A 41,750-nucleotide genomic window follows, 5' to 3' on the forward strand; every position below is an offset into this window, starting at 1 on the left:
TATTAATATTATCATTTGGACTAGTGTAATCCCCTCCAAAAGCGATTCCTAACATATCATCATAAAAAGCTAACGAATAAATACCTTCTGTTGGTTTTTCGCCTATTACAGGTGTTCTTAAAACACTCCAAGTAACTCCTTTATTATCAGAATAATAAACCCTACTATCTGTAGTAACCACCCAAGCCTTATCTCCTTTCACTACAATATTGGTATTACTTGCGGCAAATGCACCTTCACCTTCTATTGCTTCTGGCAAATCCTCACAAGAAATTTTATCCCAATTACTACCGCCATCTCTTGTAATAAGTATAGAGACACAACCATTTCTACTGTCCCCAACAGCAATACCTTCTTTATTATTCCAAAAAGTCATAGCATCATAAAAAACACCTTCTCCTTCTTCTTTATACACCAGCTCCATTTTCCCTGCATCACCAGTTTTATATAGCAAAGCCGGACTTTCTACAGAAAGCATAAAAAAATCTGTATCCGTATGAGCAACAGACCTAAAGTGAAGTTCTTTTTCTTTATATTCCATTACATTCAGTCGCACTTTATTACTGGATAAATCAATATTACCAAAAACACCTTTATTAGCAGCAAAAGCAAGACTATTCCCCATAATTTCAATAGCTCTTACGCTTACAGAATCTTCGTAAATAGGCTCTATTTCTACCTGTGTAAACGGTTTTCGTACTACTTCTTCATTACAACCAAATAATAAAAAAAAAGAGAACAGTGTGTAAACAAAATACTTCATAAATATTAATTTTCTCAAAAATAAGTGTATTCACTTCTAATACAATACCTTTGCAGCCTTATTTTTTAAACGATGAAATTACATAGAAATCTAGTTTTTGCAGTTATAGATGCGTTAAATCTTATTTTTAACGAGGATCAATATGCGGATAAAGTAGTACAAAAAGTATTAAAGTTCGATAAACGTTGGGGTTCTCGGGACCGCGGATTTATTGCAGAAACGACCTATGACATTGTTAGATGGAAACGTTTATATTCTGAAATTGCAGAGGTAAAAGCCCCATATTCTAGACCTAAATTATTTAGACTATTTGCTGTTTGGGCTATTCTTAAAGGCATAAAACTCCCCGATTGGAAACAATTAGAACCTACTCCTGAAAGAAGAATTAAAGGGAAATTCGATGAACTTTCTCAAATTAGAAAATTCAAAGAATCTTTACCAGATTGGATGGATGAAATTTGCGTAAAATCTCTAGGGGAAAAATTATGGAACAAAGAATCTGCAGCTTTAAACCAACAGGCTGATGTAATTTTAAGAACAAACACCTTAAAAACATCCAAAGAAACATTACGTAAAGCTTTACTAGAAGCTGGTATAGATGTAGATCCTATAAAAGGGTACGCTAATGCTTTAAAACTTGCGGAACGTAGTAATGTTTTTACTACAGAAGAATTTAAAAAAGGCTTTTTTGAAGTACAAGATGCTTCTTCTCAATTAGTTTCGGAGTTTTTAGGCGTAAAACCAGGAATGCGTGTTGTAGATACGTGTGCTGGTGCTGGTGGAAAAACATTGCATTTAGCTGCCCTTATGGAAAATAAAGGACAATTAATAGCTTTAGATATTTATGAAAATAAATTAAAAGAATTAAAGCGTAGAGCAAAACGCGCAGGAGCTCACAATATAGAGCCTCGTGCTATCGATAGCAGCAAAGTAATTAAAAAATTATATGGTTCCGCAGATCGTGTTTTAATTGATGCCCCATGTTCAGGCCTAGGAATTTTAAGAAGAAACCCGGATGCTAAATGGAAATTGCAACCAGAATTTATAGACAAAATTATAGCAACGCAGAAAGAAATTATTCGTAGTTATAGTAAAATAGTAAAACCAGGAGGACAAATGGTATATGCTACTTGCTCTATATTACCGCAAGAAAACATAGACCAAGTAAAATCGTTTTTATCCTCTGAAGAAGGTAAAGACTTTGAACTTGTAAAAGATAAAAAAATATTTGCTTCCACTAGTGGTTATGATGGTTTCTATATGGCTTTGCTTCAGAAAAAGACAGCAGAATAGACTTTTTTTTGCATACAAGTAAACTACCTCGAGGCAGACTCACGAAGTATTCGTAGGAAAACAATCTTAAAATTTCGAGGCAAGCCTCAGAGCATTTAAATCTCGATTATCGAGTAAAGTAATTAACAATTGTTAATTATTAGCTCTTTCATTTATAGTTTAAAAATGTAAATTTGTGTTTTCTTAAAACTAAACAACAAGAAGCGCAATGATTCATTTTTTCGGGAATGCGACAAACAAAGTTTTTGCAGTACAAACTACAGCTGAACTTTCAGAAGAAACTACAAATAAACTAATATGGTTGTTTGGCAACCAACCCAAAATAAATGCGGCGTCTCTAGACGCCTTTTTTATTGGCCCAAGAGCAGCAATGATAACTCCTTGGAGTACCAATGCTACAGAAATAACTCAGAATATGGGAATTACTGGTGTAATTCGTATTGAGGAATTTTATAGTGTTGCTGATGACTTCACTGATTTTGACCCCATGCTTTCTCAAAAATTTGAAAGCATAAATCAAGACACTTTTACTATACATATTCAACCAGAGCCTATTCTAAACATTGATGACATCGGTGCTTACAATAAACAAGAAGGACTTGCTCTTAGCGATGAAGAAGTTTCTTATTTAGATGGCGTTTCTGAGAAAATAGGAAGAAAATTAACAGATTCCGAAGTATTTGGATTTAGCCAAGTAAATTCAGAACACTGTAGGCATAAAATATTTAATGGCGATTTTATTATTGATGGTAAACAAATGCCATCTTCTCTTTTTAAATTAATAAAAAAGACATCGCAAGAAAACCATAACGGTATTGTTTCTGCCTATAAAGACAATGTGGCTTTTGTAAAAGGCCCAGAAGCAGTACAATTTGCTCCAAAAACAGCACATAAGCCAGATTTTTACCAAGAAGAAAAATTCGATTCTGTTATTTCTATAAAAGCAGAAACACATAACTTCCCAACCACAGTAGAACCTTTTAATGGTGCTGCAACTGGTGCAGGAGGAGAAATAAGAGACCGTTTAGCTGGTGGTCGAGGTTCTTTGCCTTTAGCAGGAACGGCCGTTTACATGACGGCTTATTCTCGTTTAGAAAAAGACAGAAAATGGGAGAATGGTTTAGCAGAACGCAAATGGCTATACCAAACTCCAATGGATATTTTAATAAAAGCATCGAATGGAGCATCCGATTTTGGAAACAAATTTGGACAACCACTAATTAATGGTTCTGTACTTACTTTTGAACATAAAGAAGAAGCCACTTCTAGCGATAATCCCCGTCGATTAGGTTTCGATAAGGTTATTATGCAAGCTGGTGGTATTGGCTACGGAAAAGCATCCCAAGCTATAAAAGAAAAACCTAAAGAAGGGGATAAAATTGTTATTCTTGGTGGCGACAATTACCGTATAGGTATGGGTGGCGCAGCGGTTTCTAGTGCAGATACTGGTGAATTTAGTTCATCTATAGAATTAAATGCCGTACAACGCTCTAACCCCGAAATGCAAAAACGTGCTGCCAATGCTATTCGTGGTATGGTAGAAAGCGAAACTAACCCTATTGTTTCTATACATGATCATGGAGCTGGTGGACATTTAAACTGTCTATCTGAATTGGTTGAAGAAACTGGAGGAAAAATAGATTTAGATAAATTACCCGTTGGTGACCCTACCCTTTCTGCTAAGGAAATAATTGGTAACGAATCTCAAGAACGTATGGGATTGGTAATTGGCAAAAAAGACACTGGCCTACTTAAAGAAATAGCAGACCGTGAACGTTCGCCAATGTATGAAGTTGGCGATGTTACTACCGATGATCGCTTTACTTTTGAATCGAGTACTACAGGTGAAAAACCTATGGATGTTGCTCTTTCCGATATTTTTGGAAGTTCACCAAAAACAGTTTTAACAGATACTACTATAAAACGTAGTTACGATGCTCCAGAATATACATTAGAGAATTTTCATGAGTACTTAGAGCAGGTATTACAGTTAGAGGCTGTAGCTTCTAAGGATTGGCTTACAAATAAAGTAGACCGTTGTGTTGGTGGTCGTGTTGCAAAACAACAATGTGCTGGCCCATTACAATTACCATTGAACAACTGTGGTGTAATGGCGTTAGATTTTAAAGGAAAAGAAGGAATTGCTACTTCTATTGGACACTCTCCTATTTCAGCATTAATTGACCCTGCTGCAGGAAGTAAAAATAGTATTACAGAAGCATTAACGAACCTAGTATGGGCACCTTTAAAAGACGGGTTACAATCTGTTTCTTTATCTGCAAACTGGATGTGGCCTTGTAAAAATGAAGGAGAAGATGCTCGCTTATATAAAGCTGTAGAAGCAATATCTGAATTTTCAATTGCTTTAGGTATTAACGTACCAACAGGAAAGGATTCTCTTTCCATGAAACAAAAATATACGGATGGCGATGTAATATCTCCAGGTACTGTTATTATATCTGCTGCTGGAAACTGTAACGATATTACGAAAGTAGTAGAGCCTGTTCTTCAAAAAGATGGAGCTTCTATTTATTACATCAACCTATCTAAAGACACTTTTAAATTAGGCGGTTCTTCTTTTGCACAAATACTAAATACAATTGGTAAGGAAGCACCAACAGTAAATGATGCTGGTTACGTAAAAACGGTTTTCAATACGATTCAAACTTTAATTAAAGAAGGGCAAATAGTTGCAGGTCATGATGTTGCCTCTGGCGGATTAATAACCACTTTATTAGAAATGTGTTTTGCTGATGTTGCTTTAGGAGCTAATTTAGACTTGAGTAGTTTAGATGAAACGGATACTATTAAACTTCTTTTTGCAGAAAATGCTGGTATTGTTATTCAAGCAAAAGATGCATCTATCGAATCCGTTTTAAGTAATGCATCCATCGATTTTAAAAAGATTGGAACTGTTTCTTCAGAAGCTACAGTTACCATTAAAAACGGAAGTATGGAAATGGGCTTAAATGTTAGCTCATTACGAGATACTTGGTTTAAAACATCCTATTTATTAGATGCTAAACAAACGGCTAACAACTTAGCAAAAGACCGCTATGATAATTACAAAAACCAAACGCTACAATATACTTTTCCTAAGAACTTTACTGGAAAATTAAAAGCTAGACCAACGAACAGACCAAAAGCTGCTATTCTTAGAGAAAAAGGAAGTAACTCGGAACGCGAGATGGCTAATGCCATGTATTTAGCTGGTTTTGATGTAAAAGATGTACACATGACCGATTTAATTTCTGGTCGTGAAACTCTAGAAGACATTCAATTTATAGGTGCTGTTGGCGGTTTCTCTAATTCCGATGTACTTGGTAGTGCAAAAGGTTGGGCTGGTGCTTTTAAATACAATGAAAAAGCAAATACTGCATTAAAAAACTTCTTTGCAAGACCAGATACTCTTTCTGTTGGTATTTGTAATGGCTGTCAATTATTTATGGAGCTAGATTTAATTAATCCAGATCATGATACACATGGTAGAATGATACATAATGAGTCTCAGAAACACGAAAGTAATTTTACATCGGTTAAAATTCAAGAGAATAATTCCATAATGCTATCTTCTTTAGCTGGTAATACTTTAGGCGTTTGGATTTCTCATGGTGAAGGTAAATTCAATTTACCATACGGAGAGGATAAATACCAGATTGTAGCTAAATACGGTTATAAAGGGTATCCTGCAAATCCTAATGGAAGTGATTACAACACTGCTATGATGTGCGATGCTACTGGTCGTCATTTGGTTACTATGCCGCACTTTGAGCGTTCTACATTCCCTTGGAACTGGGCGCACTACCCTACCAATAGACAAGATGAAGTTTCTCCTTGGTTAGAAGCTTTTGAAAACGCTTATAATTGGGCACTTACTCATAAATAGACAAAAGAAAAGGGTTTTAGTTATTCAGAACTAAAACCCTTTTTTAATAACCATAATTAACTAAACCAACTTACCTAATAACCATTTTACCACTCCATGTTTTATCGGAAGTACTACTTAATTTATATAAGTAAATCCCTGATGGTAAATTATTTCTTTGCACGGTAATTTCATTCTGACCTACCGTAGTATTACCTTTCATAGTTTGGGAAGATAATAAATGCCCTCCAAGGGTATATACTTCCAAAGTATATTTAGACACTTTATCATCATAAAAATACAATGCTCCTTCTGTTGTTACAGGGTTTGGCATTAATACCGATTTTTTGGTATTATTAAGTACAAACTCATATGCTATTTCTTCATTATTAAAATCTAAATTAGAAAGGTTTAATTTTTTATCTTCCAAATTACCTGTCTTAGATTTTAAGTTAAAAGATATAACTTTTAGACTAGAAAAATCCGTGCTAGAATCCCCTTCGTTTTTAAACATTTCATAAGGAATAGAAAAGGTGGTTACCTCATCGGACAAAGAAACTTCTGTAGTAAATTCTTCTCCGTTGCCTTTTAAAAGCTTTATCTCTAAATCTCCAGTACCTGAAGCTTCAAAAGAAAAATTCTGATATTCGGATAAATCAACAGGTAAAAACCTTGGACTAAAAGCTCTATAAACTCCTATATAATCTTCTGTTGCACCTTTTAAATTAATGTTCCGTTCTACTCTATAGCCACTTCCAGTATATACATTGTCATTCTGATTTACGCTATACGTTTGAATCGTTGTTGTGCTCGAAGAATCATCTAAGCCCCAAGGAGCATCGGCTACAAACAAATCATCTGGAGTTCCTGCCTTATCAGCACTTATTCTAAATCCAAAATCGAATAAAGAACCTGTATCTACAGATACAGAACCTATATAACCTTCTAAGTTCGTTTGCAAAGTCATCCTATCTGCATCACTTGTTTCTGTACGCTTTAAACCTCCTTCTAAATAAATTTCATTAGAACGATTATTATTGACTACTTGCATATTAATTTTACCATTTTTATAACTGGCAGATTTTACAAATACAGGTGGCGGCGTAGAGCCTTTATAACTTTCAATAGTTGTGTTAGATTCTAATAAATCTAATATTTCTTCTCCTAAAAGAACCAAATCATCTACAGAATTAGACCAAATCTGAAAATTGTAATACATAGTATTATCTTGGTATGTATCAATATTCCAATGCGATTCCACAACGAATTTATCATTCTCATCTAATCTTGCAGAAAAAGTCAAGGCAAATTCAATATTACCATCCGCTTGTTTTATTCTAGATTTAATAAAATCATGCTCCCTAACCTGAATATTAGACACGGACAACAATTCTGCTCCTAGAAAACGATCACAAATAAACTTACTATGCTCATATACTTTGTTTTCCGTTTTTATTACCATTAAAGCACTAACGGTCTCTGTGTTTTTTAAATAATCTACCGAATAAATATCTGATGCATTTGTTAGTGCTAACAAATCTGCAGGAGAAGACTCTATAGTACTAGTTTCTCCAATAATATTTAAAGGTACTAAGGTATTTAAAGGAATCTGAGAAGGGGAATACTTTCCGCTCTTTTTATAGCTAGCTCCTTTTTTAATTGTTTTAGCTGTTAATTTATCGAATTTATAATTTGTTTTTGCTCTATTATAGTTCCGTTTGCTAATTAAATTGGCTAATCTATCATTACTCTCCAACCCTCCAGAGTTTCCTCCAGAAGTTGTTGTTATAACAGGACATGCACTTACTCCTGAACAAGACGGATCGTCACAATCTACTAATCCATCTCCATCATCATCCAAACCATTAATACAATCCTCTTGCGGAACAGGCGCTGTAGGACAACGAGCTCCATCATTTAAAGAACTTGAAGGGCCAAAAGCAAAAATATTAGAAGTCATTCCTCCATTTGCTACAATAGTATTCACCGTATTAATCTTATATACGGAACCTGTTTGATTAGCTGATATATAAAAATTACCATCCACATCAAAATAGACCGCTCCATACGTATAATTAAGTCCTGATAAAATAGGAACTTCTCCTAAATCTTCTACATTTCCGGTATCTGCTGTAATCCTGTATAAATGATTTGTGCCTTTCTCTACAGTATACAATTTACCATCAGTAGCATTAAAGGCCCAATCGTGTATACTAATACTCTTACTCAAAGTATGCTCTCCCACATATTCTAATTGTGTATTAGATTCTGGATTTAAATCTATAGAATGGTATGTTGAAGATCCTGAACGAATATAATAAATGCCATCTATGCTAATATCGCCAACATATCTATTACCTGTATTGGGTAAGTTAGCAATGGTGTACACATCTGTAGAAAAGTCATTACCAATACGTACAATAGATACTTGTGGTGTAGATAAATACCCCCAAAGATAGCCATCGGCTGAATTATACGCTGCGGCATTAATGTTTCCACCAACAATGTCTTCGGCTACTAAATAAGAGCTCCCTGAAGCCAAATCCAGAGCATAAATATCATTCCGCTGAAACAAGTACGCATTAAAATCGCACTGAAAAGGTTCTGACTGTGCTATACTGTTCTGCGAATAACAAATTGTAATAAAAAATACACATAGTGCTTTTAGGGATAGTTGACAAGAGTAGATTTTTTTCATTTCTTCTAAGATTTGGGATTCTATAGATTAAAGGCAAATGTAAAATATAGATAATAAGATTTTTCTTACAAATAGTTTAATGATACATATAACTAGATAAAATTCAATTTATTGCTGACGAATGGTTAAAATGAGATATCTGTTTATTTTAAAAATTCTATTGATTATCTGCTATTTTTTTAATAATTCTGAATTATTTAAAGTTATTTTTAGTAATCTCATTTTAAAATCCCATTCCCTTTTCTTACTTTGCAAGTACTTATCAGAAACCTAGTATGCAAAAAATAACCCGTCTCTTTGATTTTCCTTATTATCAATTAGAAAAATTTAACCTAGAAAAATCCCTCGTTTCTAAACAAAATGGGGAGTGGATATATACATCAACCAAAGAATACCTTGCCAAAGCAAATGCCATAAGCAGAGGTCTTTTAAAATTGGGAGTTAAACCTAATGATAAGATCGCTATTATTTCGCTCACCAATAGAACGGAATGGAATATTATGGATGTAGGTGTTCTACAATTAGGCGCACAGAATGTACCTATTTACCCTACTATATCAGAGGAAGATTACGCTTATGTCTTAAATCATTCCGAAGCTAAATATTGTTTTGTTTCCTGCGATGAAGTTCTTAGTAAAGTAAAAGCGGTTAAAAACGAAACTCCACATTTAAAAGAAGTGTATTCTTTTGATGCTTTATCTAATTGTAAGAATTGGAATGAAGTCTTAGAACTTGGAGCCGATACTAACAATCAAGAAGAAGTAGACAAATTAAAAGATGCTGTAAAACCAGGAGATTTAGCTACACTAATATATACATCTGGAACAACAGGTAGACCTAAAGGGGTCATGCTATCTCATGATAATATCGTAAGTAATGCCATAGAAAGCTCTAGACGATTTCCCATTGTGGACGGAAATACAAGATCTCTTAGTTTTCTACCCTTATGTCATGTCTACGAACGTATGCTTATCTATTTATACCAATATCGCGGAGTAACTATATACTATGCGGAGGCTATGGACAAGATTAGTGATAACCTTAAAGAAGTAAAGCCGCATGTTATGACAGCCGTTCCTAGGCTTTTAGAAAAGGTATATGACAGTATTATTGCCAAAGGCGCTGCTTTAAGCGGTATTAAAAAAATGCTTTTCTTTTGGGCTGTAGAAGTAGGTTTAAAATATGAGCCTTATGGCCAAAATGGCTGGTGGTACGAAAAAAAATTAAAACTCGCTCGTAAATTAATATTTAGTAAATGGAGAGAAGGACTAGGCGGACATTTAAACCTTATTGCTTCTGGTAGTGCTGCTCTACAACCAAGATTAGCTAGAATTTACAATGCCGCTGAATTTGGCGTTATGGAAGGCTACGGTCTTACCGAAACTTCCCCTGTTGTTGCTGTAAACGATATGCGTAAGAATGGTTTTAAAATTACTACCGTAGGTAAGTTACTTAACCGTACAAAGGTTAAAATAGCAGATGACGGCGAAATATGTGTAAAAGGCCCCCAAGTTATGATGGGCTATTATAAAGACCCAGAAAAAACTGCTGCCGTAATTAAAGATGGCTATTTTCACACCGGTGATATTGGAGAGATTGATGAAAATGGTTTCTTAAAAATTACCGATCGTAAAAAAGAAATGTTTAAAACTTCTGGAGGTAAATATGTAGCACCTCAATTATTAGAAAACAGATTTAAACAATCTAGATTCATTGAACAACTAATGGTCGTTGGAGAAAGCGAAAAAATGCCTGCTGCCCTAATACAGCCAAATTTTGAATTCATTCAAGAATGGGGTAAATTACACCACTTAGTTTTAGAAAATAATACCGATATTATTACGAATCAAAAAGTTATAGACCGTATACAAGAAGAGGTAGATTTAGCCAACCAAGACTTTGCTAAATGGGAAAAAGTGAAACAATTTAGACTAACCCCAGATGTTTGGAGTATCGAAGAAGGCCATGTAACCCCTACCCTTAAACTTAAAAGAAAAGTTATAAAAGAAAAATACATAGCGCTTTATAATGATATTTATGGGCACTAGTTTGTTGTAATACAACTATCTAATACCTAATTACATCTATTTTTTTGAAAATTTATTATGCACGCATAGTAAATTTTCTTTATATTTGGTTTCCTATAGAAAATATATGAAGGAATTAACCATAGATTATGCACTACGTGCCACTTGGCAAGCCGTGACTAGAATGTACAATGAAGAAGCTAAAGAATTTGGTACAACTATGGCTGTTGGTTTTACTCTTTTAAGTATAGACCCAAAAACAGGAACTCCCTCTACCGCCTTAGGCCCTAAAATGGGTATGGAAGCTACAAGTCTTTCGAGGATATTAAAAAGTATGGAAGAAAAAGGGCTAATTAAACGTAAACCTAACCCTAATGACGGGCGCGGTGTTTTAATACACCTTACCAACTTCGGTTTAGAAAAAAGAAAAGAATCTAAAGATGTTGTATTGCGATTCAATGAAGCTGTAAAAAATAGTGTCACGGAAGAACAATTACATAATTTTTTTGAAGTAACCGATACTATAAACAAGCTTATTGCCGATAAAAAAATCTACATAAAAGATACGAATCATAAATAATAGTAATTTAATGAACAAGCATATTAACAAAGTTGCCGTCGTTGGCTCAGGGATAATGGGAAGCGGAATTGCATGCCATTTTGCCAATATTGGAGTAGAAGTTTTGCTATTAGACATTGTTCCTCGTGAACTAACAGAAAAAGAGCAAGCTAAAGGCCTTACTCTCCAAGATAAAGTAGTGAGAAACCGTTTAGTAAACAACGCACTTACAACAGCATTAAAATCGAAACCCTCGCCTATTTACAATCAAAAATTTTCTAGTAGAATTACTACTGGTAATTTAGAAGATGATATTGCTAAAATCGCTAAGGTAGATTGGATTATAGAAGTTGTCGTAGAACGTTTAGATATTAAAAAAATGGTTTTCGAGAATATCGAGAAACATAGAACCCCCGGAACCTTAATATCTTCCAATACTTCAGGTATTCCAATTAAATTTATGAGTGAAGGTCGCAGTGAGGACTTTCAGAAATATTTTTGCGGAACGCACTTCTTTAACCCAGCACGTTACCTTAAACTTTTCGAAATAATCCCAGGACCTAAGACTTCGACAGAAGTGTTAGATTTCTTGAATGGTTATGGCGAACAGTTTTTAGGAAAAACATCGGTAGTTGCTAAAGACACACCTGCCTTTATTGGTAATCGTATTGGTATCTTTAGTATCCAGAGTTTATTTCATTCTGTTAAGGAATTAGGAATGACTGTGGAAGAAGTTGATAAATTAACTGGTCCCGTAATCGGTAGACCAAAATCGGCTACTTTTAGAACGGTAGATGTTGTTGGTTTAGACACATTGGTACATGTTGCCAATGGAATACATGAAAATTGTACAGAAGATGAACGTTTAGAATTGTTTAAACTTCCAGGTTTCATCGATACCATGATGGAAAAAAAATGGCTAGGTAGTAAATCTGGTCAAGGTTTTTACAAAAAAGTAAAAGGAGATAAAGGAAAAAGCGAAATTTTGACTTTGGATTTAGATACGATGGATTATCGTGCTAAAAAAAGTGCCAAATTTGCTACACTTGAACTTACAAAAACTATTGACAAAGTAGTAGATAGGTTTTCTGTACTTACAGGAGGAAAAGATAAAGCTGGTACCTTCTACAGAAAGAGTTTTGGAGCTTTATTCGCCTATGTTACGCATAGAATTCCTGAAATCACCGATGAACTTTATAAGATTGATGATGCTATGAAAGCAGGTTTTGGTTGGGAACATGGTCCTTTCCAAATCTGGGATGCTGTTGGTTTAGATAAAGGAATAGAATTTGCTAAAACAGAAGGTTTAGAAGTTGCTTCTTGGATAACAGATATGAAAACTGCAGGAATAACCAGTTTTTATTCCGTTACAGATGGGGCTACTTTTTTCTATGATATTCCGACTAAGTCCATGAAAAAAGTTCCTGGTCAAGATGCTTTTATCATATTAGATAATATTAGAAAAACCAAAGAAGTCTTTAAAAATAGTGGTGTTGTAATTGAAGATTTAGGAGATGGCATTCTTAACGTAGAATTCCAATCCAAAATGAACACTATTGGTGGCGATGTATTAGCCGGACTTAATAAGGGTATAGAATTAGCAGAAAAAGACTTCCAAGGCTTAGTCGTTGGTAACCAAGCAGCCAATTTTTCTGTAGGTGCCAATATTGGAATGATTTTTATGATGGCTGTGGAACAAGAGTATGATGAGTTGAATATGGCTATAAAAATGTTCCAAGACACCATGATGCGTATGCGCTACTCCTCTATCCCAACAATCTCTGCACCACACGGTATGGCTCTTGGTGGCGGTTGCGAATTATCGCTTCATGCAGATAAAGTGGTTGCTGCTGCGGAAACTTATATTGGTTTAGTAGAATTTGGTGTTGGGGTTATTCCTGGCGGTGGTGGTTCTAAAGAATTTGCTGTAAGAGCTTCCGATTCTTTTAGTAAAGGGGATGTAGAACTAAACGTACTCCAAGAATACTTCTTAACCATTGGTATGGCAAAAGTATCTACATCGGCATATGAAGCATATGATTTAGGTATCCTTCAAAAAGGAAAAGATATTGTAGTAGTAAACAAAGACCGCCAAATAGCAACTGCAAAAGCACATGCTAAACTAATGGCCGAATCTGGTTATACGAAACCCGTAAAACGAAAAGACGTTAAAGTTTTAGGAAAACAAGCTCTTGGAATGTTCTTAGTAGGTACAGATTCTATGGAAGCAAGTCACTACATCAGTGAGCACGATAAGAAAATTGCAAATAAGTTAGCGTATGTTATGGCTGGCGGTGATTTATCTGAGCCAACAAGAGTAAGCGAGCAATATTTATTAGATCTAGAAAGAGAAGCTTTCTTATCCTTATGTACAGAGCGCAAAACTTTAGAACGTATTCAACACATGTTAAAAACAGGTAAACCACTACGTAATTAAAAATTACTAAGCGATTTGCCTTTAGCCTATAGCTACTTGGCAATACCAATAACTAATATAGATGCTAGTAGCCAAAAGCTAATAGCCAAAAGTATAAAAAATGAAACAAGCATACATAGTTAAAGCATACAGAACCGCAGTAGGTAAAGCTCCTAAAGGTGTGTTCCGTTTTAAAAGAACAGATGAATTAGCAGCAGAAACCATCGCATACATGATGAAAGAACTGCCAGATTTTGATAAAAAACGTATTGACGATGTTATTGTAGGCAATGCAATGCCAGAAGGTTCTCAAGGATTAAATATGGCTAGACTCATCTCTTTAATGGGCCTAGATATTGTTGATGTTCCAGGCGTAACTGTAAACCGTTTTTGTTCTTCAGGGATTGAAACTATTGGTATCGCTACAGCAAAAATACAGGCCGGAATGGCAGATTGTATTATTGCTGGTGGTGCGGAAAGTATGAGCTCTGTTCCTATGACAGGAAATAAACCAGAACTAAATTACGATTTAGTAAAATCTGGTCATGAAGATTACTACTGGGGAATGGGAAATACTGCTGAAGCAGTTGCAAATCAATTTAAAGTTTCTCGTGAAGACCAAGATGAGTTTGCTTATAACTCGCACATGAAGGCTTTAAAAGCACAAGCAGAAGACCGTTTCCAAGACCAAATTGTTCCTATTAACGTAGAACAAATTTATATCGATGAAAATGGAAAAAAAGCATCTAAAAGTTACACCGTAACAAAAGATGAAGGACCAAGGAAAGGAACTTCCAAAGAAGTTTTAGGAAAATTAAGACCTGTTTTTGCCGCTGGCGGTAGTGTTACTGCTGGTAACTCTTCGCAAATGAGCGATGGTGCTGCATTTGTATTGGTTATGAGTGAAGATATGGTTAAGGAGCTAAATCTTGAACCTATAGCAAGGCTAGTTAACTATGCCGCTGCTGGTGTAGAACCACGTATTATGGGTATTGGTCCAGTTAAAGCTATTCCAAAAGCTCTAAAGCAGGCAGGATTAAAGCAAGAAGATATTGAGCTAATAGAACTTAACGAAGCCTTTGCTTCACAATCTTTGGCCGTGATGAGAGAATTAAAGATTAACCAAGATATTGTAAATGTAAATGGCGGAGCAATTGCACTAGGACACCCATTAGGTTGTACTGGAGCAAAACTTTCTGTTCAGTTGTTTGATGAAATGCGTAAAAGAAATATGCAAGGGAAATATGGTATGGTAACTATGTGCGTGGGAACTGGACAAGGAGCAGCTGGAATTTATGAATTTTTAAAATAAGAAGAGAGAGAAAAGACTAATAACAATGCGACATAACTATAAGAATTTAAAAATTTGGCAGTTAGGTTTAGAAATAGTAAATGATGTATTGCTAGCATTTCCAAAACATGAACGTTTTGATTTGAGTTCACAAATTAGTCGTTGTTCTGTATCTATGCCTAGTAATATCGCCGAAGGCTCTGGAAGAACTGACAAAAGCTTCAAGAACTTTATAAATTACTCTTTAGGCTCTTCTTTCGAATTGGGAACCCCATTATTGGTGGGCTCACCATAGAAAATATATTAATAACGAAACATTAAAAACACTGGAAGATAAGATTTCAGAATGGCAGAGAATGACAATGGGCTTCCAAAATAGTCTAAAATAAAGTCTTTCATCTCTATTCTATTTTTACTTTTTTAAACAAAAAAAATATGGCTACAGAAAACGAACTTTTAAGAGGAGGACAATTCCTGGTTAAAGAAACTAAATGCGAAGATGTTTTTACGCTTGAGGATTTAACGGAAGAGCATAAAATGATGCGGGATAGCACCAAAGAATTTGTAGATAGAGAACTTTGGGCACATTGGGAACGTTTTGAGAAAAAGGATTACGCTTTTACAGAGGAAACTATGCGTAAAGCCGGCGAACTTGGTCTTTTGAGTATCGCTGTTCCTCAGGCATACGGTGGAATGGGAATGGGTTTTGTTTCTACCATGTTAGTTTGTGATTATATTTCTGGCGCAACTGGTTCTTTCAGTACTGCATTTGGAGCACATACTGGTATTGGAACTATGCCAATTACACTATATGGTACCGATGAGCAAAAACAAAAATACGTGCCAAAATTAGCGTCAGGAGAATGGTTTGGTGCCTATTGCTTAACAGAACCTGGAGCTGGTTCCGATGCAAACTCTGGAAAAACAAAAGCCGTTTTATCTGATGATGGTAAGCATTATAATATTTCTGGACAAAAAATGTGGATTTCCAATGCTGGATTCTGCAACTTGTTTATAGTATTTGCTAGAATAGAAGATGACAAAAACATTACTGGTTTTATTGTAGAAAATGACCCAAGTAATGGAATTACTTTAGGAGATGAAGAAAAAAAATTAGGAATTCACTCCTCCTCTACTCGCCAGGTATTTTTTAGTGACACCAAAGTTCCTGTAGAAAATATGCTTTCTACAAGAGGAAACGGATTCAAAATTGCAATGAATGCTCTTAATGTTGGTCGTATTAAACTGGCAGCAGCTTGTTTAGATGCACAACGTAGAGTTATTGGTGAGGCTACCAAATATGCTAACGAACGCATACAGTTTAAAACACCAATTATGAATTTTGGTGCTATAAAAGCCAAAATTGCTAATATGGCTACTAACTGTTATGCAGATGAATCCGCTAGTTATAGAGCAGCAAAAAATATTGAAGATAGAATTGCTTTAAGAGAAGCTGCAGGTAACACTCACCAAGAAGCAGAACTTAAAGGTGTTGAAGAATATGCAATTGAATGTTCTATCCTTAAAGTCGCGGTTTCCGAAGATGTACAAAGCTGTACAGATGAAGGAATTCAGATATTTGGTGGTATGGGCTTTTCTGCAGATACCCCAATGGAATCTGCTTGGAGAGATGCTAGAATTGCTCGTATTTATGAAGGCACAAACGAAATTAATAGAATGCTAGCTGTTGGTATGTTGGTTAAAAAGGCAATGAAAGGTCATGTAGACTTATTAGGCCCTGCAACTGCCGTTGGCGAAGAATTAATGGGAATTCCTTCTTTTGATGCTCCTGATTTTTCTGAGCTTTTCGCAGAAGAAAAAGATGTAGTAAAAAGATTAAAAAAAGTATTTTTAATGGTTGCTGGCTCTGCGGTTCAAAAATATGGTGCAGAACTAGAGAATCACCAGCAATTAATGTTGGCAGCATCCGATATATTAATTGAGATATACATGGCTGAATCTACGATTTTAAGAACGGAAAAAAATGCTAAACGTTTTGGCCAAGATGCTCAAAAAACCCAAATAGCAATGTCTAAATTGTATTTATATACTGCTGTGGATACCGTTATTCAAAAAGGAAAAGAAGCTGTCGTTTCTTTTGCTGAAGGAGATGAGCAACGCATGATGTTAATGGGACTTAAACGTTTTACAAAGTACACAAATCAACCTAACGTAGTAGCTTTACGTACGCAAATTGCGGATAAAGTAGCTGCCGATAATGGTTACACCTTTGACTAATTTAAATAGAAAACTAAGGTTTTCAAATAGAAAGGAAAACCGCTCCAAATTGGGGCGGTTTTTTTATGTAAAAGAATCTTATAAAACTGCATAAAAAAAAGCATCCATAAAATATGGATGCTTTTTTATAAAGAAGAAATTCTAAATCTTATTTCTTCTTTAAAAAACTATAGTTTAAAGAATAGGTTAGCATTTGTTTTTCAAAACTTTCGGGATAGGTAACTTTTACATCTGTAATTTCTCCTGCATCATTCGTCATAGGCATAAGAACAGGGTTTACAAAACCACTATAAGGAGCCGATTTAAATTGGCTGTTTCTATCTAGAACTTCAGCATGTAATTTTTGGTCTACTTTTACACCGTATCCCTCCACTAAGTCCTGAGCAGCTTTAAAATCTCCTTCTGATTTAATACGTTGTGCCTCTTTTAAAAGAGCGGCAAAGATATTCCTCAATTTAGCATAATCATTAATGTTATAGAATGTTTTCCCTTCTCTTGTTACTTTTTCTATCACATTATCTTTCTTCCCTTTTTCAAAAGCCCAAGCAGAAACCCATTGTCTATTTACCATATGGTCTTCTTCTATATCATTCCCTAATTCTATACGAACCAACTGCGTCATTAAGCCATTTCTAATATAACCATCATAAGCAGCCTTACCAATTTTCTCCCAATCGCTAACTAAACCTAATTCTTGTAATTTAGGATCCATTAAATAATATAAACCCACTAAATCTGCCCTACCTTCTTCCATGGTAGATGCGTAATTTTTAAGTGTTTCTTTAGGTTGCCCAATACCTTTATTTATTTGCCCAGATGCATGGCCTATTACTTCGTGTAAAGCAGTGTGTAATTTATCTGCAAGCTTCCCATATTCTTCTTCTAAAGCAATTTCTTCATTATCATTCGCAAATTCTTTTAATCTGCCACTACCACCAGCGTTATTATAAGCTCCAATAATGTTGCCCAAAGAAACAGACTTACTTCCGTGCTCTTGTCGTATCCAATTATTGTTAGGTAAATTAACACCAATAGGGGTACTTGGAGAAGCATCACCAGATTCCCCAGCAACATTTACAGTTTTATAAGAAACCCCAACAACGTTATCTTTTTTATGACTCTCTATTAAAGGAGAATTATCTTCAAACCATTGTGCATTTTTAGAAAGCACAGCCATTTGTTTAGACATTTCAAAATCTTTAATTTGTATAATACTTTCATACGACCCTCTATATCCTTTTGGATCGTTATATACTTCTATAAAACCATTAATCCAATCTATATTTCCTTTTGTGGAAGTAACCCATGCAATACAATACTTATCCCATACATTTAAATCTCCAGTTTTATAATATTCTATTAATAGAGAGAATGCATTTGCTTGTTTTTCATTTTCTGCAACAGTTTTGGCTTTTTCTAACCAACCAATTACAGCATCAATAGCAGTACCATATAAACCACCTGATTTCCAAAATTTCTCCACTACTTTACCATTTTCTCTAACCAAAGTAGAATTTAAACCTGCCTCAATAGGCATTCCTTCTGGACCTTTATCTGCTGTTTTATAAAAAGCTTCTACGTCTGCATCCGTTATAGAAGATCCATAAAAATTAATGGCAGAAGAAGCTATATTATCTACACCTTTCTTCTTATTTACTTTTTTTACATCTTCATCATTAAAAATAACTCCCACTACATTTTCACTTAAAGTTGTATTCGTATCCTTTAATAACTGCTCTAAATACCCTTTACCAAACCTTGGTTTTATTTTGTCATTGGAATAATGATGGTGTATACCATTAGAGAACCACACTCTTTTTAAATATTCCTCAAAAGAATGCCAATCCCCAGAGTTTTTATCTCCGCTAAAAGAGGTATAAATATTCTCTAAAGCCGTTCTAACTTCTAAATTATGACGGTAATTTTGATCCCAAATAATATCTCTACCAGAGAGCCCTGCTTGTGTTAGGTAATAAACCAATTTCTTTTCCTTTAAGGTAAGCTCTTCAAAACCTGGTATTTGGTAATTTAAAACCTTAATATCGGCAAATTCATCCACCACATACTCAAAGGTTTCTTTTTTGTTCAAAGGTTTACTTTCTTTTACCTTTTCTTGGCAAGACCAAAGAAGGCTTATCACTAAAATTCCTCCAATTAAATTTGTTATCTTCATTATGCTATATCTTACTATTCGTAGGTATAAAATTAATAAAAGATAGCGTAAATGCTATAAAGATTCTCTATTGATTTATTCTAAATTAAGGATACTTTTTACAAGTGAAATGTATGTTTGTATTGCTTCCCTTTTTACAGAAAAACCCCTTCCAAAACTAGTTTTGGAAGGGGTTTTAATAATAAACTCTTATGTCTATTCTAAAAAAAACTATGTGTTTTATCAGATTCAATACAGACTATTGTATATTCTCTAAAATCTTTTGCTCATCATTCTTTTTAGAGAAAAGAATAGCACATTCTATCATAGCCAAATGAGAATACGCCTGCGGAAAATTCCCTAGGAGTCTCTTTGTTTTAAAATCTATATCCTCACTGAATAACCCTAAATGGTTACTATAACCAAGTAATTTATTAAATAAATCTAAAGCCTTTTCTTCTTCTCCTATTTTAAATAAACTGTTTATAAACCAAAAAGTACATATCGTAAAGGAAGAAGATGGTAATCCAAAATCGTCTTCATTTTTATACCTATATAGTAAGCCATCATTACTAAGTTCTTTTTCAATAGCTTTTACTGTACTTACAAATTTAGGGTCTTTTGCTTCTATAAACCCATAAGATTCCATAAGTAAAACACTAGCATCTAAATCTTTAGCTCCATACGATTGCACAAAAGATTTCACTTCTGGATTCCAAGCATTCTTATGAATGTCTTCTCTAATTTCTTTTTCTAAAAGCCTCCATTGCTTAACTTTACCTGTTTTACCAAAGATTCCTGCGATTTTTATAGCACGATCTATAGCTACCCAACATAGTACTTTAGAAAATGTAAAATGCCTGTCTTCCGCTCTAAACTCCCAAATACCTTTATCGGCTTCTTTCCAGTGTTTATTTACAATCCAAACAATCCCCTTGGTAATACCCCAGAGTTCTTCTCCGTTTTCTAGATTAGTACCAAACTTTACTAATTGCTCATAAATAACATCCATAAGAATGCCATAAATATCATTCTGAGTTTGTTTGTACGCTGCATTACCAACACGAACAGGCTTAGAACCTTTGTAACCATCTAAATGATCCAAGGTTTCTTCGGTAAGCTTCTTTTGCTTATTAATACCGTACATTATCTGTAGTTTTTCATTCTTATCTGGCATTAAATCAATAATAAACTGTAGATATCTTTTGGCAGAATTTTTATGTCCCAATTCAGAAACTACCTTTATTACCATAGAAGCATCGCGAATCCAACAGAAACGATAATCCCAATTCCGAACCTCTCCTATTGTTTCTGGTAAAGAAGTGGTTACCGCAGCTAAAACAGCCCCTGTCTTATCGTAAGTTAACATCTTTAACGTAAGAGCACTACGTATTATTTGTGCATTAAATTTACTGTAAGTAGGCGTACGATCTACCCAATTTAACCAATAAATCTTAGTCCGCTCTAAATCTAAATATACCTTATGTAAATCTGGTACGAAGAGTTTTTCATTATAGGATATTAAAAAATAACCATCTCTTTTAAGCAATATTTCTTCTCCATTTAAAACCTCTTCTTTATCAAAAGAAGTATACATAAATAAAGTATCGAACTGTTCTTGGTTTGTAAGACTTACTATAAAATCATCCTTTACATATGAATTTGTTATCCCTTTAGCATATTCCAATTTAGGGTCATACTTTATCGAAAATACTGGTCTTCCAAACTTATGTTTTAAATATCTAACTACTTCAGGTGGTGCATGGTAATCTTCTTTGTTTTTATAGTACCTTGGCATAAAATCATGTACTTCAAAAGCGTCTTCTCCATTATTATAAGTGGTTATTAATATGCAAGTCTGTGGCTCGTAACTCTGAGAAATAGAGTATGATGAATCTACTAAAATTTCGAAGCTCCCTCCTTTTTCTTCGTCTAGTATTTTTGCGAATACTGAGGAAGAATCAAATTCAGGAAGACAACACCAATCTAATGAACCTGTGTTCGAAATTATAGCCGCGCTTCTACAATTTCCAATTATTCCGTAATTTAAGTTGTCCATAATTTCTTATTAAAGTAATTTTGAGAGCCCTAGATACTCTAGTACAATATCGTAATTGTAGGAAAAATATTATAAATTTCCGATAAAATTTGCTTCATGAGTAAAACTATAATAATTTCTAATAGACTACCAGTGCAATTACAAATTTCTGAAGGAGGCATTGTTGCCACCCCTAGTGTTGGAGGTCTCGCCACAGGAATGAAATCGATACACAACAGCGGGGAAAGCCTATGGATAGGATGGTCTGGACTTACGGATGAAGAAACACCAGCACAATTAAACAATGCTATTGATGAAGCTTTAGCAGAGCATAATTGCTCTAGAGTAAACCTTTCTCAACAAGAAATGGAAGGATATTATTTTGGTTTTAGCAATAGAACCATTTGGCCCCTGTTTCATTATTTTATGGAATATACCGAGTTTGAACTTAGCTTCTGGGAGTCTTACAAAGCTGTTAATCAAAAATTTGCAGATGCCATTATAGCAAAATCTAACGATGACGATATTATATGGATCCATGATTACCAATTAATGTTGGTACCTCAAATGGTGAAAGAAAAAAAACCTAATGCTGCTATTGGTTTCTTTTTACATATTCCTTTTCCTTCCTATGAAATATTTAGAACGCTACCGTGGCGCGAAGAACTTTTAACTGGGCTTTTAGGTGCCGATTTAATTGGTTTTCATACCTATGACTACGAACGTCATTTTTTAAGTTCTGTACGAAGATTGTTAGGATTAGAAGTTAGTTTTAACGATATAAATACAGGTAACAGAATAGTAAAAGTGGACTCTTTCCCTATGGGAATTGATTACAAAAAATTCCACGATGCCGCTATTACTCACAATGCTTTAGCTCCAGAAAACCGTTCTATACTACAAAAACGTCTAGACGACCATAAAATATCAGCCCCCGATACCAAATTAATTCTATCGATAGATCGCTTGGATTATAGTAAAGGGATAGCTAAAAGAATTTCTGCTTTCGAATATTTTCTAAATAAATATCCGGAGTATAAAGAAAAGGTACGCTTGGTGATATTAGCCGTTCCGTCTAGATCCAATGTACCTCAATATAAACTACTAAAAAAAGAAATAGACGAATTAGTTGGTCGCTTAAATGGCGAATTATCTACCGTGAACTGGACTCCCATTTGGTATTTTTATCGTTCTATGCCTTTTAAAAATTTAATCGATTTATATACTTCTAGTGATATTGCTTGGTTAACACCACTTAGGGATGGAATGAACTTAGTCGCCAAAGAATATATTGCTACAAGAACAGATAAAACAGGAGTTCTTATCTTAAGTGAAATGGCTGGTTCTGCTTATGAAATGAATGAAGCATTACTCATTAACCCTAATAATTTTGAGCACCAAGCAGAGACTCTTAAAAAAGCCATTACCATGCCTAAAAAAGAGCAAATGGCACGTAATATGTTTTTACAAAAAAGACTGGAACGCTATAATGTAGAAGTATGGGCTAGAGAGTTTATGAACGCTCTTAAGAATCAAATGAAAAATAACGAAGCGTTTGTTTCTAAAAAAATGGATAATCAAATTCTAAAACATATTATCCAAGATTATAAAAAAGCAAAAAATCGTCTCATCTTTTTAGATTATGATGGCACCCTAGCTGATTTTCATGTAGATCCCCAAAAAGCCTCTCCTGACGAAGCACTTTATGAAGTATTGGATAAAATACACAATCAAAAAAACACGACCCTATTTTTAATAAGTGGTAGAGATAAACAAACTTTTACCAAATGGTTCTTACATAAAAAATATAATATGATTGTGGAACATGGAGTTTGGATCTCTAGAAACGGTGAGGAATTCTCTATGCTAGAGAAAGTAAAATCGGATTGGATGCATAAAATAAAACCTGTTTTAGAATCTTTTGTGGATCGTACTCCTGGTTCTTTTATTGAAGAAAAAAATTACTCTTTAGCTTGGCATTATCGTAATACCGACCCTGATTTTGGAGAAAAACGTGCTACGGAATTGAACACAGTACTGACTAGTTTAACTAGTAATGACAGCCTTAGCGTATTAAATGGTAACAAGGTTATGGAAGTTAAAAGCAGTAATGTAAACAAAGGTAGAGCTGCCGTTAGAGTTCTTAGCGAATCTAATTTTGACTTTATTTTCGCGATGGGAGATGATTGGACAGATGAATATATGTTTGAAGAACTACCAGAAAGCACTATTTCTATAAAAGTAGGAAGACAAAAAACCCAAGCAAAATATTTTGTAGCAAATACTAAAAAGGTAAGAGAGCTGATACAAAAATTTGTGAAATAACTAGTCTGTTGCCTAAGCACTTAATAAATGTAGCCGATAAAATTCTAGCTAAATCATTTTGATTTTTACTCGATAATCGAGATTTAAATGCTCCGAGGTTTGCCTCGAAATTTTAAGGTTGTTTTCCTACCAATGCCTCGTGGGATTGCCCCGAGGTAGTTTACCCAGCTAGCAAGTTGCAATTTAAAGAAACAAAGGGTTTATTTAAATTAAACCGTTTTAAAAGGCAGTAATCGGATATTTTGTCCACATGTAGGAGCTATATGCCTTTTGAACATTTACCCCCTCTAGCCATTAAAACCTACAACCAAATAAACTCCAATTCTTTTTCTATTTCGTTAACAACGAGAATAGTAATTGCTTTTGGAGGGTTTTCGTGTATTCATAGTGGCATAATATCCCAAACGTTTTAGAAGCTACAAAGTAACCCTAACGGCTTTACTAATTTCCTGTCATTTTCACTTGGTTTCCCCTTATTATTTCAACTTTCTACTTCCTTCATTTATAATAAGTTGGTGCATTTGGAGTATGGCCGTAACTACATATTCCCTACCGTTTTCTAACGTAGTGGCTCAAGCAGTCCCACAAAACTAAAAGCAACAAGCTTAACCATTACAAATTGTATAGGTTTTAGTATACTGAGTATTGAGTTACTCTCTTTTTTATCTACCATAATACTTCCTAAATTATTTATATCTGCTATTAGCTATGGGGTCTGTAATAGGTGTTATTGGTTTTACAAAAAAACCGCCTACCGTTTTCTTTAATTAAATTAATTTAAGATACCGTATCTTAGAAAAGTCTAATTAAAACAACGCTATGAGATTACTAATTTTATTAGGACTATTCGTCTTATCTAACACTTGTCTAGCTCAAAAAGAAGCAGATATTTATGCTATTGTTAATTCCGTTTCTGCGGAAAGAATTAAAAATGATGTTACCACTCTTGCTAATTTTGGCACAAGACATACCTTAAGCGATACCATATCAAAAACCAGAGGTATTGGCGCTGCCAGAAGATGGATTAAAAAGGAGTTCCAAAAAACAGGGGAAGATTGTAATAACTGCTTGGAAGTAACCTACCAAAAAAACTTGGTGAAAAAGGGTGAAAACGATAGGATTACAAAAGACGTTTGGGTGGTGAATGTTTTGGCCATTCAAAAAGGAACAAAATACCCCAATCGCTATATTATTATGAGTGGCGATATAGATTCTAGAGTCAGCGACCCCAACAATTACACCTCTGATTCTCCTGGAGCCAATGATAATGCTTCTGGTATGGCGGGTACTTTAGAGGCCGCTAGGGTATTATCTAAATATAGTTTTGAGAATAGTATTATTTATGTTGGTTTATCTGGAGAAGAACAGGGCCTTTTCGGAGGCAAGGGTTTGGCTGCGCATGCAAAAGAAAAAGGCTGGGAAATTATTGGCATATTAAATAATGATATGATTGGTAATATTACAGGAGTAAATGGAGTGATTAGTAATCGTGATTTTAGAATATTCTCTGAACCTGTTCCTCCTACCGAAACAGAAAAAGAAAGAAAAGCACGTAGGTTTTATGGTGGCGAAGTAGATGGTATTTCTAGACAATTGGCACGTTATGTTTATAAAACCACCAAAAAATATATGCCAGAAATGAATCCCATGCTAATTTATAGACTAGATCGTTTTGGTCGTGGTGGCCATCATAGACCTTTTAATGATGCTGGTTTTGCTGGAATTCGTATTATGGAAGCCCATGAAAACTATACCCAACAACACCAAGATATTAGAACAGAAAATGGCATTGCTTACGGAGATGTTGTAAGCCATGTAAATTTTGAATACAACAAAAAACTTACAGCTGTAAATGCCATTAGTTTAGCATCTATCGCATGGGCTCCTCCTGCCCCCAAAAAAGTAGAAATTGGTGGTATTGTAGAACCCGCAGCTAAATTTAAATGGAGTAAAGTAGATGGTGCCGTAGGGTATAAAATTTATTGGAGAGACACTACTTCACCTACTTGGGATTATAGCAAACCTGTAGGCAATGTACTACAATACACTTTAAATGGTATTGTTATTGATAATTATTTCTTTGGCATAGCATCTATAGGTGCAAACGGTCAAGAAAGTTTTATTACCTTTCCAAATGCTATTTTTAGATAACAAATTTTTATAAAATGAAAACACTCACATATTTAACTCTCTTATTCGCTTTTATATCAGTACAATCGCAAGAACTTCTTTCTTCTAAAAACACTTTTACAGAGCAAGATACTTTAAGAGGTAGTATTACTCCTGAAAGAGCTTGGTGGGATTTAAACTATTACCACCTAAAACTTGAAGTAAAGCCCGATGAAAAATACATTAGTGGTAGTAATTTAATACGATATAAGGTATTAGATGAAAAACAAACACTTCAAATAGACTTACAGCCCCCATTAATAATTGAAAAAGTAACACAAGACGGTAAAGAGTTAAAAGTAGCTTCTAATGGAAACGCGCATTTTATAACTCTTCAAAAAAAGCAAGAAAAAGGGCAATTTAATGAACTAACAGTAACCTATTCAGGACACCCAAAAGAAGCCATTAGAGCACCTTGGGATGGAGGTTTCTCTTGGAAAAAAGATGAAAATAACAAACATTTTGTAGCAACTAGTTGTCAAGGCTTAGGAGCTAGTGTTTGGTGGCCAAACAAAGACCATATGTATGATGAAGTAGACAGTATGGCAATTAGTGTTACCGTTCCTAAAGGGCTAATGAATGTCTCTAATGGGCGCCTTAGAAAAATAGAAAAACATAAAAAAACCAATACCTACCATTGGTTTGTAAGTAACCCAATTAATAATTACGGTGTAAATGTAAATATTGGCGATTATGTTCATTTTGGTGAAGTCTTTGACGGTGAAAAAGGGAAATTAGACATGGATTATTATGTACTAAGAGATAATCTAGAAAAAGCCAAAATTCATTTTACAGATGCTCCAAAAATGATGAAAGCCTTTGAGCATTGGTTTGGACCTTATCCTTTTTATGAAGACAGTTTTAAATTAGTAGAAGTTCCTTATTTAGGTATGGAACACCAAAGCTCCGTAACCTACGGTAATAAATATAAAAAAGGATACTTAGGAAAAGATTTATCTGGTAGCGGCTGGGGATTAAAGTTCGACTTTTTAATAATTCACGAAGCTGGTCATGAGTGGTTTGCTAATAATATAACCAATAAAGACATTGCCGACATGTGGATTCATGAAGGATTTACCAGTTACTCAGAAAACCTTTTTCTAGATTATTACTACGGTTCCAAGGCCTCCTCCGAATACGTAATAGGCTTACGTAAAAACATAGTTAATGACAAACCCATAATAGGCCCTTATAACGTAAATACAGGAGGTTCCAAAGATATGTATTACAAAGGCTCTAATATGCTACATACTTTACGACAAATAGTAAACAATGATAGTTTGTGGAGAACCGTATTAAGAGGGCTAAACAAAGATTTTTATCATACCACAGTAACTACCCAAGATATAGAAGATTATTTATGCAGACATACCAAAAAGGATTTAACTTCCTTTTTTGACCAATATTTAAGAACTACTAAAATCCCAAAATTGCAATATACCATAGAGGGCAACTCCTTAAAATACAGATATACCAATGTTATCCCTGGGTTTACCATGCCACTGCGCGTATTTATAAAAGAAAAAGCGTTTTGGATTCACCCTTCAGAAAATTGGAATACGAAATCCTTTAAAATGGATGTATCTACACTTAAAATTGATCCTAATTTTTATATTACCACAACTAACGTAATTGATTAGTTTTAAAACAAAATTTAAGTTATAAAAGCATGATAAGGTCTTTTTTTTATTCTTGTCTGTTTTGTATTTTTAGCGTTTTTACTATTTCTTGCAAACAAGATAGTAACGAAAAACCTATCCTAATTGCAACGGCTGCTAATATGCAAGAAGCTATGCAATTGCTAGTAGAGGATTTCACTAAAAAAACAGGAATAAAATGCCAATTAGTAGTAAGTTCTTCGGGTAAGCTAACCGCACAAATAAAAGCAGGCGCCCCATATAATATATTGGTATCTGCTGATATGAAATATCCCGAAGAAATTTATAAATCTGGTTATGCTATAACCCCTCCAAAAGTATATGCTTATGGAAAATTGGTTCTTTGGAGTGCGAATTCAAAAATTACACCATCTATTTCCTTTTTAAAAAAAGACGCTATACAACATATTGCCATTGCTAATCCTAAAACAGCTCCATATGGAAGAGCTACAGAAGACGTTTTATCATATTACAATTTAAAAGAGTTACTAATGCACAAATTTGTAATTGGTGAAAGTATATCGCAAACCAATCAATTTATTCATTCGCAAGCAGCAGAAATAGGTTTTACGGCAATGTCTACCATAACATCAGAAAAAATAAAAAAAAAAGGTAATTGGGTTGCTTTAGACACCAACACTTACCGCCCTATTAAACAATGTGTTATAGTTATAAATAAAGAAGCAGAAAGCAATAAAAAAGCCAAAAATTTTTATTCCTACCTTTCTTCGAAAGAAGCACAACTTACGTTAACAAAATTTGGATATTCTATATATGAATAGTTTTAAAGGAAATATAAGCCATATAAATACCAAAGGAAATCTGTCTATAATTACTATTCAAATTAATGATAAAATAAAACTTAAGTCTATTGTAGTAGAAACTCCAAAAACAGCATCATTCTTACATATAAATAATGAAATAGCAGTACTTTTTAAAGAAACAGAAGTTATTATTTCTATAGACCAAAATAGTAAGAGTAGTGTGCAAAATAGCATTTTGGGAACTATAAAGTCTATTGAAAAAGGAGCTCTTTTAAGCAAAGTAAATTTGGCAACTTCTGCTGGGGATTTAACCACCATAATAAGTACCGATGCAATAACCGATTTAAACTTAAAAATAGACCTAAAAGTTACCGCCCTAATTAAATTAAATGAAATAATGCTTTCTAACACATGAATTGGGAACCTTTAATACTAACCTTTAAATTAGCACTAGTAACAACAGTGTTGTTACTCATTATAGCTATTCCCTTGTGCTATTGGTTAGCCTATTCTAAATCTAGAATTAAACCTATTATAGAAACACTGGTAAGTATGCCTTTGGTATTACCCCCAACAGTTCTAGGGTTTTATTTTCTTGTTGCTTTTAGTCCTAATAATGCTTTAGGAGATTGGTTAAATGGCACTTTGGGAATTAAATTGCTTTTTTCATTCCCTGGGCTGGTTATAGCATCTATCTTTTATAGCTTGCCCTTTATGGTACACCCTATTCAATCTGGACTATACAGCATTTCTCCTTCTTTAAAAGAAGCTGCATATGTTATGGGAAAATCTAAATTTTCTACTTTAATCCGTGTTCTTCTTCCGAATATAAAATCTTCTTTATTAACCGGTATTGTTCTTTCTTTTGCACATACCATAGGCGAATTTGGTGTTGTACTAATGATTGGTGGTAATATTCCTGGAGAAACAAAAGTGGCTTCCATAGCAATTTATGATGAGGTAGAAGCACTAAATTATAGTGCCGCTAACTCTTACTCGCTAGTGCTTTTTGCTATAACCTTTTGTATTCTTTTAATGGTATATTTAATTAATGGCGGATACTTAAAAAAATCTAGGAAATGATTGCGCTTAATATTCAAAAAGAATTACAATCTACCGATGGCAAAATGCTACTAAACCTTAATTTAAGAATTAACAAAGGGCAATTGGTAACTTTATATGGCCCATCTGGAGTAGGAAAAACATCTACATTAAGAATGCTCTCTGGACTCTTAAAACCAGGAGAAGGGGTTATTACGGTTAATGATACTACCTGGTTTAGTACAGATAAAGATATAAATCTAAAACCTCAGCTTAGAAAAATTGGGTATGTTTTTCAGGATTATGCTCTTTTCCCCCATATGAGTGTACTACAGAACTTAGAGTTTGCGCTTCATAAAAACCAAAAGAGCAATATTATTACCGAGCTCCTAACCATAATGGAGCTAGACCAACTTAAAGGCAGAAAACCAGACACGCTTTCTGGAGGACAAAAACAAAGAGTAGCATTAGCAAGAGCTCTTGTTCAAAAACCAGAAATACTATTACTAGATGAGCCTCTTTCTGCTCTAGATAGTACTATACGATTAAAACTACAAGACTACATCTTAAAGGTTCATAAGAAATATAGTTTAACCACCATACTAATAAGTCATGATATTGGTGAAATCTATAAGCTATCGGATTGGGTTTTTGTTTTAAAAGATGGCCTTTTAATCCAAGAAGGTACACCATCGGAAGTATTTATCTCCAAAAAAGTAAGTGGCAAATTTAAGTTTACAGGAGAAATTATATCCATAGAAAAGGAAGATGTTGTATTCATTGTCCGTGTTCTTATTTTCTCCGAAATAGTAAAAGTGATTGCACAAGAATCTGAAATTCAAAATTTAGGTCCTGGAGATAAAGTAATAATAGCCTCAAAAGCTTTTAATCCTATTATATTAAAACTGGAGTAAATACCTTTTTAGAATAAAAATCTAGCGAAATAAATCGCTAAAAATATTCTAATAATTTATTTAAGAAAACTCCTGAAACCTCCGTAAAACCCATAAACAATACGATTTACGTTTACGATATCGATATCGTAAGTTTTTTGATTATATGATTTCTGTCATATAACTCGCAACCCCTTACTTCTAATTTTGTGGTGTATTAATAAAGGAACCTAATAACACATATAAAAACACACGAATTATGAACATATCTCATATTGAGCATTTAGGAATTGCAGTAGATAACTTAGAAGATTCTATAAAATATTATGAAGGGGTGCTCGGCCTTAAATGTTATTCTGTAGAAGAGGTTACTGATCAAAAAGTAAAAACAGCTTTTTTCTTGGTAGGATCCACAAAAATTGAACTTCTAGAAAGTACTTCCCCGGATGGCCCTATTGGCAAATTCATAGCAAAAAAAGGACAAGGAATTCATCATATTGCTTTTGCCGTAGACGATGCAACAAAAGCATTACAAGTAGCAGAAGAAAGAGGCGTACAATTAATAGATAAGGTTTCTAGAAAAGGAGCAGAAGGATTAGAAATAGGATTCCTTCATCCAAAATCTACATTAGGCGTTCTTACCGAATTATGCTCAAAACCTAAAAAATAACACCCTTTTTAATAAGCAAGTAACCCAATATATTACGATGGCAAATCAAGATAAAATTAATGAGCTCATTGAGAAAAGAGCAAAAGCAAAACTCGGTGGTGGTGAAAAAAGAATTGATTCCCAGCACTCTAAAGGAAAATTAACAGCCCGGGAACGAATTGACATTCTTTTAGATGAAGATAGTTTTGAAGAGTTTGATATGTTTGTTACCCATAGAACCAAATCTTTTGGTTTAGATAAACAGGTTTATCTTTCCGATGGTGTAATAACCGGTCACGGTACTATAGACGGAAGAATAGTGTATGTATTCTCTCAAGATTTTACGGTGTTTGGAGGTTCATTATCAGAGACTTATGCTCTAAAAATTTGTAAAATAATGGATATGGCAATGAAAATTGGTGTCCCTGTTATTGGTCTTAATGATAGTGGTGGTGCTCGTATTCAAGAAGGTGTTCGTTCACTTGCTGGTTATGCAGAGATTTTTCAACGTAATATAATGGCTTCTGGAGTTATTCCTCAAATATCTTCCATATTAGGTCCCTGTGCTGGTGGTGCTGTTTATTCGCCTGCCTTAACTGATTTTACTATAATGACGGACCAAACAAGTTATATGTTTGTTACAGGTCCTAAAGTGGTTAAGTCCGTTACTGGTGAGGTTGTAACTACAGAAGAACTAGGTGGTGCTCAAATTCACTCTACAAAATCTGGTGTCTCTCACTTTTTAGCAGAAAACGATGAAGAAAACCTTCTTTTGGTAAGAAAATTAATGAGCTACCTTCCTAGCAATAATTTGGAAGATCCACCATCTATTAAATGTTCGGACCCTATTGATAGATTAGATGATATTCTGAATGATATTATACCAGAAAATCCTAATCAACCTTATGATATTGTAGATGTTATTTCTGTTATAACGGATAATGGAGAATTTACAGAAGTACATAGAAATTATGCACGTAACATTACGGTGGGCTTTGCTCGTTTTAATGGCCACCCTGTGGGTATTGTGGCTAACCAGCCTAAATATTTTGCTGGTGTTTTAGATTGTGAAGCATCTAGAAAAGCTGCTCGTTTTGTTCGTTTCTGCGATGCATTTAATATTCCTATTGTAACTCTAGTAGATGTACCAGGATTTTTACCAGGTACAGGTCAAGAATATGCAGGTATAATTCTACACGGTGCAAAACTGTTATTTGCTTATGGTGAAGCAACTGTTCCTAAAGTTACCATTACACTACGTAAATCTTATGGCGGTGCTCATGATGTAATGAGTTGTAAGCAACTTCGTGGCGATTTAAATTATGCATGGCCAACTGCAGAGATAGCAGTTATGGGTGCTAAAGGAGCTGTAGAAGTCTTAGAAGGTTCTAATATTAGAAAAATAGAAGATGCCAATGAAAAACAAGAATACATAGAGAAAAAAGAGGATGAGTATAATACCAAATTTGCTAATCCTTATGTAGCTGCTAAATACGGATTTATTGATGATGTTATTGAGCCAAGAAACACAAGATTTAGAATTGTTAGAGCTCTAGAATTACTTAGTAACAAGAAAGAAGTAAACCCTCCTAAAAAACACTCTAATATCCCATTATAATGGCAAATATATTATTATTTACAGACCAAATAAGCCAAGGCTACATTATACTAATCACTGGGTTAGTAATTGTATTCAGTGCGCTTTTAACACTCTCTTTATTCTTTCAGCATGGGCTACCGGTTATGCTATATCTATATAAGATTATAACCAAAGGAAGAGAGAAAAAAATAAAGGATATTAAAGTAGAAGCAGATAAGGAGTTTACCGGTGAAATAGCCGCAGCCATATCTTTAGCGCTACACATGTATTTAAATGAGCAGCATGATAATGAGAATGCCGTCTTAACTATTAAACAAGCAAGAAAATTGTATTCTCCTTGGAGCTCCAAAATATATGGTATTCAAAATAGACTAAAATAAACCGAGTAGCAAAAAAATACAACTAATGAAAAACTTTGCATTTAAAATAAACGAAAACAGTTACAAGGTTAAAATTGTTTCTCAAGAAAATAACAAAATAGAACTAGAAGTAAACGGAACTTCTTACGCCGTAGAAATGGATAAGGATATTAAATCTAAAAAAACCCCTACTCTAGTTCGTGCAGCTTCTAAAAGACCCGCAGAGCCTCTTAAAGTAAACCCTACTTCTTCTAAAACTAAAATTGTAGCTCCTATTCCTGGAACTATACTTAGTCTAAATATTAAAATAGGAGATGTTATTAAAGTCGGTGATTCCCTTTTAATACTAGAAGCCATGAAAATGGAAAACAATATTGTTGCAGAAAAAGCTGGTACAGTAACCGCTATGAATATAGCCGTTGGGCAGCAAGTATTGCAAAATGAAGTAATGATAGAACTAGAATAAAAATTAGAGCATCCATTTTCTTACATCTAAAGAGAAAAGAAAATGGCTCTTAAAGCATAAACAAATGAAAAAATTAATAATTCTTTTTAGTGTTCTTTCTGTTCTATTATTTGTAAGACCTTTACTATTTAGTACTACTAACAGTCCAGATTTTAATAACACTTCTGTTGCAGCCAATGAAACACCACAAGAAGATGGAGAATCTTTTTATTCGGATGCATTTAAAGGCATAAGCCAATTTTATCAATACACAGGTTTTGCTAATGCAACATGGGGTAATATAATAATGATTCTTATAGGAATTGTCTTTATTTACCTTGGTATTAAATACGATTATGAGCCCCTACTACTAATCCCTATTGGCACGGGTGTTATTCTAGGTAATATTCCATTTGTCCCAGGAAACCAAACGGGTATATATGAGGCAGGTTCTGTCTTTAACTATCTCTATTTTGGAGTAGTAAAAGGAATATATCCGCCTTTGATATTTTTAGGTATTGGTGCCATGACAGATTTTTCGTCCCTTATTGCCAATCCTAAACTAATGTTATTAGGTGCAGCTGCTCAAATAGGCGTATTTGCTACATTTCTAGGAGCTTTATATTTAGGATTTAACCTTCCAGAAGCTGGCGCAATTGGTATCATTGGTGGTGCAGATGGCCCTACTGCTATTTTCCTTTCGTCCAAACTTGCAAATGGTATTAACCTTCTTCCAGATGGTACTACCGTTAAAAACCTTATTGGCCCTATTGCCATTGCCGCATACTCTTACATGGCTTTGGTTCCAGTAATTCAACCCCCAATAATGCGCTTACTGGTAAATAAAGAAGATCGTAAAATTAAAATGAAACCACCAAGAGCGGTTTCTCAAAAAGAAAAAATGATTTTCCCCGTAGTAGCCTTATTGTTAACTACATTTATTTCTCCTAGTGCATTACCATTATTAGGAATGTTGTTCTTTGGTAACTTACTAAAAGAATCTGGTAGAACAGAGCGTTTAGCAGATACTGCTCGTACCAAATTAATTGATATTGTTACCATATTATTAGGGGTAACTGTAGGAGCATCGACACAAGCAGATATATTCATAACTAAAGATTCCATGTTAATATTTGGCCTAGGAGCAATATCCTTTGTCATAGCAACTATGGGAGGATTATTTTTTGCCAAATTCATGAATCTATTCTTAAAAGGAGACAACAAAATAAATCCATTAATCGGTGCCGCAGGTGTTTCGGCAGTACCAGATAGTGCCAGAGTTGTCCATGCGGAGGCTTTAAAATCGGACCCATCTAACTATTTATTAATGCATGCCATGGCACCAAACGTATCGGGTGTAATTGGTTCTGCAATTGCGGCGGGTATTATTTTAAGTTTCTTAGGATAAAACAACATAATTTTTTTAGCATAACAACAAATATTTACTACCATGAAAATACCAAATGTAATGTCAGCTGATGAAGCTGTAAAACTTATAAAATCCGGAAATAGAGTATTAATTCAAGGCGGTTCAGCAACTCCACAGACTTTAATTAAAGCTATGGTAAAACATGGCCCTCAATTAAAAGGAGTAGAAATTGTTCACTTACATACCGAAGGAGAATGTGGCTATACAGATCCATCTTTAAAAGAAAGCTTTAGAACTAGCGCTTTTTTTATCGGTGGTAATGTTCGGAAAATGGTAGGTAATACCGTAGATTATATTCCTATATTTTTAAGTGATATTCCAAGTCTTTTTCGTCAAGGATATATGGACTTAGATGTAGTTCTTGTTAATGTTTCACCACCAGATAAACATGGTTTCTGTTCTTTAGGTGTCTCTGTAGATATCGTTATTTCTGCTATAGAAAAAGGAAAAAAAGTGATTGCCCAGATAAACCCAAGAATGCCACGAACTTTCGGAGATGCTATTGTTCATTTAAACCAGTTCCATGCTTGCGTTCTTGTAGAGGAAGAAATACACGAAATGAAATTTGTTGCTCCCTCTAAAGAAGAAGAAGCAATAGGAAAAAATATTGCCGAGATTATTGAAGATGGCGCTACCCTACAAATGGGGATTGGTGGTATTCCTAATGCTGTATTAACGTACTTACATAACCATAAAGATTTAGGAATACATACTGAAATGTTTTCGGAAGGAATCGTAGATTTAGTAGAAAAAGGAATCGTTAATGGCTCTAAAAAGAAAATAAATCCAAATAAAATTATTTCAGGATTTGCAATGGGAACCAGACGCCTATACGATTTTATGGATGATAACCCTGAAATTGAAATGTTAGATATTGCTTATGTAAATGACACAGCTATTATACGCCAAAACCCTAAGGTTACTGCTATAAACTCTGCCATCGAAATAGATTTCACTGGTCAAGTTTGTGCCGATTCTATAGGTACTAGAATGTTCTCTGGTGTTGGTGGTCAAATGGATTTTATGCGTGGTGCTGCTCTTTCTCAAGGAGGAAAACCAATTATTGCTGTTACCTCTACAACGCTTAAAGGTGTATCTAAAATTGTACCAGCACTTAAACCTGGTGCTGGAGTGGTTACAACACGTGCACATGCTAGATTTGTTGCAACGGAATATGGTGTAGCAGAGTTATTTGGTAGAACTTTAAAACAAAGAGCACAATCTTTAAGAGATATTGCACACCCTGATCATAGAGAAGGATTAGATCAAGCAATTTTCGAAAGATTTGGAAGTAGTCTAATGGTTAAGTAATTTAACCTTCTTTAATGAATGATATTATGAATAATACAAATAATACAAATAAAAAACTCTTCACCGGTTTTGAGACTGTTACCAAGGAGAAATGGATGGAAAGGGTTACCGTAGATTTAAAAGGTGCTGATTTTAATAAGAAATTAGTTTGGAAAAACTTAAGTAAAATTAATATTCAGCCTCTTTATAATACTGAAGATGCTAAAGAGTATTTAAAAAATACAGGAGAAAACTCCCAAACTTTAGTAAACTATAGAAGTATTTATGTTTCTTCGGAAAAAAGAGGAAACGCTTTGGCTTTAGACGCTATAAAAGAAGGTCATAATGGTATTCTTTTTATCGTTAAAGGCAATATGGCTCCTGCCCGACTTTTAAAAGATATAGACTTAAACAAAATTACCGTTTCGTTTACTATAAAGAAAAACGCAGCAACATTTGTCCAAAATTTTATAGCACATGTTAAAAGCAGTAAAGTAAAAGCTAACAACCTTAAAGGTTTTGTAGACACTCAATTAATCTCTAAATATGTTACCAAAGGAGAATTTGCTAAGAAAGCATTTAGCGAAGCTGCTGAAGTATTTTCTTTAGTTGAAAAATACCCCAATTATAAAGCACTAACTATTTCTGGCAGTGAATATTTAGATTCAGGAGCCAACCAAGTACAAGAAATTGCCTATACCTTAAATTCTTTGGTATATGTAATAGAAAAACTTTCTGAAAAAGGAGTTAACACACAAGACATCTTTGACAATCTTAATTTTAAATTTGCAATAGGCCTAGAATACTTTGTAGAAATCGGAAAATTCAGAGCTTTCAATAACCTCTTAAAAGAAATTGCTACAAAGTACGAGATTAAAGAGTTTAAGCATACTATACTTGCTAAAACATCTATTTGGAGTAAATCTATTACCGATGCACATACCAATTTATTAAGAGCAACCACCGAAGCTATGTCTGCTATTTTAGGCAATGTAGATGGTGTTTTAGTAGATGCTTATGATAACGAATTTAATGATGCATCAGACTTTTCTAGTCGAATAGCAGGTAATATAACCACTATCCTAAAAGAAGAATCTTATTTCGGAAAAGTAGCAAACCCTGTAGATGGGTCTTATTATATAGAAGAAGTATCATTAGCAATTGCAGAAAAAGCTTTAGAACTATTTAAAACTATTGAAGCTGAAGGTGGTTTCTATACCGCTTTTGAAAAAGAAATAATTCAAGAGCAAGTAGCAGAAATTAGATTGCAAAAATTAAAACTAATAAGCCAAAGACGACTACCAATGGTTGGTATTAATAAATACCCTAACCTAATGGAGAAAGTTTCTTCTGAGCTACTGTCCAATGGAAACACTAACAAAAATAGTAAACTTCTAAAACCACGTAGAGCATCTCTAGAAATTGAAGCCATGCGTAAAAAAACAGAAGAATTGGTTGAGCAAACTAAAGTTAGACCCATTGTAGAACTTACTAGTTTTGGAAACTTAAATATGCGTAAAGCAAGAGCCGCATTTGCTTATGATTTTGTTGGTGTAAGTGGCTATAATGTACAACAAGAAAAAAGTCATGAAAGCGCAGAACAAGCTGCAGAATCAAGTGCAAAATCTGACTCTCATGTAGTTGTAATATGTAGCTCAGACCAAGACTATGATGAAAAAGCTCTTAGCTTTATACAAGCTTTTAGAGCGATAAGTAAAGACAAAATTTTATTACTGGCAGGAAACCCTACTGGAGATTTAATGAAAGAATTAACCGACGCAGGATTAGATGGTTGTGTTAATTTACGTTCCGATGTACTTGTTACGATTACCAGTATTCAAAATAAAATACAGAAAATCTTAAACCCATTAGCAGTATGAGACCCGATTTTTCAGATTTAAAACTAAATACCGCAGTTGAAGAAAAGGAAGCTGCTAAAGGAAAGGAAGCTGTTTGGAATACTCCAGAAGGAATTCCTGTAAAAAAACACTTTACTAAAGAAGATATTCTAGAGGCTGAGCATTTAAAATTTACTGCTGGTGTACCTCCATTTTTAAGAGGCCCATATAGCGCAATGTATGCTATGCGCCCTTGGACAGTACGTCAATACGCAGGTTTTTCAACTGCCGAAGAATCTAATGCATTTTATAGAAGAAACTTAGCCGCAGGTCAAAAAGGACTTTCTGTTGCTTTTGATTTGGCTACACACCGTGGTTACGATTCGGATCACCCTCGTGTTACTGGTGATGTTGGTAAAGCTGGCGTTGCTATAGATTCTATTTTAGATATGCAGGTTTTATTTGACCAAATTCCGTTAGATAAAATGTCGGTTTCCATGACAATGAATGGTGCCGTATTACCTATTATGGCATTCTATATTGCTGCTGCAAAAAAACAAGGCGTTTCTTTAGATAAGCTTTCTGGTACTATTCAGAATGATATTTTAAAAGAATTTATGGTGCGTAATACATACATATACCCACCAGCACCATCCATGCAAATTATTGGTGATATTTTTGATTACACCACTAAAAATATGCCTAAGTTTAATTCTATCTCTATTAGTGGATACCACATGCAAGAAGCAGGTGCTACAGCAGATATTGAATTAGCATATACTTTAGCAGATGGAATGGAATATATACGAACCGGATTAAAATCTGGTTTAAAAATTGATGAGTTTGCTCCCAGACTATCTTTCTTCTGGGCAGTAGGTATGAACCATTTTATGGAAATTGCAAAAATGCGTGCTGCACGTATGCTTTGGTCAAAAATTATAAAAACATTCAACCCACAAAACCCAAAATCTATGGCTTTGCGTACGCATAGTCAAACTTCTGGATGGAGTTTAAGTGAGCAAGACCCATTTAACAATGTGGCTCGTACTTGTATAGAGGCAATGGCTGCCAGTTTAGGAGGAACACAATCCCTACATACTAACGCCTTAGATGAAGCAATTGCTTTACCAACAGATTTCTCTGCAAGAATTGCACGTAATACGCAAATCTTTATCCAAGATGAAACCCAAATGACAAAAGCGGTGGATCCTTGGGCTGGTTCTTACTATGTGGAGTATTTAACACAAGAAATAGCCCAGAAAGCTTGGAAACTTATTGAAGAAGTAGAAGAACTAGGCGGAATGGCAAAAGCGATTGAAACCGGAGTTCCTAAAATGCGTATTGAAGAAGCTTCTGCTCGTAAACAAGCACGTTTAGATTCTGGTAAGGATATACTCGTTGGTGTAAATAAATTTAAAACAAATGAACCTTCTAATATTGAAATATTAGAAGTAGATAACACTGCCGTTAGAGACTCTCAGATTGCACGTATTAATAAAATGAAAGCAGATAGAGACCAAGCTGTCGTAGATGCTAATATTGCTGCTTTATCTAAATGTGCAGAAACTGGAGAAGGTAATTTATTAGAATTAGCTGTTGAAGCTGCCGAAAACTTTGCTACATTAGGTGAAATATCCGATGCTTTAGAAGTCCATTTTGGAAGACATAAGGCAGATACTAAATTAATAAGCGGCGTGTATAGTAAAGAAGTAGATAACGATAGTACTTTTGCAAAAGCCCAAAAATTGGCTGATAAATTTGCAGAGATAGAAGGTCGTAGACCTCGTGTAATGATTGCAAAAATGGGGCAAGATGGGCACGATAGAGGTGCTAAAGTAGTTGCTTCTAGTTTTGCCGATTTAGGTTTCGATGTAGATATGGGCTCTTTATTCCAAACCCCAGAAGAAGTAGCAAAACAGGCTATAGAAAATGATGTGCATTTTGTAGGAGCTTCTAGTTTAGCTGCTGGCCATAAAACTTTAATTCCACAATTAATTGGGGAATTAGAAAAGCTAGGCCGACCAGATATTATGGTTTTTGCCGGTGGCGTAATACCACAACAAGATTATGATTATCTATTAGAACGCAAAGTAGCAGCTATTTTTGGCCCAGGTACTGTAATATCAGAATCTGCAATAACTATAATGGAGAAATATTTAGAGTTAGATTAACACTACCTATTTATGTAAAACCCCCAAAACGTATCCGTTTTGGGGGTTTTCTTTTTTAAAAGCTTTCCTCCTACTCTAAAAGCTAATTTGTAGTAATATTATGTTAAAATTAAGAGGAATATCGCTAAGTAAAACGTAAATTTAAGGGTATACAATTGTTATATCTAATTACAAAAAGATGGAAACAACAAATTTCGACACACTATCCCAAGCTGTTAATACTTTAACAAAGAAAGGTTTTTCCGAAGACTTTAAAGCGGAAGAAAAACATATCGTTGCATTATATTCCAAGAGAGAATATGTACCAGAAGACCTTGTTATTTCCGAGTCCTTTCGTTTCGAGGGAATTAGTAACCCAGAAGACGAAACAGAACTCTTTGCCATTGAAGCAAAAGACGGTACAAAAGGTACTTTAGTAATGTCTTACAGTGCAAAACACAACCAAAATGTAGAGTTAATTAAGAAAATAAAAATCCAATAAATGACTTTTATAGATTATTATAAAATATTGGGTATACCAAAGAATGCTACTGAGAAAGACATTAAAAAAGCATATCGAAAATTAGCCCGTAAATATCATCCAGATTTAAATCCTGACAATAAAGAAGCCGAAAAAAAATTCAAGGAAATTAATGAAGCAAATGAAGTATTAAGTAATGCGGAAAACCGTAAGAAGTACGACAAATACGGAAAAGATTGGAAACATGGTGAGGAGTTTGAAAAAGCAAAGCAACAGCAACAAGCCCAAAGACAGCATCAGGGATACTCGGCTGCCAATGGTGGCTACTCAGATCAAGATTTTTCTGATTATTTTGAATCCATGTTTGGGCGAGCAAAAACTTCTTCTAATCGAGGCAACAGAAATTTTAAAGGCCAAGATTTTAATGCGGAACTTCAATTAGATTTAAAAGATGTTTATTCCACCCATAAACAAGTATTAACCGTTAACGGCGCTAAAATAAGGCTCACTATTCCTTCGGGCGTAGAGAACGGTCAGGTTATTAAAATAAAAGGGAAAGGTGGAAAAGGCATAAACGGGGGTATTAATGGAGATTTGTACATTAAATTTTTTATTAAAAACCACACACAATTTAAAAGAGAAGGAAACAATTTATATGCCACTGTAGATTTAGATTTATATACTTCTATTCTAGGAGGAGAAATAACGGTAGATACTTTTAATGGAAAAGTTAAAATAAAAATTGCCCCGGAAACACCCGATGGAACAAAGATAAAACTCAAAGGCAAAGGTTTTCCTGTGTATAAAAAAGACAATCAATTTGGCGACTTAATAGTCACTTATCGCATAAAAATTCCAACAAAATTAAGTGATAAAGAAAAAGAGTTGTTTACAGAACTACAAAAATTACGATAAAATGGGACTACAAGATTTAATACGTATAGATACCCTTTGTTCCTTCTATAAATTAGAAATATCATTTTTTGATGATTTAGATAATATTGGACTTATAAAATTGGAAACGTTTGAACAGCAAAAATTCATTCATCAAGATAAAATAAGTGACCTTGAAAAAATAATTAGACTCCATCACGAATTGCATGTAAATATAGAAGGCATTGATATTGTTTTTAATCTCATTGAAAAAGAGCTAAAATTACAAGAAGAAATAAATTCCTTAAAAAACAGATTACGCCTGTACGAAGATAATTTGTAATGCATGTCTCGTCCTAAATAATCGATACAGATTATTAAAGGATTAAATTTATTAATTAAAGCTGAACAATGATATCATTGTTCAGCTTTTTTGTTTTGTACTG

30 protein-coding genes are annotated in these 41,750 nt (G+C 34.3%); 26 read left to right on the plus strand and 4 right to left on the minus strand.

Annotated elements, in window-relative coordinates:
* Positions 1-763: oxidoreductase (locus QZZ51_RS05040; RefSeq protein ID WP_291866781.1), on the minus strand; the 763-nt coding region annotated here is incomplete at its 3' end.
* 72 nt (positions 764-835) lie between these two features.
* On the opposite strand from QZZ51_RS05040, the gene QZZ51_RS05045 reads away from it, so the two are divergent.
* Both QZZ51_RS05045 and purL read left to right on the plus strand, forming a co-directional pair.
* Positions 836-2,056 (plus strand): methyltransferase domain-containing protein, encoded by a 1,221-nt coding sequence (locus tag QZZ51_RS05045; protein WP_291866784.1) that lies wholly within the window; start codon positions 836-838, stop codon positions 2,054-2,056.
* A gap of 208 nt (positions 2,057-2,264) precedes the next feature.
* Positions 2,265-5,942, plus strand: coding sequence for a phosphoribosylformylglycinamidine synthase (gene purL / locus QZZ51_RS05050; RefSeq protein WP_291866787.1), 3,678 nt, complete (start codon positions 2,265-2,267; stop codon positions 5,940-5,942).
* Positions 5,943-6,012: 70 nt separating this feature from the next.
* Here the strand turns inward: purL and QZZ51_RS05055 are convergent, their stop codons facing one another.
* Entirely contained in the window at positions 6,013-8,619 is a 2,607-nt protein-coding gene (locus QZZ51_RS05055) for a T9SS type A sorting domain-containing protein (RefSeq protein ID WP_291866790.1), read from the minus strand.
* Positions 8,620-8,894: 275 nt separating this feature from the next.
* Here QZZ51_RS05055 and QZZ51_RS05060 point away from each other — a divergent pair, with 275 nt between their 5' ends.
* The 6 genes from QZZ51_RS05060 (at position 8,895) to QZZ51_RS05085 (ending at position 17,150) form a co-directional block, all read left to right on the plus strand.
* Positions 8,895-10,667 (plus strand): AMP-dependent synthetase/ligase, encoded by a 1,773-nt coding sequence (locus QZZ51_RS05060; protein ID WP_291866792.1) that lies wholly within the window; start codon positions 8,895-8,897, stop codon positions 10,665-10,667.
* Positions 10,668-10,773: 106 nt separating this feature from the next.
* Positions 10,774-11,226, plus strand: coding sequence for a MarR family transcriptional regulator (locus tag QZZ51_RS05065; protein ID WP_291866795.1), 453 nt, complete (start codon positions 10,774-10,776; stop codon positions 11,224-11,226).
* 10 nt (positions 11,227-11,236) lie between these two features.
* Entirely contained in the window at positions 11,237-13,642 is a 2,406-nt protein-coding gene (locus tag QZZ51_RS05070; RefSeq protein WP_291866798.1) for a 3-hydroxyacyl-CoA dehydrogenase/enoyl-CoA hydratase family protein, read from the plus strand.
* Between the two features lie 100 nt (positions 13,643-13,742).
* Positions 13,743-14,933, plus strand: coding sequence for an acetyl-CoA C-acyltransferase (locus QZZ51_RS05075; RefSeq protein ID WP_291866800.1), 1,191 nt, complete (start codon positions 13,743-13,745; stop codon positions 14,931-14,933).
* A 25-nt stretch (positions 14,934-14,958) separates the two neighbouring features.
* The gene (locus QZZ51_RS05080) at positions 14,959-15,207 is read left to right on the plus strand and encodes a four helix bundle protein (protein WP_366511945.1); all 249 of its coding nucleotides are present in this window, start codon (positions 14,959-14,961) and stop codon (positions 15,205-15,207) included.
* Positions 15,208-15,347: 140 nt separating this feature from the next.
* Complete coding sequence (locus QZZ51_RS05085; protein ID WP_291866802.1) at positions 15,348-17,150, plus strand: acyl-CoA dehydrogenase family protein; 1,803 nt, start codon at positions 15,348-15,350, stop codon at positions 17,148-17,150.
* A gap of 148 nt (positions 17,151-17,298) precedes the next feature.
* On the opposite strand, the gene QZZ51_RS05090 is transcribed toward QZZ51_RS05085, so the two are convergent.
* Together QZZ51_RS05090 and QZZ51_RS05095 are read right to left on the minus strand one after the other, a co-directional pair.
* On the minus strand, positions 17,299-19,323 hold the full coding sequence (locus QZZ51_RS05090; RefSeq protein WP_291866804.1) for a dihydrofolate reductase: 2,025 nt from the start codon (positions 19,321-19,323) through the stop codon (positions 17,299-17,301).
* Positions 19,324-19,561: 238 nt separating this feature from the next.
* Positions 19,562-21,361, minus strand: coding sequence for a glycoside hydrolase family 15 protein (locus tag QZZ51_RS05095; protein ID WP_291866806.1), 1,800 nt, complete (start codon positions 21,359-21,361; stop codon positions 19,562-19,564).
* A 96-nt stretch (positions 21,362-21,457) separates the two neighbouring features.
* Between QZZ51_RS05095 and QZZ51_RS05100 the strand changes: the two genes are divergently transcribed.
* From QZZ51_RS05100 to QZZ51_RS05185, 18 genes are all read left to right on the plus strand, one after another.
* On the plus strand, positions 21,458-23,665 hold the full coding sequence (locus QZZ51_RS05100) for a bifunctional alpha,alpha-trehalose-phosphate synthase (UDP-forming)/trehalose-phosphatase (RefSeq protein WP_291866810.1): 2,208 nt from the start codon (positions 21,458-21,460) through the stop codon (positions 23,663-23,665).
* 819 nt (positions 23,666-24,484) lie between these two features.
* Positions 24,485-25,816, plus strand: a complete 1,332-nt coding sequence (locus QZZ51_RS05105; RefSeq protein WP_291866814.1) for a M28 family metallopeptidase — start codon at positions 24,485-24,487, stop codon at positions 25,814-25,816.
* Between the two features lie 14 nt (positions 25,817-25,830).
* Positions 25,831-27,474, plus strand: coding sequence for a M1 family metallopeptidase (locus tag QZZ51_RS05110; RefSeq protein ID WP_291866816.1), 1,644 nt, complete (start codon positions 25,831-25,833; stop codon positions 27,472-27,474).
* A 29-nt stretch (positions 27,475-27,503) separates the two neighbouring features.
* Positions 27,504-28,274 carry a molybdate ABC transporter substrate-binding protein gene (gene modA / locus QZZ51_RS05115; RefSeq protein ID WP_291866819.1) on the plus strand — a complete coding sequence of 257 codons (771 nt, stop codon included), beginning with the start codon at positions 27,504-27,506 and terminating at the stop codon, positions 28,272-28,274.
* Entirely contained in the window at positions 28,267-28,671 is a 405-nt protein-coding gene (locus QZZ51_RS05120) for a TOBE domain-containing protein (protein WP_291866821.1), read from the plus strand. Before modA ends, QZZ51_RS05120 begins: the two co-directional genes overlap by 8 nt.
* A complete protein-coding gene (modB, locus tag QZZ51_RS05125) occupies positions 28,668-29,339 on the plus strand; it encodes a molybdate ABC transporter permease subunit (protein ID WP_291866824.1) in 672 nt (223 codons plus the stop codon). The genes QZZ51_RS05120 and modB overlap by 4 nt, the downstream gene beginning before the upstream one ends.
* Positions 29,336-30,211 (plus strand): ATP-binding cassette domain-containing protein, encoded by an 876-nt coding sequence (locus tag QZZ51_RS05130; RefSeq protein ID WP_291866827.1) that lies wholly within the window; start codon positions 29,336-29,338, stop codon positions 30,209-30,211. Before modB ends, QZZ51_RS05130 begins: the two co-directional genes overlap by 4 nt.
* Before the next feature lie 238 nt (positions 30,212-30,449).
* On the plus strand, positions 30,450-30,860 hold the full coding sequence (mce, locus tag QZZ51_RS05135) for a methylmalonyl-CoA epimerase (protein ID WP_291866830.1): 411 nt from the start codon (positions 30,450-30,452) through the stop codon (positions 30,858-30,860).
* 37 nt (positions 30,861-30,897) lie between these two features.
* A complete protein-coding gene (locus QZZ51_RS05140; protein ID WP_291866832.1) occupies positions 30,898-32,457 on the plus strand; it encodes an acyl-CoA carboxylase subunit beta in 1,560 nt (519 codons plus the stop codon).
* Positions 32,457-32,819 carry an OadG family protein gene (locus QZZ51_RS05145; RefSeq protein WP_291866835.1) on the plus strand — a complete coding sequence of 121 codons (363 nt, stop codon included), beginning with the start codon at positions 32,457-32,459 and terminating at the stop codon, positions 32,817-32,819. Before QZZ51_RS05140 ends, QZZ51_RS05145 begins: the two co-directional genes overlap by 1 nt.
* 25 nt (positions 32,820-32,844) lie before the next feature.
* Positions 32,845-33,264 (plus strand): biotin/lipoyl-containing protein, encoded by a 420-nt coding sequence (locus QZZ51_RS05150; RefSeq protein WP_291866838.1) that lies wholly within the window; start codon positions 32,845-32,847, stop codon positions 33,262-33,264.
* Positions 33,265-33,328: 64 nt separating this feature from the next.
* The gene (locus QZZ51_RS05155) at positions 33,329-34,651 is read left to right on the plus strand and encodes a sodium ion-translocating decarboxylase subunit beta (protein WP_291866840.1); all 1,323 of its coding nucleotides are present in this window, start codon (positions 33,329-33,331) and stop codon (positions 34,649-34,651) included.
* Positions 34,652-34,693: 42 nt separating this feature from the next.
* Positions 34,694-35,983 (plus strand): acetyl-CoA hydrolase/transferase C-terminal domain-containing protein, encoded by a 1,290-nt coding sequence (locus QZZ51_RS05160; RefSeq protein WP_291866843.1) that lies wholly within the window; start codon positions 34,694-34,696, stop codon positions 35,981-35,983.
* Positions 35,984-36,009: 26 nt separating this feature from the next.
* Positions 36,010-37,842: a methylmalonyl-CoA mutase family protein gene (locus QZZ51_RS05165; RefSeq protein WP_291866846.1), complete on the plus strand. Its 1,833-nt coding sequence runs from the start codon at positions 36,010-36,012 to the stop codon at positions 37,840-37,842.
* A complete protein-coding gene (gene scpA, locus QZZ51_RS05170; protein ID WP_291866849.1) occupies positions 37,839-39,971 on the plus strand; it encodes a methylmalonyl-CoA mutase in 2,133 nt (710 codons plus the stop codon). Before QZZ51_RS05165 ends, scpA begins: the two co-directional genes overlap by 4 nt.
* A gap of 178 nt (positions 39,972-40,149) precedes the next feature.
* Positions 40,150-40,452 carry a phosphoribosylpyrophosphate synthetase gene (locus tag QZZ51_RS05175; protein WP_291866851.1) on the plus strand — a complete coding sequence of 101 codons (303 nt, stop codon included), beginning with the start codon at positions 40,150-40,152 and terminating at the stop codon, positions 40,450-40,452.
* Positions 40,453-41,346 carry a J domain-containing protein gene (locus tag QZZ51_RS05180; RefSeq protein ID WP_291866854.1) on the plus strand — a complete coding sequence of 298 codons (894 nt, stop codon included), beginning with the start codon at positions 40,453-40,455 and terminating at the stop codon, positions 41,344-41,346.
* Position 41,347: 1 nt separating this feature from the next.
* Complete coding sequence (locus QZZ51_RS05185; protein ID WP_291866856.1) at positions 41,348-41,647, plus strand: chaperone modulator CbpM; 300 nt, start codon at positions 41,348-41,350, stop codon at positions 41,645-41,647.
* Positions 41,648-41,750: the final 103 nt, after the last annotated feature.

Origin of the sequence: Maribacter sp., assembly GCF_016744255.1 — a bacterium.
GTDB lineage: Bacteria > Bacteroidota > Bacteroidia > Flavobacteriales > Flavobacteriaceae > Maribacter_B.

Excerpts from the sequence above, each read along its gene's own strand:
- QZZ51_RS05045 (WP_291866784.1), top strand. The coding sequence starts at position 836 with ATGAAATTACATAGAAATCTAGTTTTTGCAGTTATAGATGCGTTAAAT.
- purL (WP_291866787.1), top strand. The coding sequence starts at position 2,265 with ATGATTCATTTTTTCGGGAATGCGACAAACAAAGTTTTTGCAGTACAA.
- QZZ51_RS05055 (WP_291866790.1), bottom strand. The coding sequence starts at position 8,619 with ATGAAAAAAATCTACTCTTGTCAACTATCCCTAAAAGCACTATGTGTA.
- QZZ51_RS05060 (WP_291866792.1), top strand. The coding sequence starts at position 8,895 with ATGCAAAAAATAACCCGTCTCTTTGATTTTCCTTATTATCAATTAGAA.
- QZZ51_RS05065 (WP_291866795.1), top strand. The coding sequence starts at position 10,774 with ATGAAGGAATTAACCATAGATTATGCACTACGTGCCACTTGGCAAGCC.
- QZZ51_RS05070 (WP_291866798.1), top strand. The coding sequence starts at position 11,237 with ATGAACAAGCATATTAACAAAGTTGCCGTCGTTGGCTCAGGGATAATG.
- QZZ51_RS05075 (WP_291866800.1), top strand. The coding sequence starts at position 13,743 with ATGAAACAAGCATACATAGTTAAAGCATACAGAACCGCAGTAGGTAAA.
- QZZ51_RS05080 (WP_366511945.1), top strand. The coding sequence starts at position 14,959 with ATGCGACATAACTATAAGAATTTAAAAATTTGGCAGTTAGGTTTAGAA.
- QZZ51_RS05085 (WP_291866802.1), top strand. The coding sequence starts at position 15,348 with ATGGCTACAGAAAACGAACTTTTAAGAGGAGGACAATTCCTGGTTAAA.
- QZZ51_RS05090 (WP_291866804.1), bottom strand. The coding sequence starts at position 19,323 with ATGAAGATAACAAATTTAATTGGAGGAATTTTAGTGATAAGCCTTCTT.
- QZZ51_RS05095 (WP_291866806.1), bottom strand. The coding sequence starts at position 21,361 with ATGGACAACTTAAATTACGGAATAATTGGAAATTGTAGAAGCGCGGCT.
- QZZ51_RS05100 (WP_291866810.1), top strand. The coding sequence starts at position 21,458 with ATGAGTAAAACTATAATAATTTCTAATAGACTACCAGTGCAATTACAA.
- QZZ51_RS05105 (WP_291866814.1), top strand. The coding sequence starts at position 24,485 with ATGAGATTACTAATTTTATTAGGACTATTCGTCTTATCTAACACTTGT.
- QZZ51_RS05110 (WP_291866816.1), top strand. The coding sequence starts at position 25,831 with ATGAAAACACTCACATATTTAACTCTCTTATTCGCTTTTATATCAGTA.
- modA (WP_291866819.1), top strand. The coding sequence starts at position 27,504 with ATGATAAGGTCTTTTTTTTATTCTTGTCTGTTTTGTATTTTTAGCGTT.
- QZZ51_RS05120 (WP_291866821.1), top strand. The coding sequence starts at position 28,267 with ATGAATAGTTTTAAAGGAAATATAAGCCATATAAATACCAAAGGAAAT.
- modB (WP_291866824.1), top strand. The coding sequence starts at position 28,668 with ATGAATTGGGAACCTTTAATACTAACCTTTAAATTAGCACTAGTAACA.
- QZZ51_RS05130 (WP_291866827.1), top strand. The coding sequence starts at position 29,336 with ATGATTGCGCTTAATATTCAAAAAGAATTACAATCTACCGATGGCAAA.
- mce (WP_291866830.1), top strand. The coding sequence starts at position 30,450 with ATGAACATATCTCATATTGAGCATTTAGGAATTGCAGTAGATAACTTA.
- QZZ51_RS05140 (WP_291866832.1), top strand. The coding sequence starts at position 30,898 with ATGGCAAATCAAGATAAAATTAATGAGCTCATTGAGAAAAGAGCAAAA.
- QZZ51_RS05145 (WP_291866835.1), top strand. The coding sequence starts at position 32,457 with ATGGCAAATATATTATTATTTACAGACCAAATAAGCCAAGGCTACATT.
- QZZ51_RS05150 (WP_291866838.1), top strand. The coding sequence starts at position 32,845 with ATGAAAAACTTTGCATTTAAAATAAACGAAAACAGTTACAAGGTTAAA.
- QZZ51_RS05155 (WP_291866840.1), top strand. The coding sequence starts at position 33,329 with ATGAAAAAATTAATAATTCTTTTTAGTGTTCTTTCTGTTCTATTATTT.
- QZZ51_RS05160 (WP_291866843.1), top strand. The coding sequence starts at position 34,694 with ATGAAAATACCAAATGTAATGTCAGCTGATGAAGCTGTAAAACTTATA.
- QZZ51_RS05165 (WP_291866846.1), top strand. The coding sequence starts at position 36,010 with ATGAATAATACAAATAATACAAATAAAAAACTCTTCACCGGTTTTGAG.
- scpA (WP_291866849.1), top strand. The coding sequence starts at position 37,839 with ATGAGACCCGATTTTTCAGATTTAAAACTAAATACCGCAGTTGAAGAA.
- QZZ51_RS05175 (WP_291866851.1), top strand. The coding sequence starts at position 40,150 with ATGGAAACAACAAATTTCGACACACTATCCCAAGCTGTTAATACTTTA.
- QZZ51_RS05180 (WP_291866854.1), top strand. The coding sequence starts at position 40,453 with ATGACTTTTATAGATTATTATAAAATATTGGGTATACCAAAGAATGCT.
- QZZ51_RS05185 (WP_291866856.1), top strand. The coding sequence starts at position 41,348 with ATGGGACTACAAGATTTAATACGTATAGATACCCTTTGTTCCTTCTAT.